Source organism: Actinacidiphila cocklensis, from assembly GCF_907177275.1.
Lineage (GTDB): Bacteria > Actinomycetota > Actinomycetes > Streptomycetales > Streptomycetaceae > Actinacidiphila > Actinacidiphila cocklensis.
The window spans coordinates 1-56638 of sequence record NZ_CAJSLV010000056.1 but is presented as its reverse complement, the minus strand read 5'-3'; the positions used below and the strand labels follow the sequence as shown (position 1 = coordinate 56638).

Genomic DNA, 56638 nt, shown 5'->3' with positions numbered 1-56638 from the left:
CGTAGGACGTGGAGCCGTAGACGTCGGGCTCGCGGGAGCCGAGGCGGCCGAGGTTGGGGCCGTTGAGGACCAGGACGGGGCGGGTCACGCGGACACCTCCCCGTACGCGGCGAGCAGCACCGCGGGGTCGGGGCCTTCCAGGACGGTCGGCTTGGCAAGGCCGTCGAGGACGATGAAGCGCAGCAGGTCGCCGCGGGACTTCTTGTCGACCTTCATGGTCTCCAGCAGCCGCGGCCACTGGTCGCCGCGGTAGGTCAGCGGCAGGCCGACCGCGCCGAGGACGGCGCGGTGCCGGTCGGCGGTCGCGTCGTCGAGGCGGCCGGCGAGCCGGCCCAGCTCCGCGGCGAAGACCATGCCGACGGACACGGCGGCACCGTGCCGCCAGTTGTAGCGCTCGTTCTTCTCGATGGCGTGCGCGAGCGTGTGGCCGTAGTTGAGGATCTCCCGCAGCCCGGACTCCTTGAGGTCGCTGGAGACGACGTCGGCCTTGACCCGGATGGCGCGTTCGACCAGCTCGGCGGTGTGCGCGTACTGCGGGCTGCGGGCGGCCTGCGGGTCGGCCTCGATCAGGTCGAGGATCACCGGGTCGGCGATGAAGCCGGCCTTGATGATCTCGGCGAGTCCGCTGACGTAGTCGTTCTCGGCGAGCGAGTCGAGCGCGGCCAGGTCGCAGAGCACCCCGGCGGGCGGGTGGAAGGCGCCGACCAGGTTCTTGCCCTCGGCGGTGTTGATGCCGGTCTTGCCGCCGACGGCCGCGTCGACCATGGCGAGCACGGTGGTCGGGACGGCGATCCAGCGCACTCCGCGCAGCCAGGTCGCGGCGACGAAGCCGGCCACGTCGGTGGTGGCGCCGCCGCCGACGCCGACGATGACGTCGGTGCGGGTGAAGCCGGTCTGGCCGAGGGCCTTCCAGCAGTAGGCGGCGACCTCGACGGTCTTGGCCTCCTCGGCGTTGGGCAGCTGGATGGCGATGGCCTCGTAGCCCTGCTCGGCGAGGTCCTCGCGTACCGCCTCGCCGGTGCCGGCCAGCGCCTCGGGGTGCAGTACGGCGACCCGCTTGGCCCGAGGGCCGATCAACCCGGGCAGTTCGCCGAGGAGCTGGTGGCCGATCAGGACGTCGTAGCTCTCCGTGCCCGCGGTGCCGGCGACGGCGATACGTACGGGGGGCGCGGTCTGGGGACGGTTCTCGCTGCTCATGCGTCCTTCAACTGGAGTGCGTCGAGGACGGCTTCGGCCACGTCCTCCGGGGTGTCCTCGTCGGTGGCGACGACGGCCCTTGCGACCTCGGTGTAGAGGGGGCGGCGCGCCTCCATCAGCTCGCGCCAGCTCTGCCGCGGGTTGACCGCGAGCAGCGGCCGGGGGGCGTCGAGGCCGACCCGGCGGACGGCGGCGTGCAGGCCGACGTCCAGGAAGACCACCGGCAGCCCGCCGAGCAGCTCCCGGGTGGCGGCGTCCATGATCGCGCCGCCGCCGAGCGACAGCACCCCGTCGTGGCCGGCCAGCGCGTCCCGTACGGCGGTGCGTTCCAGGTCCCGGAAGTGCGGCTCGCCCTGGTCGATGAAGATGTCGGGGATGGGCTTGCCCGCGGCGGCCTCGATGTCGGCGTCGGTGTCGCGGTAGCCGACGCCGAGCCGGTCGGCGAGGATGCGGCCGACGGTGCTCTTGCCCGCTCCCGGCGGGCCGACCAGGACGACCGCCGGCGGTCCCGCCGGGGCGCTCACCGGACGACCAGGTGGTCGAGGTAGCCGCGGACGCTGCGCCGGGTCTGCGCGACGGAGTCGCCGCCGAACTTCTCGGCGACCGCGTCGGCGAGCACCAGGGCGACCATGGCCTCGGCGACGATGCCGGCGGCGGGCACCGCGCAGACGTCGGAGCGCTGGTGGTGGGCCTGCGCGGCCTCGCCGGTGACGGTGTCGATGGTGGCCAGCGCGCGCGGCACGGTCGCGATGGGCTTCATCGCGGCGCGCACCCTGAGCAGTTCGCCGGTGCTCATGCCGCCCTCGGTGCCGCCGGAGCGGCCGGACGCCCGGCGGACGCCGTCGGGTCCTGGCAGGATCTCGTCGTGCGCCTGGGAGCCCGGGACGCGGGCGAGGTCGAAGCCGTCGCCGACCTCGACGCCCTTGATCGCCTGGATGCCCATCAGCGCCCCGGCGAGCCGGGAGTCGAGCCTGCGGTCCCAGTGCACGTGCGAGCCGAGGCCGACCGGCACGCCGTAGGCGAGGACCTCGACGACACCGCCGAGGGTGTCGCCGTCCTTGTGGGCCTGGTCGATCTCGGCGACCATCGCCTCGCTGGCGTCGGCGTCGAGGCAGCGCACCGGGTCGGCGTCGAGCCTGGCCTCGTCGGCGGGCACCGGCAGGACGCCGTAGGGGGCCTTGGCGCCGCCCAGTTCGACGACGTGGGAGACGATCTCGATGCCCGCGGTCTCCTTGAGGTAGGAGCGGGCGACGGCGCCGAGCGCGACCCTGGCCGCGGTCTCGCGGGCGCTGGCGCGCTCCAGCACCGGGCGGGCCTCGTCCAGGTCGTACTTCTGCATGCCCGCCAGGTCGGCGTGGCCCGGGCGCGGCCGGGTGAGCGGGGCGTTGCGGGCGAGGCCGGCGAGGATCTCGGGGTCGACCGGGTCGGCGGCCATGACCTGCTCCCACTTGGGCCACTCGGTGTTGCCGACCATCACGGCCACCGGGCTGCCCATGGTCAGCCCGTGCCGCACCCCGCCGAGGAAGGTGACCTCGTCGCGCTCGAACTTCATCCGCGCGCCGCGTCCGTAGCCGAGCCGGCGCCGGGCGAGCGCGTCGCCCACCAGTTCTGTGGTGACGGGCACCCCGGAGGGCAGCCCCTCCAGCGTCGCGACGAGTGCGGGTCCGTGCGACTCCCCCGCGGTCAGCCAGCGCAACCTGCTCAACGGTGCTCCCTCGAAAACGCCTGCCGTCTCTCGCCCCGATCCTCCCACGTTTCCCCTGACGGCCAGGACCGGCGTCCAGGGTGCGGGACGCCTCCCGGCGGGTCCGCGGTCAGTGCGTGCCGAGTGCGGCCTCGCCCGCGGTGCGCATTGCGGCGAGCGGGGCCGGGGTGTGGCCGGTGTGCTGTTCGACCTGGAGGACGGCCTGGTGGACCAGCAGGTCGAGGCCGCTGACGACCGGGGCGTCCCGGTCGGACCAGGCGGCGGCCAGTGCGGTCGGCCAGGGGTGGTAGAGCACGTCGAAGAGGGTGCCGGGGTGGCCGGGGACGGCGGCGGCCAGGTGGTCGGCGGCGCCGGCCGGGGTGGTGGCCACGACCAGCGGCTCGTCGAGCGCCTTCGCGGCGTCGGCCCAGTCGGCGGTGCGTACGGTCACCCCGAGGCGCTCTCCCCACTGCCGCATCTCCGCGACGCGGGCCGGGCCGCGGACGTACGCGGTGACCTCGCCGGTGCAGATGCGGGCGAGCGCGGCCAGGGCAGAGGACGCGGTGGCGCCGGCACCCAGGATCGCCGCCGACGGCACGGAGGTGACGCCGCGTTCGCGCAGGGCGGCGAGCATGCCGGGGATGTCGGTGTTGTCGCCGCTGCGGCGGCCGTCGGCGCCGAGGACGACGGTGTTGACGGCCTCCACCGACGCGGCGGTGTCGCTGACGCTGTCCAGCAGCGGGATCACTGCGCGCTTGAGCGGCATCGTCAGCGACAGGCCCGCCCACTGCGCCGGGTCGAGGCCGTCGAGGAAGCCGGGCAGCGCGTCCTCGTCGACCTCGAAGCGGTCGTAGCGCCAGCCGGTCAGGCCCATCGCGGCGTACGCGGCCCGGTGCAGCACCGGGGACAGCGAGTGCGCGATGGGCGAGCCGAGCACGGCGGCACGGCGGGTGCCGGTCACCCGCCGTGGGCCTTCTGGTAGGCGTTGAAGTCCGCGACGTTCTTCTGGTGCTCGGCGTAGCTGTCGGTGAAGCGCGTATCGCCGGGCTTGACCGTCACGAACCAGATCCAGTTGCCGTCCGTCGGGTTGAGCGCGGCCTTGATGGCGTCATGCCCGGGGTTGTCGATCGGTCCTGGCGGCAGGCCCTTGTGCGTGTAGGTGTTGTACGGCGACTTGAAGTGGATGTCCTTGTTGCTGGTGTTCAGGGTCGACCGGCCCATGGCGTAGTTGATGGTCGAGTCGAACTGCAGCATCGTGCCCTGGCTGAGCCGGTTGTAGACGACCCGGGACACCTTGCCGAAGTCGTCCGCCTCCTGGGCCTCGGCCTGGACGAGGCTGGCGATCTCGATGATCTCCAGCGGTGTCCTGCCCATCTTCGCGGCACCGGCCTCCAGGCCGTCCTCGGTGTACTCCGCCTTGGCCTGGTTGACCATCTGCTTGACGACGTCGACCGGCTTCATACCCTTGCCCACGCTGTACTTGGCGGGGAAGAGGAAGCCCTCGACGTTGCCCTTGGCCCAGGCGGGCAGGCCGAGGTCGACACCCTTGACCTGCTGGGCGGTCGTCCCCGCCTTGAGGCCGAGCTTGTGGTCGATATCGGCGTATATGCGGGTGGCCCGCAGCCCCTCGGGGATGATCAGCGCACTCTGCGACTTCGGGTCGAGCATCATCGTGACGGCCGCGGCCGCGGACATGTTCTTGTTCAGCACGTAGACGCCGGCCTGGATGGACTGGCCCTTGGGGTTGTTGCGGGCCGCCGCCGTGAAGGCGTCGACGCTCTTGACCACGCCGGCGTTCTTGAGCAGGTTGCCCATCGTGGTCAGCGTCGAGCCCTTGGGGATCTCGACCTGGACCGAGGGGGTGCCGTTGCCCGTGTAGTCGGGGGCGGGGCCGAAGTGGTCCTGGTAGACGCCGTAGCCGTAGTAGACCGCGCCGCCGAGGCCGCCGCCGAGCACGAGCAGCACCGTCAGGCAGGCGCAGCCGCTGCGGCGCTTCTTGCCGCCCTTGGGCTGCTGGTTCCTGCCGGCCCGCCGGCCGCCGCTCTCGTTGCCGGCCGGCCGGTCGTCGTCATCGTCGTCGTCGTCGCGGCCGGCGAAGAAGGCGTGCTCGCGGGGGTCGGCGTCGTCGTCCGCATCCCAGTCGCCGGTGTTGGCGGGGGCGGTGCGCAACGGGCGGGCGCCGGGCTCCTGCGGGCGGGCGCCGGGTGCCGGCTGCTGGAGCCGCGTCTGGCCGGGCGCGGGCTGGCCCGGGTGCTGGCCCTGCTGGGCGCCCTGCTGCGGCTGCTGCGGCGGCTGCGGCTGCTGCATGCCGGGGCCGGGCTGCTGGGGTTGCTGCGGCTGCTGGCCGTACTGCTGCTGGGGCTGCTGTTGCTGCGGGTAGCCGCCCTGGCCGTAGTAGCCGGGCTGCTGCTGGCCACCGTAGGGGTCCTGCTGCGGGCGGCCGCCGTACGGGTCCTGGGTGCCGTAGCCGCCCGTGGGGTGCGATCCGGTGTCGTACGTCTGGTGCGACCCGGTGTCGTAGCCGTCGTAGCCGCCCTGCTGCGGGTACTGCTGCTGCGGGTACTGGCCCGTGTGCTGCTGCTGTTGCGGGTGCTGCATCGGGTACTGCTGCTGCGGGTACTGCTGCTGGGGCTGCTGCGGGTACTGGCCGGTGCCCTGCTGTGGGTACTGCTGCTGATGCTGACCTGTGGCGTACGGGTCCTGCCACTCACCGCCCTGCTGCTGCGGCTGCTGGGGCTGGGGCTGCTGGTAGCCCTGGCCTCCGTCGTACGCGTCGCCGAACAGCGGGTCGTCCGGGTGCCACGGTTCGGAGCCGGAGCCCCGGCCATAGTCAGTCATCGGTCCCCTTGGTACGCGGTCGGCATCGGGCTGCCGACCTTGCGAAACGGGCGGCGCCAGGAGGCGCCGCCGTGTCGCGCGGAACGTTACCGTATCGCGATCAGATGGAGGATTGGACGCTCTCCCCGGGAGCTTTACCCGACAGCCGTTCGGCTTCCAGCGCGCTCTGCAGAATGATGACGGCCGCAACCTGGTCGACCACGGAGCGTCCCTTCTTCGCCTTCACGCCGGAAGCGCGCAGCCCCTGTGTGGCCGTTACGGTGGTCATCCGCTCATCCACCAGGCGTACCGGCACCGGTGTGATGATTTTCGCCACACCTTGCGCAAAGGTCCGCACCTTGGCCGCGGCCGGCCCCTCGGTGCCGTTGAGCGACCGCGGCAGCCCGACGACGACCTCGATCGGCTCGTACTCGGCGACGAGCGCGGCGAGCCTGCGCAGGGCCGCGGGGACGTCGCGGCCCGGCACCGTCTCGACCGGGGTCGCCAGGATGCCGTCCGGGTCGCAGGAGGCGACCCCGATCCTGGCGTCCCCGACGTCGACGCCGAGCCGCCGGCCCCGCCGTATCGCGGGCCTGCCGGCGGGCTCGGCGCCCTCGTGCTGCTCGGGGTCGTGCACGCTCACGCCTTCTCGGCGACGAGCCGCTGCACGGCCTCGACGGCTTCCTGGACGGCGGCCGGGTTCTGCCCGCCGCCCTGGGCGACGTCGTCCTTGCCGCCACCGCCGCCGCCGAGCGCCTTGGCGGCGGTACGGACCAGCTCGCCGGCCTTGATGCCGCGCTCGCGGGCGGCCTCGTTGGTGGCCACCACGGTCAGCGGGCGGCCGTTCGCCACCGTGAACAGCGCCACGACGGCCGGCCGGCCGCCGGTGATGCGCTGCCGCACGTCCAGCACCAGCCGGCGCAGGTCGTCGGCGCCGGTGCCGTCCGGCACCGAACCGGTGACCAGGGCGACGCCCTTGACGTCCTGCGCGGTCTCGGCGAGGCCCGCGGCGGCCTGCAGCACCTTCTCGGCGCGGAAGCGCTCGATCTCCTTCTCGGCGTCCTTGAGCTTGGCGAGCATGCCGGAGATCTTCTCGGGCAGCTCGTCGGGCCGGCCCTTGACCAGTTCGGTCAACTGGGCGACGACGGTGTGCTCGCGGGCGAGGAAGTTGTAGGCGTCCACGCCGACCAGGGCCTCGACGCGGCGCACGCCGGAGCCGATCGAGGACTCGCCGAGCAGCTTGACCAGGCCCAGCTGCGCGGTGTTGTGGACGTGGGTGCCGCCGCACAGCTCCTTGGAGAAGTCGCCGATGGTGACGACCCGGACGTGCTCGCCGTACTTCTCGCCGAACTCGGCGATGGCGCCCTGCCGTTTGGCCTCGGCGATGGGCAGCACCTCGGCGGTGACGTCCAGTTCGCGGGCCAGCACCTCGTTGATCTTCTGCTCGACGTCGGTCAGCACGGTGCCGGGCACGGCGGCCGGCGAGCCGAAGTCGAAGCGGAAGCGGCCGGGCGAGTTCTCCGAGCCGGCCTGGGCGGCCGTGGGGCCGAGGGCGTCACGCAGCGCCTGGTGGGTGAGGTGGGTGGCACTGTGGGCGCGGGCGATGGCGCGGCGCCTGACCAGGTCGATCTGGGCGAGCACGGCGGAGCCCAGGGCGATCTCGCCGACCTGGACGACGCCCTTGTGCACGCTGACGCCGGGCACCGGCTGCTGGACGTCCCTGACCTCGACGACGGCGCCGCCGTCGACCCTGATCCGGCCGGTGTCGGCGAGCTGGCCGCCGCCCTCGGCGTAGAAGGGCGTGCGGTCGAGGACGACCTCGACCTCGTCGCCCTCGGTGGCGGCGGGCGAGGGCAGGCCGTCGACCAGCAGGCCGACGACGGTGGCCTCGTTCTGGTTGTCGGTGTATCCGGTGAAGAGCGTGGTGCCCGAGCGGTCGGCGACCTCGCGGTAGGCGGACAGGTCGGCGTGGCCGGTCTTCTTGGCGCGGGCGTCGGCCTTGGCGCGGTCGCGCTGCTCCTTCATCAGCCGCCGGAAGCCGTCCTCGTCCACGGACAGGCCCTGCTCCGAGGCCATCTCCAGGGTGAGGTCGATCGGGAAGCCCCAGGTGTCGTGCAGCAGGAAGGCCTGGTCCCCGGACAGCACGGTGCCGCCGGCCTGCTTGGTCTCGGTGACGGCGGTGTCGAGGATGTTGGTGCCGGCCCTGAGCGTCTTGAGGAAGGCGGCCTCCTCGGCCAGCGCGACGGTCTCGATGCGCTTGCGGTCGGTCAGCAGCTCCGGGTACTGCTCGCCCATGGTGGTGAGCACCACGTCGATCAGCTCGGCGGCGACCGCGTCGTGGGCGCCGAGCAGCCGCATGTTGCGGATGGCGCGGCGCATGATGCGGCGCAGCACGTAGCCGCGGCCCTCGTTGCCGGGGGTGACGCCGTCGCCGATCAGCATCATCGAGGTGCGCATGTGGTCGGCGACGACCCGCAGGGCCACGTCGGTGTCGTGCGCCTGCCCGTACCGCACGCCGCTCAGCTCGGTGGCCTTGTCGATCACGACCCGCAGGGTGTCGGTCTCGTACATGTTCTGCACGCCCTGCAGGATCATCGCGAGGCGTTCGAGGCCGAGGCCGGTGTCGATGTTCTGGGCGGGCAGGTCGCCGAGGATCGGGAAGTCCTCCTTGCCCTCGCCCGCGCCGCGCTCGTACTGCATGAAGACCAGGTTCCAGATCTCCACGTAGCGCTCGTCGTTGACGGCGGGGCCGCCCTCGACGCCGAACTCCGGGCCGCGGTCGTAGTTGATCTCGGAGCAGGGGCCGCAGGGTCCCGGGACACCCATGGACCAGAAGTTGGGGCCCATGCCGAGCCGCTGGATGCGCTCCGCGGGCACGCCGATCACGTCGCGCCAGATCTGCTCGGCCTCGGGGTCCTGCTCGTAGACGGTGATCCAGAGCTTCTCCGGCTCCAGGCCGTAACCGCCCCGGTCCTGGGGCAGGGTGAGCAGCTCCCAGGCGTAGCGGATGGCGCCTTCCTTGAAGTAGTCGCCGAAGGAGAAGTTGCCGCACATCTGGAAGAACGTGCCGTGCCTGGTGGTCTTGCCGACCTCTTCGATGTCCGGGGTGCGGACGCACTTCTGGACGCTGGTGGCCCGCCGGAAGGGCGGCTTGACCTCGCCGAGGAAGTACGGCTTGAAGGGGACCATGCCCGCCGGGACCAGCAGCAGCGTCGGGTCGTCGGCGATGAGGGACGCCGACGGCACAACGGTGTGCCCGCGCTCCTCGAAGAAGCGCAGCCAGCGGCGGCGGATTTCTGCCGACTCCATCAGTGATCGTCCTTCCGGTCGTACGCGTTGTACGCAATGCCCCGGCGCGGTGCCGGGAGGTCGGTGTCGAGTTCCCGCGGGGCGGCGCGGCGGGGGTCGTCCGCGCCGGTCAGCCCGAGGGCGTCGTGCAGTTCCCCTTCGCGCTGCGTCATGCCCGCCCTGACGTCGTGGGCGAACGTGCGCAGCCGGGCGCCGGTCTCCAGCGCGCGGTCGGCCGCGGTCGCGGCGAGGCTTTCCGGGCTGAGCCGGCGCAGTGCGCGGTTGACCTTGGTGGTGGCCCACACTCCGGTGGCGGCACCGGTAAGGAACCAGAACAGACGGCGGAACATGGGGCCTCAGTCCTTCGAGCGGTTGCGGCGGCGGCCTCGTCGGGCGGCGGGCGCCTGCCCGGGCACCACCTTGCCTGCGCCGCCGGCCTGCAGCCCGACCGCGCGCCGCACCCCGTAGCCGAAGGCCGCGACCTTCACCAGCGGGCCGCCGAAGGTGCTGGCGACGGTGGAGGACAGCGCGGAGGCGTTGGCGGTCACCTCGGCCACGTCGGCGGTGATCGTGTCGACCCGGTCGAGCTGGGTGTGCGCGGAGCGCAGCGCGTCCGAGGCCTCGCCGAGCAGCGGTACGGCCTGCTCGGTGATACCGGCGACCAGCTCCGTGGTGCGGCGCAGGGTGCCTGCCAGGCGCGCGAGCGCGAGCGCCAGGAACGACACGAGGATCGCCCAGAACACCGCGACGACGAGGCCGGCCACGCCGGCCACTTCTCCACCGGACACTTTGCCGCGCTCCCTCTCGTCACCAGGTCGGTTGATCCCTGAGCCTATCGCGCCACCCGGCCGCCGCCGTACCGCATTCCCGGCTGCCCCTTGCCGTGGCGTGGCGTCCCGACGCTCACCCTCCTGAGCAGAGGTCAGGCCGTCTGGCAACCCCTGGGACGGCCCGCTGTACGTAGCGCGAGCATTCAAGTACGCTCCGTGCACCATGGAGACTGCGGGTAACCTCCCGTCCGAGCTGACCGGTTTCGTCGGCAGAGTGCCGGAACTCGACCGGTTGACCGCGCTGGTGACCGGATCACGGCTGGCGACGGTCACCGGTGCGGGCGGCGTCGGGAAGACCCGGCTCGCCCTGCATGCCGCCCGGAGGTTGCAGGACCGTTTCCGCGACGGCGTCCGGTTCGTCGAACTCATCGGGCTGCACGGCGCGGATCTGGTGGACCACACCGTCGCCGAGGCGCTGCGGCTGCCCGACCACACCAGTCGGGCGCCGCGCGAGGCGCTGGCGGAACACCTGGCCGACCGCGAACTGCTGCTGGTCCTCGACGGGTTCGACCGGCTGGCCGAGCCGTGTGCGGCGCTGGTCGCCGATCTGCTGCGCCGGGCGCCGGGGTTGCGGGTACTGGCGGTGGGCCGGCGGCCGCTGGGCATCACCGGTGAGCTGCTGCTGCCGCTCGAACCGCTGCCCGTCGCCTCGGACGCGGTGCGGCTGTTCACTGAGCGGGCGGCCGCGGTGGTGCCCGGCTTCGCGGTGACGGCGGCGAACTCGGCGGCGGTGGCGGAGCTGTGCTCCCGGCTCGACGGTCTGCCGCTGGCGCTGGAACTGGCCGCGGTCCGGCTGCGCGCGCTGTCGGTCGAGCAGGTGCTCGACCGCCTCGACGACCGCTTCCGGCTGCTGACCGGCGGCGACCCGAGCGCGCCCGCGCGGCACCGGGCGCTGCGGACCGCGATCGGCTGGAGCCACGAGCTGTGCAGCCCGGCCGAACGGCTGCTGTGGGCGCGGCTGTCGGTCTTCGCGGGGCGCTTCGACCTGGAGGCGGTCGAGTACGTGTGCGCCGGCAGCGGCATCGCGGAACCCGAGGTGGTCGAGGCGGTCGCCGCGCTGGTCGCCCAGTCGGTGCTCAGCCGCGAGGAGGACGGCGAGGGCGGTCACGCGCGCTACCGGATGCTGGACAGCGTCCGCGAGTACGGCGCCGGGTGGCTGGCCGAGCTCGGCGAGGAGGCCAGGGTCAGGCGCCGGCACCGGGACTGGTACCTGGGGCTCGCCACCTGGTGCGAGCTGGACTGGTTCAGCCCGCGCCAGGCAGAGGTCGCCGCCCGGGTCGCTGCGGACCTGCCGAACCTGCGGCTGGCCCTGGAGTTCAGCCTGGACGGGATTCTCGGCGAGCCGGCCGAGGACCCGGCGGTGGGCCAGTACCTGGCCGGCACCCTGTGGTTCTGCTGGGTGGGCTGCGGGCGGCTGGCCGAGGGCAGGCACTGGCTGGGGCGGGCGCTGGAACTGCCGGCCGAGCACTCCGAGGCCCGGGCGAAGGCGATGTGGGTGTACGGCTACGTGGCGCTGCTCCAGGGCGACTCGGCGGCGGCGCTGTCGGTGCTCCAGCAGTGCCGCGACGAGGCGCGGGCGGCGGGCAACGCGGTGGCGGAGGCGTACGCGCTGCACCGGCTCGGCTGCCTGGCGCTGGTCTCCGACGACATGCCGCGCGCCGAGCGCTTCATCGACGACGCGCTGCTGCGCTACCGCTCGGTCGGCGAGCTGAACAGCAACGTGCTGATGGCGCAGGTCGAACTGGCGATGTCGGTGGCCTTCCAGGGCGACGTGGAGCAGGCGGTGCGGCTGGCCGAGGAGGTCAGGGACATCTGCCGCGACCACGGTGAGCGCTGGACGCTGGCGTACGCGCTGTACGTGCTGGGGTACGCGGCCTGGCTGGCCGGTGAGCCCGGGCGGGCCAGGCGGCTGGCCGAGGAGTCGCTGGCCATCGACCACGCCTTCGACGACCTGGTGGGCGCGGTGCTGGCGCTGGAGCTGCTGGCGCTGATCACCGAAGGCGAGGGGGCGCCGTACGAGGCGGCGGTGCTGCAGGGTGCGGCCGGGCGGCTGTGGGGGTCGGTGGGCCTGCGGCTGTTCGGCTCGCGGTACTTCAACGCGCCGCACGCGGTGTGCGAGCAGCGGGTACGGGCGGCGCTGGGCGAGACGGCGTACACGGCGGCGCTCGGCGAGGGCGCGCTGCTGGGCCTGGACGCGGCGGCGCACCGGGCGTTGAACCGTCCGCGCGGCCCGCTGCGGGGCGAGCAGCGCGCCGTGCCGCGTACGCCCGCGCCGCGCACGCACGAGCCCGCCGCCTCTCCTGAGGCGGCGGGCCAGTAGCCGTCCGACGTGCGGCGGTCAGCGGGCGTAGTACTCCACGACCAGCTGCTCGTCGCAGATCACCGGGATCTCCTTGCGGTTCGGGTCGCGGTCCAGGCGGAACGCCAGCGCCTGCAGGTTGACCTGGAGGTAGCGCGGGGACTCGCCCTCGCCGGACCAGCCGCCCTCGCGGGCGACCAGGAACGGGGTCTTCTCGCGGGACCGCTCGCGGACCTGGACGACGTCGTCGGGGGTGACCCGGAAGGAGGGCTTGTCGACCTTGCGGCCGTTGACCTCGATGTGGCCGTGCACGACCATCTGCCGGGACTGGTAGATGGTGCGGGCCAGGCCCGAGCGCAGCACGAGGGCGTCGAGGCGGCGCTCCAGCTCGATGATCAGCGCCTCGCCGGTACGCAGCCCCGCCACCTTCTTGGCGCGGTCGTAGGCGCGCTGCATCTGCCGCTCGCTGATGTCGTACTGCGCACGCAGCCGCTGCTTCTCCAGCAGCCGGGTCTTGTAGTCGCTGTTCTGCTTGCGACCGCGGCCATGCTCACCCGGCGGGTAGGGGCGGGCCTCGAAGTACTTGACCGCCTTGGGGGTGAGCGCGATACCCAGCGCCCTGGACTTCTTGACCTTGGGACGCGACTGATTCACGTGCGTCGAACCTCCGTGTAAATTAGGTAAGGCTTACCTTAACTGAGGAGTGCGCATGATTCGACCCGGGAACCCCGTACCCGACGTGTCCGGCCCGCAGGAGCGGTCGGAGCGGTCGCCGCACGGTCAGCCGCGTCCCGAAGAGGAGGAGGCGCCCCGGCAGCCCACGGCCGCGGAGCGCGCACGCACTCTGGTCGAGGGTAACCCGTCCGCCGCGCTGGTCATTCCTGGCCTGTCCCCCGCGCCCACCGCCCCGCTGGTGCCGCTGCGGCGCTCCGTCGGGCCGGCCGGCGACGTCTTCCTGCTGTTCCCGTGCGATTCACCCTCCGTCCGCGCGGTGCGCGCGGCCGCCGGTGACGAGGCGGCCGCTGTGCTGGAGATCACTGACGTCGCCCCGGTCGCGGTGCCGCACCGCATCCGCGGCCGGGCCTGGGTGGCCGGCTGGCTGACCGCGGTGCCCGGCGGGTCCTTCGAGGCGGGCGCCGAACTGCTGCGCCTGGAGGTCGGCGAGATCACCCTCGACGACCTGTGGGGCGCGGCGCAGGTCGACCCCGACGAGTTCGCGGACGCCGCCGCCGACCCGCTGGCGGCGCACGAGACGGAGATCCTGCAGCACCTGGCGGCCGCGCACACCGACGAGGTCGGCACGCTGTGCACGCTGGTGTCCGGCGCGGACCGCTGCACCACCGGCGCGGTGCCGGTGGCCCTGGACCGGTTCGGCCTGCGGGTGCGGTTCCGCGGCGAGGACGGCGGCTTCGACGCGCGCTTCGACTTCCCCGCGCCCGTGCGGGGGCTCGACGGGGCGCAGCGGGCGATGCGCGACCTGTTCGCGGCGGCGCGCGAGGGCTGAGCCGGAACCGTGCCGGGCGCTACTCGCCGCGGCCCGCGAGGCGTTCGCGCACCCAGTCCAGGACGTCGGCGTAGCGCGCCTCGGCCCCGTAGCGGGTCGGCTCGTAGTAGCGCCGGCCGGACAGCTCGTCGGGCAGATACCGCTGGGCGGCGACCGCGCCCGGCACGTCGTGCGGGTAGACGTAGCCCTGGGCGTGGCCGAGCTTGGCCGCGCCCTTGTAATGCCCGTCGCGCAGGTGGGCGGGCACCGGTCCCGCCTTGCCCGCCCGTACGTCGGCGAGCGCGGCGCCGATCGCGGTGGTCGCGGCATTGGACTTCGGGGCCAGCGCCAGCGCGATCGTGGCGTGCGAGAGGATCAGCGACGCCTCGGGGAAGCCGATCATCGCCACCGCCTGTGCGGCGGCGACCGCGGTCGGCAGGGCGGTGGAGTCGGCGAGCCCGATGTCCTCGCTGGCGGAGATCATCAGCCGGCGGGCGATGAAGCGCGGGTCCTCACCCGCCTCGATCATCCGGGCCAGGTAGTGCAGTGCCGCGTCCACGTCCGAACCGCGGATGGACTTGATCAGGGCGCTCGCCACGTCGTAGTGCTGGTCGCCGTCCCGGTCGTAGGTGACCGCGGCCCGGTCGACGGCCTCCTCCAGGGTGGCCAGCGTGATGCTGTCCTCGCCCTTGGCCAGCGCCGAGCCCGCACCGGCCTCCAGCGCGGTCAGCGCCCGGCGGGCGTCACCGCCGGCGATCCGCAGCAGGTGCTCCTCCGCGTCCTTCGGCAGGCTCACCGCGCCCGCCAGGCCCCGCTCGGCGTCCAGCGCGCGGTGCAGCACCCCGCGCAGGTCGTCGTCGGTGAGCGGTTCGAGGGTGAGCAGCAGGGAGCGGGAGAGCAGCGGGGAGATCACCGAGAAGTACGGGTTCTCCGTGGTGGCCGCGATCAGGGTGACCCAGCGGTTCTCCACCGCGGGCAGCAGCGAGTCCTGCTGTGCCTTGCTGAAGCGGTGGATCTCGTCGAGGAAGAGCACGGTCTCGCGCTGGAAGCCGCCGGACTGGCGCTTGGCGCTCTCGATGACCGTGCGGACCTCCTTGACGCCCGCGGTGATCGCCGACAGCTCCACGAAGCGCTTGTTGGTGGCCTTGCTGACCACGTACGCCAGGGTGGTCTTGCCGGTGCCCGGCGGCCCCCACAGGATCACCGAGGAGGGTCCCGCGGGTCCCCCGCCGCTCTCCGCCACCAGCCGCCGCAGCGGCGATCCGGGCCGCAGCAGGTGCTGCTGCCCGACGACCTCCTCCAGGACGCGCGGGCGCATCCGTACGGCGAGCGGGCTGGCCCCGGGGTCGCGCTCCCTGAGGTCCTCGGCGGCGGCGGTGAAAAGGTCTGGCTCCACGCATTGCAGCGTAGGTCACCGGTACGACAGCCGCGTCGGCCGCCCGCCGGGAGTGGTCACCGGGGACGGCCGGCTGGCGGTGCCGCAGCGGTCAGATGACGGTCTTCCAGTAGTACCAGAAGTGCACCAGGATCAGCATCGCGATCACGCCGTACCACAGCACCGGCACGACCCAGTGGAACTCCAGCACCAGCGCGCGGGCCTTGGCGGGGATCTTGATCAGGCCGTGCTTGATGTTGTGCACCGCGGTGTACCAGAACGCCGCGATGGTGACGACCCAGGCCAGGCAGCACCACAGGCAGACCGCGTTGATGTTGTAGATCGTCTGGTACTGGAGCCAGGAGATGAAGCACACACCGAACAGGCCGCCGGCCTGCAGGCCGTACCAGAACCACGCCTTGTAGCGGGCGCCGGCGAACATGCCCATGGCCAGCGTCATCAGCACGGGGAAGGCGACCAGGCCGATGATCGGGTTCTGGAAGCCGAAGACGTGCGCCTGGTCGCTCTGCATGACGTCGCCGCAGGAGATCACCGGGTTGAGGCTGCAGGAAAGATGCAGCGTCTTGCCGTCGAGCTTCGCCTGGAGCAGCCGGAACTTGTCGTCGGTGATCACGAAGGACGCCCACAGGCCGAGCGCTCCGCAGATCAGCAGCAGCCACGTGAAAGGCTTGCCCGCCGCGATGCCGTCGGCCGGCCGCTGCTCAGGCTCGCCGTCCGTTCGCGTCTCGTCCAGGGCGGAAGTCGTCATGATGGCCGATCTCTAGGTCCGTGGGGGCGGGCACCCCTCATTGTGCACCAGGGCGGTCAGGTTGGAATAAGCCTGCGCCACCCTGGTACACGGATGAGGGGTTTACGCCAGCCGCTCCTTGACGGCCGCCACGATCCCGTCGAGGGCGACCGGTGCCTGGTCGCCGCTTTCGAGGTCCTTGAGCTGGACGACGCCCTCCGCCAGGTCCCGGTCGCCCGCGACCAGCGCGAACCGGGCGCCCGAACGGTTGGCTGATTTCATCGCGTTCTTCATGCCCTTGCCGCCGTAGGCGAAGTCCGCCGCGACCCCGGCCCTGCGCAGCTCGGTGACCGCGCGGAACAGCGCCCGCCTGGCCTCCTCGCCGAGCGGCACCGCGTAGACGTCGGTGACCGCGGGCAGCGCCAGCTCCACACCCTCCACCCGGAGCGCCAGCACGGTACGGTCCACGCCGAGCGCCCAGCCGACCGACGGCAGCGACGGGCCGCCGATCATCTCCGACAGGCCGTCGTAGCGCCCGCCGCCGCCGACCGCGGACTGCGAGCCGAGCCCGTCGTGGACGAACTCGAAGGTGGTGCGGGTGTAGTAGTCCAGGCCGCGCACCAGCCGCGGGTCGTCCTCGTACGCCACCCCGGCCGCGGTCAGCAGCTCGCGCACCTGCTCGTGGTAGGCCTTGCACGCCTCGCACAGGTGGTCGGCGATCAGCGGCGCTCCTTCGAGCTGGCGCTGCACCGCCTCGCGCTTGTCGTCCAGCACCCGCAGCGGGTTGATGTCGATCCTGCGGCGGGTGTCCTCGTCGAGCTCCAGGCCGCGCAGGAAGTCCTGCAGCGCGGTCCGGTAGGCGGGGCGGCACTCGCGGTCGCCGAGGGAGTTCAGCAGCAGCCGGTAGCCGCGCAGGCCCAGCGAGCGGTACGCCTCGTCGGCCAGGATGATCAGCTCGGCGTCGAGCATCGGGTCCTCGGCGCCGATCGCCTCCGCGCCGACCTGCGAGAAGTGCCGGTAGCGGCCCGCCTGCGGGCGCTCGTAGCGGTAGTACGAGCCCGAGTACCAGAGCTTGACCGGCAGGTTGCCGGCCTTGTGCAGGTTGGCCTCCAGGGCGGCGCGCAGCACCGAGGCGGTGCCCTCGGGGCGCAGCGCGAGCTGGGTGCCGCCCTTGGTGGTGAGGGTGTACATCTCCTTGGTCACGATGTCGGTGGACTCGCCGACGCCGCGGGAGAACAGCTCGACGGTCTCGAAACCGGGGGTCTCGACGTAGCCGTAGCCCGCGCGGCGCGCGGGTGCCGCGATGGCCTCGCGCACCGCGAGGTACACCGCGGAGTCGGGCGGCAGCAGGTCGTAGGTGCCCTTGGGGGCCTGGAACGTGCTCACGTCAGCAGTCGTCACAATCCTCGTCGCGGAGCCGCCGGGTGCGGGGCTCCTGAGCCGCGGGCCGCCTCGGCCAGGTAGGGGTTGGCGGCGCGCTCGCGGCCGATGGTCGTCTGGGGGCCGTGTCCCGACAGCACCACGGTGGAGTCGTCGAGCGGCAGGCACACGCGGGCCAGCGACTCGTACAGCTCGGCCGTGGAGCCGCCGGGCATGTCGGTGCGTCCGACGGAGCCGGCGAACAGCAGGTCGCCGGAGAACAGCACGGACGGGATGTCCGCGGCCTCCGGCAGCCGGAAGGTCACCGACCCCCTGGTATGGCCGGGGGCGTGCGCGACGCCGAACTCCAGGCCGGCCAGCGCCAGGGTGCCGCCGTCGGACAGCTCCCGCACGTCGTCGGGCTCGCCGATGGTCAACTCGCCCAGCAGCTGCTGCCCGATGCTCCGGCCGAGCGCCTTCTCCGGGTCCGCGAACATGTAGCGGTCCTGCGGGTGGATCCAGGCGGGCACGTCGTGCGCGCCGCACACCGGGACCACCGAGGCGACATGGTCGATGTGGCCGTGGCTGAGGATGACGGCGACCGGCTTGAGGCGGTGCTTGGCGAGCATGTCCTCGACGCCCTGGGCGGCGAGGTGGCCCGGGTCGACGATCACGCACTCCTCACCGGCGGCGGGGGCGACCACGTAGCAGTTGGTCCCCCAGGCCCCGGCGGGGAACCCGGCAATGAGCACGTTCGTCCTTCTGTCGTCCGCGAGCGGTGTGGGCAGTTCACGAGCCTACCGGCGAGCACATCGCGGTCGCGAACACGTATCGGGCGCGTATCGGCCGGCCGGCGGACTGGACTGGACCCGCCGCAGGACGTCAAGATTTGCGCACACACCGTGCCGCGACGCGCGACGCATCGCGTGCACACAGTAAATGCACAGCTCACACGGCCTGCGGCACAATACGCCACGGGGCGATGGAAACACCGCACCAGACGCATCAAGACGGCAGACGACACGAGCGAGCGGGAGACGGCGAAGTGGTCACCAAGGATCAGCGGCGGAGGCAGCTCGCCCGGGAGAAGTTCGAGCGGCAGCAGGCGCGCAGGGTGGATCACCACCGCAAGTCGCGCAGGCGCAACGCGGTTGCCGCCGTGGTTCTCGCGGTGGTGGTCGCCGGCACCGGGACCGCCTGGGCGGCCGGCGCCTTCGACGGCAGCAGCAAGAAGAAGGACGACGCCGCGGGCGCCGCCCCGAGCGCCACGGCACCGACCACGGCGGCCAGCCAGGTCCCCGACCCGTGCGAGAAGCCGACTGCGGGCAGCCCGGCCACGGCGACCTGGAAGAAGGCGCCGGCGATGTCGATCGACAAGGGCGCGAAGTACACCTTCACGCTCGGCACGACCTGCGGCGACATCCCGATCTCGCTGGACGCGGCGAAGGCGCCGGCGACGGTGAACTCGTTCAAGTTCCTCGCGGACAAGGGCTTCTTCGACCACACCCGCTGCCACCGCCTCACCACCGCGGGCATCTTCGTGCTGCAGTGCGGCGACCCGACGGCGAGCGCCACCACCCAGGGCGGCAGCGGCGGTCCCGGCTACACGATCCCGGACGAGAACCTGACGGCCTTCGGCAAGGCCGGCGCCCAGGGCATGGTGACCTACCCGGCCGGCACCGTCGCGATGGCCAACAGCGGCCCCAACACCGGCGGCAGCCAGTTCTTCCTGGTCTACAAGGACAGCCCGCTGCAGCCGAACTACACTCCGTTCGGCACGATGAGCGCGGACGGTCTCAAGGTGCTGAACAAGATCGCCGCCGCGGGTGAGAACAGCGGCGGGCAGGGCGACGGCGCTCCGAACGCCACCGCCGTGATCAACAAGGCGACCGTCACCAAATCCTGATTGCCCCCGCATCGGATGCGGACAGCCGGGGCGATGGTCGCCTATGTTGGCGTTGGACCGGCCAGTGCGTACAGCCCGGCCGGAGAGACACTGTGGACGATGCCCGTCAGCCGCCGGCCGGCAGGGCATCACGTGGAGGAGGCGCTGTGAGCAGCGACCCGTGGGGCCGCGTCGATGAGACGGGGACCGTGTACGTGCGTACGGCCGACGGGGAGAAGGAGGTCGGTTCGTGGCAGGCGGGCTCCCCCGCGGAGGCGCTCGCCTACTTCGAGCGCAAGTACGAGGGGCTCGTCGTGGAGATCGGCCTCCTGGAACGGCGGGTGCAGACCACCGACCTCGCCCCGAAGGACGCGCTGGCCGCGATCGAGCACCTGCGGACCTCGGTGACCGAGGCCCACGCGGTGGGCGATCTCGCGGCGCTCGGCGTCCGCCTCGACGCGCTGGTCGCGCTGGTGGACTCGCGGCGCGAGGAGCGTCGCGCGGCCAGGGCCAAGCAGGGCGAGGAGGCGAAGGCCGCCAAGGAGCAACTGGTGGCCGAGGCCGAGCAGTTGGCCGAGAGCGAGCAGTGGCGCACCGCGGGTGAGCGGCTGCGGGCGCTGGTGGACACCTGGAAGGGTCTGCCGCGTCTGGACCGCAAGGCCGACGACGAGCTGTGGCACCGCTTCAGCCACGCGCGTTCGGTGTTCTCCAAGCGCCGCAAGGCGCACTTCGCGTCGCTCGACGCGCAGCGCGAGGACGCGCGGCGGACCAAGGAGAAGCTGGTCACCGAGGCGCTGTCGCTGTCGGGCTCCACCGACTGGGGTCCGACCGCGGCCCGCTACCGGGAGTTGATGACGGAGTGGAAGGCGGCCGGGCGCGCGCAGCGCGAGGCCGAGGACGACCTGTGGAATCGTTTCCGCGGTGCCCAGGACGTCTTCTTCGCCGCCCGCACCGAGGTGTTCGCGGAGCGCGACGGTGAGCAGCGGGACAACCTGGCGGTCAAGGAGCAGCTGGTCGTCGAGGCCGAGAAGCTGCTGCCGGTGACCGACCTGAAGGCGGCCCGCGCCGCCTTCCGCGGCATCAACGAGCGCTGGGAGGCCATCGGCCACGTGCCGCGGGACGCCCGGCCGCGTATCGAGGCCCGGATGCACACCGTGGAGCGGGCGCTGGCGGACTCCGAAGAGGCCGAGTGGCGGCGCACCAACCCCGAGGTGCGGGCCAGGGCCGCGGGCCTGACCGGCCAGCTGCAGGCGGCCGTGGACAAGCTGCGCACCCAGGTCGACGCGGCACGCTCGGCCGGCAACACCGCGAAGGCCGACAAGCTCTCGGCCGAGCTCGACGGCCGCCAGGCGCTGCTGGACCAGGCGCTCAAGGGCATGCAGGAGTTCGGCGGCTAGTCACCGCCCGCGGTACGGCGAACGGCCCCGGTAGCAGGTACCGGGGCCGTTCGCCGTGTGTGCGCCGCTCAGCGCTGGCGGCCCGAGGTGACGCGGTAGACGTCGTAGACGCCCTCGACTCCGCGGACGGCCTTCAGGACGTGCCCCAGGTGCTTGGGGTCGCCCATCTCGAAGGTGAAGCGGGAGGTGGCGACCCGGTCGCGGGAGGTCTGGACGGCCGCGGACAGGATGTTGACGTGCTGGTCGGACAGCACCCGGGTGACGTCGGACAGCAGCCGGGAGCGGTCCAGCGCCTCGACCTGGATGGCGACCAGGAAGACCGACGACTGGGTCGGCGCCCACTCGACGTCGATGATCCGCTCGGGCTGCTGGGACAGCGAGTCGACGTTGACGCAGTCCGCCCGGTGCACCGAGACGCCGTTGCCCCGGGTGACGAAGCCGATGATCGGGTCGCCGGGCACCGGGGTGCAGCAGCGCGAGAGCTTGACCCACACGTCGCTGGCGCCCTTGACGACCACACCGGGGTCGGCGTTCGCGCGGCGCTTGCTGCGGCCGGGCGACGGGGCGGTGATCTCCTCGACGTCCTCGGTCGCGCCCTCCTCGCCGCCGAGCGCGTCGACCAGCTTCTGCACCACGGACTGCGCGGTGATGTGGCCCTCGCCGATCGCCGCGTACAGCGCGGAGATGTCGGGGTAGCGCATCTCGTGCGCCAGGGTGACCAGCGAGTCGCCGGTCAGCACCCGCTGGATCGGCAGGTTCTGCTTGCGCATGGCCCGCGCGATGGCGTCCTTGCCGTGCTCGACGGCCTCCTCGCGGCGCTCCTTGGAGAACCAGGCGCGGATCTTGTTGCGCGCCCGCGGCGACTTGACGAAGCCGAGCCAGTCGCGGGAGGGGCCGGCGCCGGCCGCCTTGGAGGTGAAGACCTCGACCAGGTCGCCGTTGTCCAGGGTGGACTCCAGCGGTACGAGCCGGCCGTTGACCCTGGCGCCTATGGTGCGGTGGCCGACCTCGGTGTGCACCGCGTAGGCGAAGTCCACCGGGGTGGCACCGGCCGGCAGCGCTATGACGTCGCCCTTGGGCGTGAAGACGAAGACCTCGCTCTGCGACAGGTCGAACCGCAGCGACTCCAGGAACTCGCCCGGGTCCTCGGTCTCCTTCTGCCAGTCCAGCAGCTGGCGCAGCCACGCCATGTCGTTGACCGCGTCGTCCTTCTTGTCGGAACGCGGGCTGTCGGTGCGCACCTTGGAGGCACCGGCGACGGCCTCCTGCTTGTACTTCCAGTGCGCGGCGATGCCGTACTCGGCGCGGCGGTGCATGTCGAACGTACGGATCTGCAGCTCGACGGGCTTGCCGCTGGGGCCGATCACCGTGGTGTGCAGCGACTGGTACATGTTGAACTTCGGCATCGCGATGTAGTCCTTGAACCGGCCGGGGACCGGATTCCATCGCGCGTGGATCGTACCGAGCGCCGCGTAGCAGTCACGGACCGTGTCGACCAGCACCCGGATGCCGACCAGGTCGTAGATCTCCGCGAAGTCCCGGCCGCGGACGATCATCTTCTGGTAGACGCTGTAGTAGTGCTTGGGCCGGCCGGTGACGGTGGCCTTGATCCTCGCGGCCCGCAGGTCCTGCTGGACCTGGTCGGTGACGATCGCCAGGTACTCGTCCCGCTTGGGGGCGCGCTCCGCGACCAGCCGGACGATCTCGTCGTACATCTTGGGGTAGAGGATGGCGAAGGCCAGGTCCTCCAGCTCCCACTTGATGGTGTTCATGCCCAGCCGGTGGGCCAGCGGGGCGTAGATCTCCAGGGTCTCGCGGGCCTTCTTCTCCTGCTTGTCCCGCTTCAGGTAGCGCATCGTGCGCATGTTGTGCAGCCGGTCGGCGAGCTTGATGACCAGCACCCGCGGGTCCTTGGCCATGGCGACGACCATCTTGCGGACCGTCTCGGCCTGCGCGGCCTCGCCGAACTTGACCTTGTCGAGCTTGGTGACGCCGTCCACGAGCAGCGCGACCTGGTCGCCGAAGTCCCTGCGCAGCTGGTCGAGGCCGTACTCGGTGTCCTCGACGGTGTCGTGCAGCAGCCCGGCCATCAGCGTGGCCGGGTCCATGCCCAGCTCGGCCAGGATGGTGGTGACGGCCAGCGGGTGGGTGATGTACGGGTCGCCGCTCTTGCGCTTCTGGCCGCGGTGCCAGCGCTCGGCGACCTGGTAGGCCGCCTCGATCTGCCGCAGCTGCGCGGTGTCGCCCTTGGGGTCGTTGCCCCGCACGACCCGCAGCAGCGGTTCGAGCACCGGGTTGTACGGGCTGGAGCGCTGCACGCCGAGCCTGGCCAGCCGGGCGCGGACCCGGCTGGAGGAGGCGCCCGGGCGGGTCGGCGCGACGCTGCCCGGGGTGCGCACCGGCCGGACGGCGGGGGCGCCGGGCTTGGACGCGGCCTGGTCGGTGGCGGCCTCAGCGGACGCGCCTGTGCCCCGCGCGGCGGGTTCGGTACCGCCCGCGGCGTCGAGTGGCTGGGCCTTGTCTGGCAAGAGCACTCCTCACGCGGGGTAGAAATCCCATGGTATCGACCTGCGCCGACACCGGGGCGCGCGGAGTCCCCCGGGCGCCCGTGCGGGCGGCCGGCAGCGCCCGCCGCGGCCCGTACGGCGCTGTGCGGGCGCGTGGCGGCCTGCGCGGCCCCGGGGGCACTCCTGGGTCAGATGACGACCAGCGCGTCCAGAGGGGTGTCTCCCAGGGCCGGGAGCAGCCGCTCGCGGCCGCCCAGGAAGGACAGCTCCATCAGCACCGCCACGCCGGCGAGGGTGGCGCCGGTGCGGCGGACCAGCTCCAGGCTGGCCTCCGCGGTGCCGCCGGTGGCCAGCACGTCGTCGATCACCAGCACCCGGTCCTCGGCGGCGAAGGCGTCGGTGTGCACCTCGATCTCCGCGGTGCCGTACTCCAGCTGGTACGCCTGCCCGTGGGTGTCACCGGGCAGCTTGCCCGCCTTGCGGACCGGTACGAAGCCCAGGCCGGCGCGGGCGGCGGCCGGCGCGGCCAGGATGAAGCCGCGCGCTTCGAGGCCGACGACCTTGGTGGCACCGTGCCGGGTGCACAGCGCGGCCAGCGCGTCCACCAGGGCGCCGAAGGCCGCCGCGTCGGCCAGCAGGGGGGTGATGTCCTTGAACATCACCCCGGGCTCCGGGTAGTCCGGTACGTCCCTGATGTGGGCGAGCAGCAGCTCGCGCAGCTCGGCGGACGCGGTCGGCGTGGTGGTCATCGCGGTGTCTTCCTCGGCTTCCTGATCGGCTTCTCCCCCCGATTGTGCCCCTCGCGGCACGCACAGGCCGCCCGGCCGTGGCGGCCGGGCGGCCTGTGAGCGACCACCTGAGTGTCCTGCTACGGCTCAGCGCCGCTTGCCCGAGGGCCGGTTCCGGCCGCCGCGTCCGCGGCTGCCGGGCTGGGTGCGCGAGGCGCCACCCTGGGCGCGGGGGGCGATCACGCCGGCCGCCGCGGACGCGGTGGCCTCGTCGTCGTCCTGCGGGTCGGCGTCGGCGGCGGCGTCCGGGTCCTCGCCGCGGGCCTCGGCCTCCTTGGCCTTCTGCGCGTCGGACGCCCGCTTGGCCAGCACCCGCTTGTGCAGCGCCCGCATCTGCGGCTCGCGCTCCTTGAGGTCCGCCACGATCGGGGTCGCGATGAAGATCGAGGAGTAGGCGCCGGCGGTGAGGCCGACGAACAGCGCGAGCGCGATGTCGTTGAGGACACCGGCGCCGAGCAGGCCGCCGCCGATGAACAGCAGCGCGGCGACCGGCAGCAGCGCCACCACGGTGGTGTTGATCGACCGGACCAGGGTGCCGTTGAGGCTGCGGTTGGCCAGCTCGCTGTACGTCTTCTGGTTCTGCTTGGTGATGCCCCGGGTGGCTTCCTTGAGACCGTCGAAGACGACGACGGTGTCGTAGAGGGAGTAACCGAGGATCGTGAGCAGACCGATCACCGTGCCGGGGGTGACCTCGAAGCCGACGATCGCGTAGACGCCGGTGGTGATGGTGATGTCGTGCAGCAGCGCGACCAGCGCGGCCGCGGCCATCCGCCACTCGAAGGCGATCGCCAGGTAGATGACGACCAGCACCAGGAAGATGATCAGACCCTGCAGGGCCTTCTTCGAGATCTCCTTGCCCCAGCTGGGGCCGACGATCTCCGCGTCGATCTTCGACGTGGGGATCTTGAGATCCTCGCTGATCTTCTGCTGGACCTGCTTCGAGGTCGTCGTGTCGATGTCGCTGACCTGGATCCGCAGCCCGCCGTTGCCGAGCTTCTGGATGGTGGCGTGGTGGCCCGCGGTGTCGCCGGCGATCCTGTCCTGCGCCTCGGACACCGACACCGACGAGGTGTGCGTGGTGAAGACCGCGCCGCCGGAGAACTCGATGCCGAGCTTGAGGCCGTTCACGGCAAGGCCGACGATCGCGGCGACCGTGATCAGGATCGAGACCCCGTACCAGAGCTTGCGCTTGCCCACGAAGTCGTAACTGACCTCGCCCCGGTGCAGCCGGTGACCGAGAGTGCCGAGCTTGGACATCAGGCTTCCTTCGTCTCGGAGCTGTGGGTACGGCGGACGCGGCGCAGCGGCGCCTTGACTCCGAGGCTCTTCGGGTCCAAGCCGGACCACTTGTGGCCCTGGGCGAAGAACTTGCGGCGGGCCAGGATCGTCATCAGCGGCATGGTGAACAGGAAGACCACGGCGACGTCGAGCAGGGTCGTCAGACCCAGGGTGAAGGCGAAGCCGCGGACCTTGCCGACGGTCACCACATAGAGGACCGCGGCGGCCAGGAAGGACACGAAGTCGGACACCAGGATGGTGCGCCGGGCACGCGGCCAGCCGACGGCCACGGCCGGCTGGAGCGACCGGCCCTCACGCAACCCGTCCCTTATGCGTTCGAAGAACACGATGAAGGAGTCGGCGGTGATACCGATGGCCACGATGGCACCGGCGACCGCCGGCAGGTTCAGCGCGAAGCCGATGGCCCGGCCGAGCAGGCACATGATCGTGTACGTCAGCCCTGCCGACACCAGGAGGCTCGCGATCGCCACGAGGCTCAGTCCGCGGTAGTAGGCGAACATGTAGAGCACGACCAGGGCCAGGCCGACGGCACCGGCGATCAGGCCGCCGTGCAGCTGCTCGCCGCCCAGGGCGGCGGAGACGGTGGTGCGGTCGATGGTGTCGAAGGCCAGCGGCAGCGAGCCGTACTTCAGCACGTTGGCCAGGTCCTCGGCGTCGCCCTGCTTGAAGCTGCCGGAGATCTGGGCGCTGCCGCCGGTCAGTGCCTGGTGCACCACCGGGGCCGACTGGACGTTGCCGTCCAGGTCGATGGCGAAGCGGTTGTTCGGGTCGGCCGCGCTGGACAGGTCACCGGTGACCTTGGTGAACTGGCTGGCGCCCTTGGAGTCGAAGTTCAGGTTGACGACCCAGCCGTTGCCCTGCTGGGTGTCGAAGGCGGCGCTCGCGCCCGAGATCCGCTTGCCGTCGATCAGGGACGGGCCGAGCACGAACTTCTCCCAGACACCGCCCTCCTTGCCGCAGGCGATGACCTTCTGGGTCGGCTTCGCGCCCTCGGTGATCGCGTGCCGTGCCGCGTCGTTGGAGCAGTCGAGCGCGGCGAACTTGGCCTGGAGGTCGGCCGGGACCGACACGTCGCTCGACGAGGTGCTCGAACCGGCCGAGGTGCCCGGGTCGGCGGCCGGCGGCGTCGTCGGCAGCGGGGTGGGCGCCTTGTTCACGCCGGAGGTCAGCGCGCCGGTGACGGCGCGGCCCTGCGCGGTGGAACTGGCCGACGGGGTGCCGGACGGGGTGGCGGAGGACTTCGGCGTCGCCGTGCCGCTGGGAGTGGTCGACGGAGTGCCGGACGGGGTGGCGCTGCCCGACGGGGTCGGCTTCGGGGTGGCCGCGGGCACACCCATGTCCGCGGCGAGCACCTGGCGGAAGAAGAGCTGGGCCGTGGTACCGACCTGCTTCTCCGCCTGGTCGGCGTTGGTGCCCTTCGGGATGTTGACGATGATGTTCTTCGATCCCTCGGTCTGCACCTCCGCTTCCGAGACGCCCAGACCGTTGACGCGGTTGCTGATGATGCTGACCGCGGTGTTCATGTTCGCTTTGGTCACCGCGCCGCCCTGGTTCGGCTTGGCCTGCAGCGTGATACTGACGCCGCCCGCCAGGTCGATGCCCAGCCGGGGTGTGCGGTCCCCGGAGAGGAAAATGCCTCCGGTCAACGCCACCAGGGCGATGAGGATCACGGCCAGAGCGCGCCCGGGGTATCCCTGACTCCCCGAGGACCTGCGGCCCTTCTTGGCTGCTGCCACCTTCTTGTTTCTCCCTGTCCTACCGCACCGGAGCCTGCGCGCTCACGGGTGGTGACGAGTGTTGCGCGAACCGGACCCTTACTTCGAGGTCGTGGAGTCGGCGCCGCCCAGCGCGGACCCCTCCTCGGCCTTCTTCAGTTCCACACGGTCGTCGTCCGACTCCTGAGCGTCGTCGTCCGTCGCCGCGGTCTCCCCGGTGGCCGCGTCGGCGGTGCCGGTCGCCTCGTCCGCGTCCTGCGCGGTCTCGGCGTCGTCCTCGGGGTCCTCCGGCTCGATGCCGTGCACGATCCGGTTGAACTCCTCCTCGGACAGGACGGTGGAGATGGCGCCCTTGGTGAAGTGCGCGTGGACGCCGTCCGTGAGCTCCAGCAGGACCGTCTCCTCGTTGACCTCCTTCACCACGGCGTACATGCCGCCGATGGTGCGGATGCCGGAGCCGGGCTCCATCTTGTTGCGCATCTCCAGGGCCTGGCGCTGCTTACTCTTGGCCGACCTGGTCATGAGCAGCATGCCGCCGATGAGGACGATGAAGATGAGGATCAGGGGATTCACGGTGGGGCGTTCCTTCGCACGGCCAGCGGGGGCTGGCCTGGGTTTCGGGATGTGAGTGCCGATCCGGAGGAAGGGCGTCGGCGGAGTCTAAGCGCTGGCTCGCCGCTGGAACAACGCCAAGCATGGCACCGAGGTTCCTGAAGCGGCGAGTTCAACCGCGTCACGGACCGAACAGCCCGGTCTGTCCCGGTCCTGTCCCCGGTCCCGCTCCCCCGCCGGCTTGCGGGGGTACCAGACCCAGATGCGTCCATGCCGCGGCGGTCGCCACCCGACCCCTGGGGGTGCGGGCCAGCAGCCCCTCCCTTACCAGGAAGGGCTCGGCGACCTCCTCCACGGTCTCACGCTCCTCCCCCACTGCGACGGCAAGTGTGGACAAACCCACAGGACCACCACCAAAAAGTGTCAGAAGAGCCCGCAGTACCGCCCGGTCCAGCCGGTCCAGGCCGCGGGCGTCGACCTCGTAGACGTCGAGGGCCTTGGCGGCGGTCTCCGTGGTGACCAGCCCGTCCGCTCTGACCTGCGCATAGTCCCTCACCCTGCGCAGCAGCCGGTTGGCGATCCGGGGGGTGCCGCGGGAGCGCCCGGCGATCTCGGCGGCGCCGCCCGCGTCGACGGTGACGTCCAGCAGGCCGGCCGAGCGGTGGATCACCCTTTCCAGCTCCACCGGGGTGTAGAACTCCATGTGCCCGGTGAAGCCGAAGCGGTCCCGCAGCGGCGGCGGCAGCAGTCCCGCCCTGGTGGTGGCGCCGACCAGGGTGAAGGGCGGCAGCTCCAGCGGAATGGCGGTGGCGCCGGGTCCCTTGCCGACGATCACGTCGACCCGGAAGTCCTCCATCGCCATGTAGAGCATCTCCTCGGCCGGCCGGGACATCCGGTGGATCTCGTCGAGGAAGAGCACCTCCCCCTCGGCGAGCGAGGACAGGATCGCGGCGAGGTCGCCCGCGTGCTGGATGGCGGGGCCCGAGGTGATCCTGATGGGGACCCCCATCTCGGCCGCGATGATCATCGACAGCGTCGTCTTGCCCAGGCCGGGGGCGCCGGAGAGCAGGACGTGGTCGGCGGTGCCACCGCGCTGCCGGGCCGCCTGCAGCACCAGGCCGAGCTGTTCGCGGACCCGCTCCTGGCCGACGAACTCTCCGAGGTCCCTGGGGCGCAGCGCGGCCTCTACCGCCTGGTCCTCGCTGTCCGCCGCGGCGCCGAGCAGGTGGTCGGGTGCGGCTTGTGCGGCGTCGTCCCAGTTCATGGAAGGTCTCTCGGGTCAGCGGCGGTCGGGTGCGTACGGTGGCGGCCCGGACGGCCGCGGTGGAGGTGCGGTCAGCGGGTGCGGTTGAGCGACTGCAGGGCGCTGCGCAGCAGGGCGCCGACATTCGGCTCGGCTGCCGCCTCGGCCTGCGGGGTGACCGCGGCGACGGCCTCGTCCGCCTCCCGGGCGGCGTAGCCCAGGCCCAGCAGTGCCGCGTGCAACTGCTCGCGCCAGGAGGCGGCGGCCGGGGTGGCCACGGTGGCGGCCGCGCCGCCCAGCGGTGCGCCGAGCCGGTCCTTCAACTCCAGCAGCAGCCGCTGCGCGCCCTTCTTGCCGATGCCGGGGACGGCGGTCAGCGCCTTCTCGTCGCCCGCGGCCACCGCGGCGCGCAGCGCGTCGGGCGAGTGGACGGCCAGCATCGTCTGGGCGAGCCGGGGGCCGACACCGCTCACGGTCTGCAGCAGCTCGAAGACCTGCCGCTCGTCGTCGTCGGCGAAGCCGTAGAGGGTGAGCGAGTCCTCCCTGACCACCAGGGAGGTGGACAGCCGGGCGGGCCGGCCGATCCGCAGTGCGGCCAGGGTGTTGGGCGCGCACTGCACGGCCATGCCGACGCCGCCGACCTCGATGACGGCGGTGTCGGGGGCGAGCGCGGCGACCTGGCCGCTGACGAAGGCGATCACGTGGCGGACTCCCGTTTCCTTGCGGTGGCGCTGCGGGCGGCTCGGGCCGCGGTGGTCCCGGCGGACGGTGCGGTACGCGTCGCCGCCGCCGCGTTCTGTGCGGCGACGGCCTGCCGCAGCCGGTCGGTCGCGGGTCCCCGCCAGATGTGGCAGATGGCCAGCGCCAGGGCGTCGGCGGCGTCCGCGGGCTTCGGCGGCGCGTCCAGCCGCAGCAGCCGGGTGACCATCGCGCCGACCTGGGCCTTGTCGGCCCGGCCGCTGCCGGTGACGGCGGCCTTGACCTCGCTGGGGGTGTGCAGGTGGACCGGCAGGCCGCGGCGGGAGGCGCACAGGATGGCGACCGCGCTGGCCTGGGCGGTGCCCATCACCGTGCGCACGTTGTGCTGGCTGAAGACCCGCTCCACCGCGACCGCCTCGGGCCGGTGCTCGTCGAGCCAGGCCTCGATGCCCCGCTCGATCAGCACCAGCCGCTCGCCGATCGGCGCGTCGGCCGGGGTCCGTACGACACCGACGCCGGCCATCACCAGCGGGCGTCCCGCGGTGCCGTCCACCACGCCGATACCGCACCGGGTCAGCCCCGGGTCCACGCCGAGCACCCGCACCGCGCCCCCTCCCTCGCACCGCTGATCGCACTGCCGTCCGGTCTCACCTGGAGATTAGCCGGTCGCACCGACAACGAGGGCGGGCGCGGCGGGGGATGTCCCGCCGGCCCGCCCTCGTGAAGGCGAGTTGACCGTCCGTCAGGCGTCGACCTTCTCCATGACCTCGTCGGAGACGTCGAAGTTGGCGAAGACGTTCTGCACGTCGTCGCTGTCCTCCAGCGCGTCGATCAGCTTGAAGATCTTGCGGGCGCCGTCCTCGTCCAGCTCCACCTGCATGGTGGGCAGGAAGTTCGCGTCGGCCGAGTCGTAGTCGATGCCCGCCTCCTGCAGCGCCTTGCGCACCGGCACCAGGTCGGTGGCCTCGCTGATCACCTCGAAGGACTCGCCGAGGTCGTTGACCTCCTCGGCGCCGGCGTCCAGGACCGCGCCGAGCACGTCGTCCTCGCCCAGCTCCCCCTTCGGGACGATCACCACGCCCTTGCGGTTGAACAGGTACGACACCGAGCCCGGGTCGGCCATCGAGCCGCCGTTGCGCGTCATGGCGACGCGGACGTCGGAGGCGGCACGGTTGCGGTTATCGGTCAGGCACTCGATCAGGACCGCGACCCCGTTGGGACCGTAGCCCTCGTACATGATCGTCTGGTAGTCGGCGCCGCCCGCTTCGAGACCGGCACCGCGCTTGACCGCGCTGTCGATGTTCTTGTTCGGGACCGAGCTCTTCTTCGCCTTCTGGATGGCGTCGAAAAGCGTCGGGTTGCCGTCCGGGTCGGCACCGCCGGTCCTGGCCGCGACCTCGATGTTCTTGATCAGCTTCGCGAAGAGCTTGCCGCGCTTGGCATCGATCACGGCCTTCTTGTGCTTCGTCGTAGCCCATTTAGAGTGGCCGGACATCCGACAGTCTCCTTCGCGTCACCCAGTGCTGCTGTTCTTCGTCGCCAGGCGATCCTACCGGGATCGGATCAGCCCGCGGCGCGCACGGCGGCCACGAAGAGTTCATGCACCCGGTGGTCGCCGGTCAGCTCCGGGTGGAAGGACGTGGCCATCGCGTTGCCCTGCCGGACGGCGACGATATGGCCGCCGTATTCTGCCAGCACCTGGGCCTGCGCACCGACCGACTCGACCCAGGGCGCCCTGATGAAGACGCCCTCGACCGGGCCGCCCTCGACGCCCGCCACCTCGACGGACGCCTCGAAGGACTCGTTCTGCCGCCCGAAGGCGTTGCGGCGGACGATCATGTCGATACCGCCGAAGGTCTCCTGGCCCGACCTGGGGTCGAGGATCTTGTCGGCCAGCATGATCAGCCCGGCGCAGCTGCCGTAGACCGGCAGGCCCGCGCGGATCGCCGCCCGCAGCGGCTCCATCACCCCGAAGAGCACCGCCAGCTTGGAGATGGTGGTGGACTCGCCGCCCGGTATGACCAGGCCGTCGAGGCCCGCCAGCTCCTCGGGGCGGCGGACCGGGCCGGCCGCGGCGTCCGCCGCGGCCAGCGCCGTGAGGTGTTCGCGTACGTCGCCCTGCAGGGCCAGCACGCCGATGGTGGGACGGCTCATCGCTGCTTACCAGCCGCGGTTGGCGTAGTGCTCGGACTCCGGAAGGGTGTCGATGTTGATACCGACCATGGCCTCGCCCAGGTTCCTGGAAGCGTCCGCGATGACCTTCGGGTCGTCGAAGAAGGTGGTGGCGCGGACGATGGCCGCGGCGCGCTTGGCCGGGTCGCCGGACTTGAAGATGCCCGAGCCGACGAAGACGCCCTCGGCGCCGAGCTGGCGCATCAGGGCCGCGTCCGCGGGGGTGGCGACACCGCCGGCGGAGAACAGCACGACGGGCAGCTTGCCCAGCTCGGCGACCTCCCTGACCAGCTCGTAGGGGGCGCGCAGCTCCTTGGCGGCGGCGTACAGCTCGTTGTTGTCCAGGCCCTTGAGGCGGGCGATCTCGCCCTTGATCTGGCGCAGGTGGCGGACCGCCTCCACGACGTTGCCGGTGCCGGCCTCGCCCTTGGAGCGGATCATGGCCGCGCCCTCGGCGATCCGGCGCAGCGCCTCGCCGAGGTTGGTGGCACCGCAGACGAAGGGGGTGGTGAAGGCCCACTTGTCGGAGTGGTTGACCTCGTCGGCCGGGGTCAGCACCTCGGACTCGTCGATGTAGTCCACGCCGAGCGCCTGCAGCACCTGGGCCTCGACGACGTGGCCGATCCGGGACTTGGCCATCACCGGGATGGACACGGCGGCGATGATGCCGTCGATCATGTCGGGGTCGGACATGCGGGCCACGCCGCCGTGCTTGCGGATGTCGGCGGGGACCCGCTCCAGCGCCATGACGGCGACGGCTCCGGCGTCCTCGGCGATCCTGGCCTGCTCGGGCGTGACGACGTCCATGATCACACCGCCCTTGAGCTGCTCGGCCATGCCGCGCTTGACGCGCGCGGTACCGGTCTCGGGGCTGCTGGCGGTGGACGGTGTGGTGGACACAGTGACCTCACTCGCTGGTGAACGGCAGTTGTCGCCCGGGCTTACCACCAGGGCCACTGCCATGTTCCGGCGCCGGGCGGCGGCGGAAAAGGGCCAATTCGCCGCAGGTGGCTCCCGCCCGGGTCCGGTGGCCCCGCGCGCGCGTGGCGCGGGCCGGTCAGCGCGCGCCCGCGCCCTCCGTGGTCAGCGGCAGCGGCGGCTCGTCGTCCATCTCGAAGGCCAGCGGGAAGGGCGCGTGCCCGGCCAGCCGGAGCCAGCGCACCACCCGGTGCTCGCGGACCGCGCGGGCGGCGCGCACCGCGTCGTTGTGGAAGCGCCTGGCCATCGGCACCCGCCGCACCGCCTGGGTCAGCTCGCCGATCGCCTCGGTGCCGCCGTGGGCGCCGCTGACCTCGCCGACCGCGTCGGGGTCGGGGAAGACCGCGCGCAGCGCCTGGCTCAGCTCGCTCTCCGCCACCTCGCGCTGCTCGGGGTCGGCCTGCCGGGCGGCGTGCGCGGCCTCGTACAGCACGATGGACGCCGCCGGGTCGAGCACCCCGGCGGTCGCCAGCTCCTGGGCGACCGAGGCGCGGCGCAGCAGCTGGGCGTCCAGCGCGGCGCGGGCCGCGTCGATACGGGCGTGCAGCCGGTCGAGGCGCCCCGCGGTCCAGCTCAGATACAGGCCGACAGCGACGAGCGCCACCGCGATCCAGATGATGGTGGTGGTCACGGGCGGCAAGGCTACCGGCGTGTGGGGCCGAAGAAGCCGCGCGACCGGGTGCGCTCGTCGGTGGCGACGCGCGCGGCGCCGTCGGCGACCGTCTCGTAGACCGACAGGATGTCCGCGCCGACCGACGTCCAGTCGAAGCGCCGCACGTGCGCCCGGCCCCGCTCGCTGAGCGCGGTGCGCCGCGCGGGGTCGGCGAGCAGCCGCAGCGCGGCGGACGCCAGCGCGCCGGCGTCCTCGTTGGCGAACAGCTCGCCCGCCTCACCCTGCGCGAGCACCTGCGCGAACGCGTCGAGGTCGCTGGCCAGCACCGCGGCGCCGGCCGACATCGCCTCGACCAGGATGATGCCGAAGGACTCGCCGCCGGTGTTGGGCGCCAGGTAGAGATCGACGCTGCGCAGCAGTCTGGCCTTGTCCTCGTCGCTGACCATGCCGAGGAACTCGACCCGGCCGCGCATGTGCTCGGGCAGCGTGGCGACGGCCTCCTCCGCGTCGCCGCGGCCGGCGACCAGCAGCCGGGTCTGCGGGCGCTCCGCGAGGATCGCCGGCAGCGCCCGCATCAGTACCGGCAGGCCCTTGCGCGGCTCGTCGATCCGGCCCATGAAGCCGATGGTGTCGCCCTGCCACTCCCTGCGCGGCTCCGCGCGGGCGAAGAAGTCCACGTCGACCCCGTTGGGGATGACGACCGCGTCGCCGCCCAGGTGCTCGACCAGGGTGCGCCTGGCGTACTCGCTGACCGCGATGCGCGCTCTGATCTTCTCCAGCGCGGGCTGCAGGATCGGGTACGCGGCGATCATCGCCCGCGAGCGCGGGTTGGAGGTGTGGAAGGTCGCCACGATCGGCCCCTGCGCGGCCCAGCAGGCGAGCAGCCCCAGCGAGGGCGAGGTCGGCTCGTGGATGTGGACGACGTCGAAGCCGCCGTCGTGCAGCCAGCGCCTGACCCGGGCCGCGGACAGGAAGCCGAAGTTCAGCCGGGCCACCGAGCCGTTGTAGGGCACGGGGACCGCGCGGCCGGCCGAGACGACGTACGGCGGCAGCGGGGTCTCGTCGTCGGCGGGCGCGAGCACCGAGACGTGGTGGCCGAGGCCGGTCAGGTGCTCGGCGAGGTCCCTGATGTGGAACTGGACGCCGCCGGGGACGTCCCAGGAGTACGGGCAGACGATCCCGATCCTCACGCTTTCCCCGTTCCGCTGCCGTCGGTGCCCGCCACGGGTACGGCGGCCGCCCGCGGTTCCAGGTCGGCCAGCCAGAGCCGCTGCAGCATGTGCCAGTCCTGCGGGTGCTCGGCGATGCCGGAGGCGTACGCGTCCGCGAGCGCCTGGGTCATCACGCCGGTGCGGTACCCGCGGTTGCCGCTGTCGGGCACCGGGATGGGCGGGTGCACCCTGCCCTGCATCACCGGCGAGTCGTCGTACCAGAGGGTGACCGGCAGCAGCAGCGCCCCGGTCTGCTGGGCGAGCAGCGCGGGACCCGCCGGCATCCGGGTCTTCTCTCCGAAGAAGTCGACCTCGACGCCCGAGGACGACAGATCGCGGTCGGCGACCAGGCACACGAGGCCGCCGTCGCGGAGCCGCCGGGCCAGGGTGCCGAACGCGCTGCCGCCGGTGTGCGGGAGCACCTCCATGCCCAGGCCCTCGCGGTAGGCGACGAAGCGGTCGTAGAGCGTCTCGGGCTTGAGGCGTTCGGCGACGGTGGCGAACGGCGTCTCCAGCTTGGTGGTGACCCAGGCGCCCGCCAGGTCCCAGTTGGCCATGTGCGGCAGCGCCAGGATCACGCCGTTGCCGGTGGCCAGGCCGCCGGTCAGGTAGTGCACGTCGGCCGGTGCGAAACCGCCGCGCACCCGGTCCTTGCTCCAGGCCGGCAGCCGGAAGGACTCCATCCAGTACCGCAGGTAGGAGCGCATGCCGGCCCTGGACAGCTCGCGCAGCCGGGCCTCGTCCGCGTCCGGCACCACCCGGGCCAGGTTGGACTCCAGGCGCAGCACGCCCTTGCCGCGCCGCCGCCAGGCCGCGTCGGCGACGGTACGGCCGAGCGCCGTGGCCGCCGGCTCCGGCAGCTTCTTGACCGCGCCCCACCCGGCCCCGTACAGGCCGTCGACCAGGCTCTCCCTGAGCCTGGCGGCCTGGGAGCCGCCCTCACCCCTCACACGCCGCTCCTGTGCTCGGCCAGCGCCGCCGCGTCCGCCTCCGCGGACTCCCGGCGTACGGTCACCACCCGCTGGATCAGGGTGACCAGGCTGCCCGCCGCGACCGCCCACAGCGCGATCGGCAGCAGGTACTGGATGCCGGGCACGCCGAACTTGTGCAGGCCGGAGAAGCCGCACAGCACCAGGGTGATCACCAGCCGCTCGGCCCGCTCGACCAGGCCGTTGACGTTCACCGGCAGGCCGATGGCCTCGCCGCGCGCCTTGGTGTAGGACACGACCTGGCCGCTGGCCAGGCAGAAGATGGACACCGCGCACAGCGGGAGGTTGTCGCCGTTGCCCGCGTACCACATGGCCAGGCCGCCGAAGATCCCCGCGTCGGCGACCCGGTCCAGGGTGGAGTCCAGGAAGGCGCCCCAGCGGCTGGAGACCCCGGCCTGCCGGGCCATGTTGCCGTCGACCAGGTCGGAGAAGACGAACAGGGTGATGACGACGGTGCCCCAGAAGAACTCGCCCCTGGGGTAGAAGACCAGCGCACCTGCCATCACTCCCGCGGTACCGATCAGGGTCACCGTGTCGGGGCTGACCCCCTTGCGCAGGAGAAATGCGGCGAACGGCGTGAGAACACGCGTGAAGAACGCACGCGCGTACTTGTTCAGCATGGCCTTCCCGACGGGTCGGAGGATGTGGGTCGCGGCGGCCCGAGGCCGCCACCGGATGGCCCATCGTAGCCAGCCGCCGACGGGCCGACGCGGCAGGCACCGCCGGGGCCGCCGCGGGCGCCCCCGCAGCAGAGCGAGCCGACCGGCACCCGTGCGACGTATGGACGCGACCTGACGGTCGTGGGAAGGTCGAAAGACCGCGGGCGTCGTCGAGGCCGCCTCGCCTGTACGCGGTCTCCCGTGGCGTCCCTGGCGCGCGCCCCCGACGAGGGCGCGGACTCCATGCGGGCAGGACCCGGGAGGCGAGTGCACGTGAGTGCAGCCGACAGGAGAGACGGACAACCAGGGGCCGCCGGAAGGGCACCGACGGCCGACCGCCCCGACAAGGTGCGCAATGTGGTGCTGGTCGGCCACAGCGGAGCAGGGAAGACGACGCTGGTGGAGGCGCTCGCGCTGACCACAGGAGCGGTGAACCGGGCGGGCCGGGTCGAGGACGGCGGCTCGGTCTCCGACCACGACGAGATCGAGCAGCGCCAGCAGCGCTCGGTCCAGCTGTCGCTGGTGCCGGTCGAATGGGACGGCATCAAGATCAACGTGCTGGACGCCCCCGGATACGCCGACTTCGTCGGGGAACTGCGGGCCGGTCTGCGCGCGGCGGACGCGGCCCTCTTCGTGGTCTCGGCCGCGCAGGACGGCGAGGGCATCGGCGGCGCGACCCGCATCGTGTGGGACGAGTGCGCCGCGGTCGGCATGCCGCGGGCGGTGGTCGTCACGCACCTGGAGTCGGCCAGGGCCGGCTTCGAGGAGACCGCCGCGCAGTTCGCCCGCGAGCTGGGCGGCGACGACCCGGACGCGGTGCTGCCGCTGTACCTGCCGGTGCACGGCCCCGAGGGACCCGACGGGCACGCCCCGGTGACGGGCCTGGCCGGGCTGCTGTCGCAGCGGGTGCACGACTACTCCTCGGGCGAGCGGGTGGAGCGCGACCCGGACCCCGAGCTGCTGCCGCTGCTCACCGAGGCCCGCAACCGGCTCATCGAGGGGATCATCGCCGAGAGCGAGGACGAGACGCTGATGGACCGCTACCTCGGCGGCGCGGACATCGACGTCGACACGCTGGTGGCCGACCTGGAGCGGGCCGTCGCCCGCGGCACCTTCCACCCGGTGGTGGCCGCGGCCCCCGCCGTCGACGGCGCCCGGCAGGGCATCGGCACCGTGGAACTGCTGGAACTGATCACCGGCGGCTTCCCCACCCCGCTGGAGCGGGCGGTGCCGCCGGTCACCTCGCTGGACGGCGGGCGCACGACGCTGTCCTGCGACCCGGAGGGGCCGCTGGCCGCGGAGGTCGTGAAGACCTCCTCCGACCCCTACGTGGGCCGGATCAGTCTGGTGCGGGTCTTCTCCGGCACCCTGCGCCCCGACGAGACCGTGCACGTGTCGGGGCACGGCATGGAGGACCGCGGGCACGAGGACCACGACGTCGACGAGCGCGTCGGCGCACTGTCCTCGCCGTTCGGCAAGCACCAGCGCCCGGTGCCCTCAGCGGTGGCCGGCGACCTGGTGTGCGTGGCGAAGCTTTCCCGCGCCGAGACCGGCGACACGCTGTCGGGCAAGGACCGGCCGCTGCTGATGGAGCCCTGGCGGATGCCCGACCCGCTGCTGCCGGTCGCCATCGAGGCGCACAGCAAGGCGGACGAGGACAAGCTGTCCCAGGGCCTGTCCCGACTGGTCGCCGAGGACCCGACGATGCGGCTCGAACAGAACCCGGCGACCCGGCAGGTCGTGCTGTGGTGCCTGGGCGAGGCGCACGCCGCCGTGGCCCTGGAGCGGCTGCGCAGCCGCTACGGCGTGCGGGTCGACGCGGTGCCCTACCGGGTGTCGCTGCGCGAGACCTTCGGCGAGGCCGCCACCGCACGCGGCCGGCACGTCAAGCAGTCAGGCGGGCACGGGCAGTTCGCGATCTGCGACATCGAGGTGGAGCCGCTGCCGGTCGGCTCGGGCATCGAGTTCGTGGACAAGGTGATCGGCGGCTCGGTGCCGCGGCAGTTCATCCCGTCGGTGGAGAAGGGCGTACGCGCCCAGGCCGCCCGCGGGGTGGTGCTCGGCTTCCCCGTGGTCGACATCAGGGTGACGCTGTCCGACGGCAAGGCGCACTCGGTCGACTCCTCCGACGCGGCGTTCCAGACCGCGGGCGCGCTGGCGCTGCGCGAGGCCGCCGCGCTCTGCCGCATCCACCTGCTGGAGCCGGTCGCCGAGGTCGGGGTGCAGGTGCCCGACGCGTACGTCGGCCCGGTGATGAGCGACCTGTCGGGGCGGCGCGGGCGGGTGCTGGGCACCGAACCCGCGGGACCCGGGCGCACGCTGGTGCGCGCGGACGTGCCCGAGATCGAGATCGGGCGCTACGCGGTCGACCTGCGGTCGCTCTCGCACGGCACCGGGCGCTTCAGCCGGCACTACGCCAGGCACGAGCCGATGCCCGCGGCGCTGGCGGCGAGGATGCGGCAGCAGGAGGAGGAGCGGGCCGGGTAGCGGCGAGGGCCGCCGCGGCCGCTGTGCGGCGGCGGCCCTCGGATGGCCGGAAAGCGTCGGCGTAAGGCCCCGAGCAGGCGCAATCCGGCCTCGTGGCACGCATGGTGACGACCTGTTGGCGGCTCGTGGGCACCCCGCGGGCCGCCGCGCCGCTAATCTGGTGAGTGCTCCGAACGTGTGATGCGCACCCCGGCGGGGAATGGGCCGGTCGGAGCCGCGTGCTGGCGGGCGGAACGGCGGACTGGGGGCTTCGGTGACGGACGGGTTCGACTTCAGCCCGGGGGCGCAGATCCCGCTGACGGGCACCGACGGCGAGACCGGCGCCACGCAGGCGCTCGCGTCCGCGGCCTACCGCGACTCGAAGGTCGGGGCGCTGGTCGGCATCAACGACGCCGCCTCGGTCAAGCCCCCCCGGCTGTCGCTGTTCGAGCCGAACCTCGGCGAGGCCTGGGCGCGGGCCGTCCAGGTCCGCATGCTCGGCGCCGCGCGCAAGGAGCTGGTGCAGTCCTTCGGCATCGAGCCGCAGACCGTCGTCGAGCACTGCCTGGCCGCCAACCGCATCCGGCAGGAGCGCGACACCCGGCTGACCGTCGTCATGGGCGTCTGCGGGCTGCTCTTCCTGCCCGGCATGCTGCTGTGGCTCGGCGCCTTCCAGCTGCGCCGGTCGCTCGCCACCCTCAAGGCGGGCGGCAACCGCTACGGGGCGCTGGGCGGCGCCGTGCTGGCGGTCGCGATCGCGCTGACCGTGCTGTTCGCGATCAAACCGCCCTTCTCCGGCTTCTGGCAGCAGTACTTCCGGGTGATGATGATCGCCCCGGTCATCGGCTGGTTCTGGGCCAAGCGGATCTGCGAGCGCACCGCGAAGGACCTGCGCGACCGCTGGAAGGGCCTGGTGGGCGGCACCGCGGTCGGCGCCAAGATCCCCGAGGCGGTCCCCCGCAACCCCAACCAGGTCCGCGCGGAGCGCCTGCGGCAGTCGCTGGCGAAGCTGTCGGCCGAGCAGAGCAGCAACGTCGTCTTCTACGCGGGGCCCAAGGGAATACTGGGCATGGGCACCCGCTGGGGCAGCTGGCACATGGCCGAGGAGCTCATCCCCGCGGAGGGCGTCACCGACATCAACCCCTTCCGCAGCTGGGACGTGATCCGCGCGATCCACGACAAGCTGCGCATGCTGGAGCGCGGCCCGCTGCACACCGGCGGCTTCACCAAGCCGTCGATACGGCACTGGGTGGTGGCCCCGATAGGTGAGGGCGCCAAGAAGATCGTCCGCCCCACGGGACCGGAGGTCGACTCCTTCTCCGTCAAGGACTTCGAGATCCAGCGGATCTGCAACACCCAGCAGTTCGGCAAGGGCAACCGCCACTACCTGGGCATCCAGTTCACCCTGTGGGACGGCAACCTCGTCATCACCCTGCTGGTCACCGTCACGGTGCTCGCCCACACCTTGCGGGTCGACGTCACCGCGCACGCGCTCGGCCCGATCAACTCGCTGTTCACCGACGGGCCGCCGGACAAGGAGAAGACGGTCAGCAAGCCGGTCAAGTTCTGGGAGACCAAGACCGTGCAGCTGCCGCTGATCGACTCGGGCGAGGTCGTCAGGCTCGCCGCCCGGGCACCGCTGACCTGGTTCCCGCCGATCCTGGACTACTTCGGCGGCACCCTGACGCTGCCCGAGCCGTTCGGGCTGCGGCACACCTGGGTCGACAAGCCCTGGCAGCACCGCTTCATGGCCGACGACGCGCTGCGCGCGGCGACCCCGGTGCTGCGCGCGGTCCACTCCGCCGCGATCCAGGTGATGACCGAGAACGGTGTGGACACCTCGCACTTCACCAACCGCTCGATGGTGCTCAGCGGCCTCGTCCAGGGCGTGGAGCCGCGGAAGGCGGACGCCTACGACGCGTAGCCCCCCGGGGTTACCGCGGCCAGGCGTCCGCGAGCATCTTGCGGGTGTCGGCGAGGAGTTGCGGGAGCACCTTGGTGTGGCCCACCACCGGCATGAAGTTGACGTCGCCGCCCCAGCGCGGCACCACGTGCTGGTGCAGGTGCGCGGCGATGCCGGCCCCTGCCACGTCGCCCTGGTTCATCCCGATGTTGAAGCCCTGCGCCGCCGACGCCGACCGCAGCGCGGTCATCGCCCGCTTGGTGAACTCGGCCAGTTCCACGGTCTCGGCCGCGTCCAGCTCGGTGTAGTCCGCGACATGGCGGTACGGGACCACCATCAGGTGCCCGCTGTTGTACGGGTAGAGGTTCAGCACCGCGTAGACGTGCTCGCCCCGCCTGATGACCAGGCCGTCCTCGTCGGACTCGGACGGGATCGCGCAGAAGGGGCATCCGTCGCCGGCGCCCGGCCCGGTGGGCTTGTTCTCACCCTGGATGTACGCCATGCGGTGCGGGGTCCACAGCCGCTGGAACGCGTCCGGTACCCCCGCTCCCTGCCCCTGCTGCGGCTCACTCGTCATGCCGATCAGCATAGGACTTCGCCGCACGCACGCGTGTCGCCGGGCCTGCCACCGCCCGCGTACCGCAATCCTGGCCGGATGGACGACGACGGCAGCCGGCTGACCCGCTGGGAGAACCGCAGCGAGGGCCCGCTGTTCCTCCTGTCGCTGATCTTTCTGAGCGCCTACGCGGCACACGTACTGGACCCCGGCCTGCCGCAGGCCGGGCACGACGCGCTGCTGTCCGTGATCGGCGCCACCTGGGCGTGCTTCGCCGTTGACTACGTCGTGCGGCTGCGGCTCAGCGGCGGGCGCTTCGGCCCGCACTACGTCGCCCACCACCTGCTCGAAACGGTCGTGCTGGTGCTGCCGCTGCTGCGCCCGCTGCGGGCGGTCCACATCTACCAGGTGGTGCAGCGCCGCCACGAGCAGCCGCGGCTGAGCCTGTACGGCCGGGTGATCGCGTACGCGGGCATGGCGGCGCTGCTGCTCGGCTTCTCCGGCGCGCTGGCGGTCTACCAGCAGGAGCGGTACGCCCCCGGCGCGACCATCCGCACCTTCGGCGACTCGGTGTGGTGGGCATGCGAGACGCTCACCACGGTCGGCTACGGCGATGTCACCCCGGTCACCGCCGCGGGCAGGTGGATCGCGGCGTTCCTGATGCTGATGGGCCTGGCCCTGCTGGGCGCGGTGACCGGCTCCTTCTCGTCTTGGCTCTACCAGGCCTTCGCCCGCGAGGGAGAACTGCCCCCGGGTCGCTGAGACCCGGGGGCGGCCGTCGCGTCAGACCTGGACCCTGCGCTCCACGACGTCGACCAGCTTGGCCAGTGCCTGGTCACGCGGGATGCCGTTCTCCTGCGAGCCGTCGCGGTAGCGGAAGGAGACCGTGCCGTTGGTCATGTCCTCGTCGCCGACGATGATCATGAACGGCACCTTCAGCTTCTGGTGCGTCCTGATCTTCTTCTGCATCCGGTCCGAGGACGCGTCCACCTCGACCCGCAGCCCCTTGCGCTTGGCCTCGCCGGCGAACTCCTGGAGGTACGGCACGTGCGCGTCGCCGACCGGGATGCCGACCGCCTGAACCGGGGCCAGCCACGCGGGGAAGGCGCCCGCGTAGTGCTCGAGCAGCACCGCGAAGAAGCGCTCGATCGAGCCGAACAGCGCCCGGTGGATCATGACGGGGCGCTGGCGCGAGCCGTCGGGGGCGGTGTACTGGAGGTCGAAGCGCTCGGGCAGGTTGAAGTCCAGCTGCACGGTGGACATCTGCCAGCTGCGGCCGATTGCGTCCTTGGTCTGGACGGAGATCTTCGGGCCGTAGAAGGCGGCGCCGCCCGGGTCGGGCACCAGCGGCAGGCCCTGCTTCTCGGCGACCTTGCGCAGCGTCTCGGTCGCCTCCTCCCACACCTCGTCGGAGCCGACGTACTTCTCCGGGTCCTTGGTGGACAGCTCCAGGTAGAAGTCGGTGAGCCCGTAGTCCCGCAGCAGGTTGAGCACGAAGGTCAGCGTCGAGTCGAGCTCGTCGGCCATCTGCTCCTTGGTGCAGTAGATGTGCGCGTCGTCCTGGGTGAAGCCGCGTGCCCGGGTCAGGCCGTGCACGACGCCGGACTTCTCGTAGCGGTAGACCGTGCCGAACTCGAAGAACCGCAGCGGCAGTTCGCGGTAGGAGCGGCCGCGCGCGTCGAAGACCAGGTTGTGCATCGGGCAGTTCATGGGCTTGAGGTAGTAGTCCGTGCCCTCGTCGAGCTGCATGGGCGGGTACATGCCGTCGGCGTACCAGTCCAGGTGGCCGGAGATCTCGAAGAGCGTGCCCTTGGTGGCGTGCGGGGTGTAGACGAAGTCGTACCCCTCCTCCTCGTGCCTGCGGCGCGAGTAGTCCTCCATGACCCGGCGGACGATGCCGCCCTTGGGGTGGAAGACGGCCAGCCCGGAGCCGATCTGCTCGGGGATGGAGAACAGGTCCAGCTCGGAGCCGAGCTTGCGGTGGTCGCGCTTGGCGGCTTCCTCCAGGAAGTCCAGGTGCGCCTTGAGCTCTTCCTTGGTGGGCCACGCGGTGCCGTAGATCCGCTGCAGCATCGGGTTCTTCTCGCTGCCGCGCCAGTAGGCGGCGGCATTGCGCATCAGCTTGAACGCCGGGATGTTCCGCGTGCTCGGCAGGTGCGGGCCGCGGCACAGGTCCTTCCAGCACAGCTCGCCGGTCTTCGCGTCCAGGTTGTCGTAGATGGTCAGCTCGCCGCCGCCCACCTCGACGTCCGCCCCGTCGTCGCTGGTCGCCGAGGAGCCCTTGAGGCCGATCAGCTCCAGCTTGTACGGCTCGCCGGCCAGTTCCTGGCGGGCCTGCTCGTCGGTGACGACCCGGCGGGAGAAGCGCTGGCCGCGCTTCTGGATCTCCTGCATCTTCTTCTCGATGGCCTTGAGGTCATCGGGGTGGAAGGGCTTGTCGACGTCGAAGTCGTAGTAGAAGCCGTCCCTGACCGGCGGGCCGATGCCCAGCTTGGCGTCGGGGAACAGCTCCTGCACCGCCTGCGCCATGACGTGCGCGGTGGAGTGCCGCAGGATGTTCAGCCCGTCCTCGCTGCTGATCTCGACCGGCTCGACCTCCTCGCCGTCGGCCACGGCGTAGGCCAGGTCCTTCAGCTCGCCGCCGACGCGGGCGGCGATCACCGACCGCTCGCCCTGGAACAGCTCGGCCGCGGTCGTGCCCGTCGTGACCGTCCGCTCTTCCGGTTCGGCGGAATCGCGTTTGATGATCACACGGAGGTCTGACACCGGTCTGCTCCTGACTGAGGTCGTACGGGACGGTGCGGCGAGCGCTCGCCGCACCGCTGAATCGTACCGAGCCGGGAGCTCTCCCCGCGAAGCCCGCCGCCGGGCCTGTGGAAAACCCGTCACGCACTCCGCGGCGGCGGGACCGCGTCCTGCGGCCGGCCGTCCGCAGGACCGGGGGACCCCCAGCTCAGCAGGAGCACGGCGACGTCGTCGAGATGGCGCCCCCCGTCGAGGCGGCGGGTGACGGTGGTCAGGTGGTCGATCAGCGTACGGTCCCACGGCGCGGGCGCCGTCCCGATGACACGGATCAGGCCCTCCGTCCCGAGCCGCTCGGAACCGCTGCCCGCATGGCCCTCGACCAGCCCGTCGGTGTGCAGCAGCAGCGCGCCGGCCGGCGGGAGCTTGATCCTCGTGGTGGTCCAGTCGTCGGCGCCCGGGAGCATGCCGAGGGCTATGCCGGGCTGCGCGTCCACCGGGGTGGCGAGCCCGTTCTCCAGGAGCAGCGGCGTGTCGTGCCCGGCGAGCGTGATGTCGGCCCGGCCGACCGCACGGTCGATGGACAGCGTCGCGACGGTGGCGAACATCGAGGGATAGGTGCGCTCCGCGACCAGGATGCGGTCCATCAGCGCGAGCAGCTCGCCGGCCCGGTGGCCGCCGAGGATCAGCGAGCGCCAGGCGATGCGCAGGCACACCCCGATCGCGGCCTCGTCGGGCCCGTGGCCGCTGACGTCGCCGATGACGGCGTGGACGGTGCCGTCCGCCGTCTCCACGACGTCGAGGAAGTCCCCGCCCAGCAGCGCTCCCTCGCGGCCCGGCAGGTAGCAGGACCTCGGTGCGACGGGCGCGCTCGCGGAGAGCATCGGCACCGGCAGCAGCCCGCGCTCCAGACGCTGGTTCTCCTGCGCGCGCTGCTGGTTGACGCGCAGCTCCGCCGCGGTGCGCTCGGCCTGCTTGCGGTGGACGGCGTAGCGGACCGCCTTGTCCAGCAGCTCACCGGTGACCGAGCCCTTGACGAGGTAGTCCTGCGCGCCCGAGGCGACGGCCTCGGGACCCGCGCTGTCCTCCGCTAGCCCGGTCAGCACGATGACGGCCGCGGTGGGGCTGGCCGACTGGATCCGGCCCACCGCTCCCAGGCCCATGGCGTCGGGCAGGTGCAGGTCGAGCAGGATGCAGTCGGGCGTGCTGCGGCCCGCCTCGGCCATACCGTCGGCGAGGTTCTGCACCCACCGCATGTCGACGTCCAGCGTGGAGTCCGCGAAGTACTCCTCGACCAGCAGCGCGTCGCCCGGGTCGTCCTCGATCAGCAGAATGCGGAATCTGCCGCCGGCCGGCTCGGCTGCCGTACCGGGTTGTGCCTGCGTCACTCCTGGCTCTCCTCGGGCGCAGCGGGGTCCTGACCGGCGGCGGACCCGGGCAAGGTGAAGGTGATGCGCGTACCGGGGGCGTACCCGGTGTCGACCGCGATGGATCCGCCGTGGAACTCGACGATCTTCTTGCAGAGGGCCAGGCCGATCCCGTTGCCGGGATACGTCTCGCGGGTGTGCAGCCGCTGGAAGATCACGAAGACCTGTTCCGCGAACTCCTTGTCGATCCCGATGCCGTTGTCGGCGACCGCGAAGTGCCACATCCCGTCGTCGTGGCGGGCGGCGGTGACCTGGACGCGTGCCGGACGGTCAGGGCTGCGGAACTTGACCGCGTTGGACAGCAGGTTCTGCAGCAGCACCCCGAGCTGCGTGGGGTCGCCGGTCACGGTGGGCAGTTCGTCGTGGCTCAGATCGGTGCCCGACTCCTCGATCGCGATGCTGAGGGCGTCCGCGGTGCGGGTGAACAGCTCCTCCAGGTCCACCGGCGAGGTCTCGGCGTGCAGCCGTCCCACCCGGGAGAAGGACAGCAGGTCCTGGATGAGGGTCTGCATGCGGTTGGCGCCGTCGACGGCGTAGCCGATGTACTGGCCCGCGCGCTCGTCGAGCTGGTCGGCGTAGCGGCGTTCCAGCAGCTGGCAGAAGCTCGCGACCTTGCGGAGCGGCTCCTGCAGGTCGTGCGAGGCCACGTAGGCGAACTGCTCCAGCTCCTCGTTCGACCGGCGCAGATCCCTGGCGCGCTCGTCCAGCTGCTGCCGCACCGCGTCGGAGAAGGCCAGCTCGCGGACCATCCGGCCGCGCATCAGTTCGATGTCGGCGGCGAGCATGCGCAGGTCGGCGGGTCCCGTCGGGATCACCTCGTGGTCGAACGAGCCGCCCGCGACCTTGCGTACGTCGCTCGACAGCTGGTCCAGCGGGCGGGTGACACCGCGGCGCAGGCCGGCGAACACCGCCGCGGTCAGGCCCAGGATCAGCGCCGCGATGAGCAGCAGGGTCCGGTCGCGGATCCGCCCGGCGTCGCGCAGCTGGGCGCGGGAGCGGTCGCGGTGCTGGGCGAGCGTCTGCTGGAGGCCGGCCGTCGCGGCGCGCACCTTGTCGAAGGCGCGCTTGCCCTCGTCGGCGCGTTCCACGGCCAGCGCGACCGGCCCGCCGGGCGGGGCCGCGACCACGGGCAGGGCGATGAGCTGCTGCCAGGCCGCCGCCTGCCGGGTGACCTCGTCGAGGTCCGCGCCGGCCGCCGGGTCGTCCGCCACCAGCGTGCGCAGCCTGGCGGTGTACGTCCGCTGGTCGTCGACGCCGGTGCGGTACGGGTCGAGGAAGGACTCCTGCCCGGTCAGGCCGTAGCCGCGGACACCGGTCTCCTGGTCGGTCAGCGCGCTCTCCAGCCGCACCGCGGAGACCAGTGCCGGGGTGTCCACCTCGATCACCGTGCGGTCCAGAGCGGACGCGCGGTGCAGCGCCAAGCCGCCCGCGATCCCCAGCGCCAGCAGGACCGTCAGCGCCATCGCGACGCCGACCGAGAGCCAGCGCCGCGTCGTCCACCGCCATCTGCTCCCGGTCCCTGCCCGCGGTCGCTCGCGGGCTTCGGGAGCCGCCTCGCGCGCGTCGGTCGCCGCCGTCACCCTTACCTCCTGCACATCGCATGCCACGTCGCTGGAGGGACCCGGCGACGACCCGCAGTGGTCGGCGGCGACATCGTATCCACAGGACAACTCCGGTTGTCAGGCGATCAGGCGGCTGCCTATAGTCCAGTGGTGCACGGCACGTCGTCCGTTGTCCCTCCCCGCCACAACGAGCTCGTCTCACTTGCCGAGCAGGCGGTGGAGGAACTCGCGGGCCGGCTTGCCGCGGAGGCGCTGCGCGGCCGGGAGGGCCCGGCGCGGGACGGGGACGCCGGCGAAGCGCTGGCCCGGCTCCAGGCGCTCTCCTACATCCTGAACGCGGCCCGGAACCGTGCCGCACAGGCCGCGTCGGCCGCCGCACTCGGCGGCGCCGGCTACCCCGACCTCGGACGCGCATGGGGCATCACCCGCCAGGGCGCCCGCCGCCGCTGGCCGGGGCTGGTCTTCGCCACACCGCCGCAGCCCCGTCCGATCACCGACCGGAACACCAGGAGCACCGCTGTGAATGCCCTTGTCCCCCAACGCGCTTATCACGTGCTCCTCGTCGAGGACGACCCTGCCGACGCCCTGCTGATCGAGGAGGCCCTCAGCGAGGGCGGCGTCGCCCGCGCCATCGGGCGGGCCGACGACGGCATCGAGGCGCTGGAGTATCTGCGCGACCCCGAGCGGCCGCGGCCCGATCTCATCGTGCTCGACCTCAACATGCCGCGGATGAACGGCCGGGAGCTGCTCGCGGTGCTCAAGGAGGACGCCGACCTGTGCACGATCCCGGTCGTGGTCCTCACCACCTCGGCCACCCCGGACGACGTGAGCGCGGCCTACCAGCGGCACGCCAACGCCTACGTGACCAAGCCGGTCAACCTCGACGACTTCCTGCAGTCGGTGCGCAGCATCGACCAGTTCTTCCTGGAGACGGCGACCATCCCCGTCCAGGAGTGACGCACGCCCGCACCGGAGCATGCAGAAGGGGCCGCCCCGAGGGGCGGCCCCTTTGCTGCCTCCAGGCGGCAACCGCCTGTGGTGGTGGGCGATACTGGGATCGAACCAGTGACCCCTTCGGTGTGAACGAAGTGCTCTCCCGCTGAGCTAATCGCCCGGGACGAGTGGAACCCTACAGGCGAACGCGCCCGGCGTTCAAACGACATCGCCGCGCTCGGCGGCGGCGAGCCGGGCCAGCAGGCCGGTGCGGCCGCTGCGCATCATCAGGGCGTGGTTGGCGACGAAGAAGAGCCGGCCGGGGACGGCAAGGCGCCGCATCAGCGGCTTGCGCACGACCACGTCCTGCTCGAACAGCAGCCGGGTGCCGGGGCCGTCGGGGGTGACCGTCCAGCGGACCCAGCCCTCCAGGTCACCGGCCAGAGCGACTTGGAGGATCCGGCGCTCGGGGTCCTGGCGGGTGGAGCGGGCGGTGACCACCAGGTCGTAGGGCAGGACGGAGCGGAAGCGGAGCACTCCTGTGGTGTCGCCGGTCTGCCGGACCTCGCGGATCTGCGGCCACCACCGGGGGTAGAAGTCGGGGCGCTCCAGGACCCGGTAGACGGCGTCGGGCGGTGAGTCCAGCCGCCAGGTGCTGCGGAATCGGTAGTGACTCCAGTCCATACGGCCCAGTGTGCGCGGAGGCGCCGGGCGTATGTCGGGAAACGCCGAGGGTCCCGGAAACCGTCTGAACGGTTTCCGGGACCCTCGGTCCGGGTGGGCGATACTGGGATCGAACCAGTGACCCCTTCGGTGTGAACGAAGTGCTCTCCCGCTGAGCTAATCGCCCCGGCGTGCGCACTACTTTACCGCACCCGAGCAGGCCTTCGGACCAACCCGCGACCCCGCGGGATCAGCCCGCCCGCCACGGCACGGTGAAGCCGAAGCTGCACACGTACCAGACCGCGAGGCCGATCAGGGCGGCCACGACCAGCGTGCCGATCACCAGGTTGCGCCGCCTGACCCGGGGGTCGGCGGCGGCCCTGGCGGCCTCGGTGACCTTGCGGCGGGTCCAGCGCAGCACCTTCTGCGCCCAGACGAACTCGGTGCCCCAGATCGCCATGCCGCCGAAGATGATCAGCCAGCCGGGTCCCGGCAGCGGCAGCAGGATCACGCCGCCGCCGATCACAGCGAGGCCGACCAGGAAGATTCCGGCACGCCACACCGCGTGCAGCGGTCGTGATCGCTGCACGAAGGCGGGGGCTCGCGAACCGAGCCGTGAATCGCTGGCCACGGCTCTGTCCGTCTCGTCACTCTCCGCGGTCATATATGCCAACGTACCGGACGGCACCACGATCACTGAAATGGTCGTTCCGCCCTTCTCGTGACTAGCCCGTACGAGGTACGGGAAGCCTCACAAACTTCTCAGAGGGGTTTACAACGTCCTTGCAGGTGGCATGTCGATTTCGCCGACGTGCGAATCCCCGAGCGCACACTGAGCGAAAGGCCCTGGCGCTTATGAACACCACGGTCAGCTGCGAGCTGCACCTGCGCCTCGTTGTGTCGAGCGAATCCTCACTGCCTGTACCCGCGGGCTTGCGGTACGACACGGCCGATCCGTATGCCGTGCACGCCACCTTCCACACCGGAGCCGAAGAGACGGTCGAATGGGTGTTCGCCCGCGACCTGCTCGCCGAGGGTCTGCACCGGCCCACCGGCACCGGAGACGTCAGAGTCTGGCCATCCCGCAGCCACGGTCAGGGCGTCGTGTGCATCGCCCTCAGCTCCCCCGAGGGCGAAGCCCTGCTCGAAGCCCCGGCGCGTGCCCTGGAGTCCTTCCTGAAGCGGACGGACGCCGCGGTGCCGCCGGGTACCGAGCATCGCCATTTCGACCTCGACACCGAGCTCTCCCACATCCTCGCGGAGAGCTGAGACCGGTCACCGACCGTCCGCGGCCGTCCTACTCGGGGGGACAGCCCGGACACCCAAGGCGGCACAGGGCAGTGCCCGGCCGCCTGACACCGCAGGAACGAGAGCCGCCGCCGTGGGACCCGCACCCCCACGGCGGCGGCTCTCGCGCGCTAGAGTCACGGGACGCAGCCGCTCGACGACGCCGGCAGGGAGCGTTCCGTGCTGATCAACCATGACACCAGGTGCGCGCTCGACAGTGTGGTCGACCTGATCAACACCGCGCCCGCGATCGCGGGCCGCGAGTCGCTGGCCGAGGTGGCCGACCTGCGCGCCTTCGTGGAGCGCAACAAGGTCAGCGAGATCGGCCGGCTCGACCGGCTCGACATCAGCGCGGTCCACGCGGTGCGCACCCGCTTCACCGAGGTCTTCGCCACCACCGACGACGCGACCGCGTCCACCATGCTCAACGCGATGATCGCCGAGGCGGGCACCACACCCCGGCTCACCGACCACGACGGCTACGACTGGCACGTGCACTACTTCGCGCCGGGCGCTTCGCTGTCCGACCACCTGGCCGCGGACTGCGGGATGGCGCTGGCCTTCCTGATCGTGGCCGGCGAGCGGGAGCGGCTGCGGCGCTGCGACGCGCCGGACTGCCGGCACGCGTTCGTGGACCTGTCCCGCAACCGTTCCCGCCGCTACTGCGACAGCCGCACCTGCGGGAACCGGCTGCACGTGGCCGCCTACCGGGCCAGGCGCCGCGAGGCCGGCGAGGCGGGCACCGACGAGGCCGCTGCCGCGTCCTGAGGGCGCCCGGACCTGCCGCGGGCCGTCAGAGGAACAGCAGGTCGTACGCCGCGCCCAGGCCCAGCAGGCCGCCGATCACCAGCAGGAAGAGCATCAGCGGGGGCTGGGAGAGGGCGTAGAGGCAGCCCTGCGGCTCGTGCGCGGGCGCGGAGCCCGCAGCCGGGGGCCGCAGGCTCTGGAGGGGCTCCAGGGGCTCCAGGGGCACTGCGGCGCCGGAGGCGCGGGGGGCGGGGCGAGAAGCGGTTCGGGGAGCGGTTCGGGGAGCAGGGATGACATCGGAGGCGGTCGGTCCGGCACGGTCCGGCCGCGCAGCGGCGACGCAGTCGCCGGTGGTGGGCAGCACACGATGATCTTTGCGCAGCGCGGGGGCGCTCGTGGCCCAACACGCGGACTCCCAGGGGATCTTCCAGCATGCGGGCAGAAGCCGTCCGGTCGGTGGACAGCCGTGCCGGCCGCCGCGTCAGATGCCGCGGCGCTTGAGGATCTCCTCGACGTCCGCGAAGTCGGACAGGCCGCTGTCCGAGCCGCCCCTGCGCCCGGCCGCTGCCGGGCGGCCGGGCGGTATCGCCGGGGTGGACGCGCCGGGCACCGCGGCCGGTGCGCGGTCCTGGCCCTCCGGCAGCCGGGCCGAGATCAGCCGGGTGATGCCGTAGAGCATGGCGGCGACGGCGAGGACGCCGAAGCCCATCCACACGGTCGGCTTGAGGACCAGGTCGGCGGCCCAGTGGCCGGTGGCGGTGCCGACCTTGCGGCCCAGCGTGACCAGGCCGGCCATCGCCAGCCCGACCGGCACCAGGGACGCCGCGGCGATCCTGGTGGCCGCCAGGAAGCGCCGCCGGTAGGCGGTCAGCATCGCGATGGCCAGGCCGCCCGCGGACAGCGCGGCACATAGCGTCGTGGTCAGCATCCTGCGGCTCCCGTCGGTCGATCCTTCCATCGTGCCCCCGGGCGGGCGGGTAGGGCCACGGTGCAGGCCGAGGTTCAGGGGGATCTCCGGGGTGCCTCCTCCCCGAGTGGGAGACTGGCCGCATGGATCTTCCCCCTCCCCCGGCCGGCCGCCGCGCCGTCCTCGACGTCTGGTGCGAGCTGCAGTGCCCCGACTGCCGCACCGCCCTCGGCGACCTGCGGGCGCTGCGCGAGCGGTACGGCGACGCCCTCGACATCCAGCTGCGGCACTTCCCGCTGCCCAAGCACGCACATGCCGTCGCGGCGGCGCAGGCCTACGAGGAGGCGTACGCGCAGGGCCGCGGCTGGGAGTACGCCGAGGCCGTACTCGCCCGCGCGGAGGACCTGGGCACCGCCGGTGAACCGCTGCTCGTGGAGATCGCCGGCGAACTCGGCCTCGACGCCGAGGAGTTCGACACCGCGCTGATCGACGGGCGGCACCTGCTGGTCGTCGACGCGGACCTTGCCGAGGGCAAGGCGATCGGCGTGACCGGCACCCCCACGTACGTCATCGCCGGCGAACGCCTGGACGGCGGCAAGTCCCAGGACGGCCTGCGCGCCCGCATCGAGTCCCTGGCGGACGGCCTCCTCGCGTAGGCGATCGCTCTTCGCGGTGGCGGGACGTCTGTCCCGGTGCGGCGCCCGGTGCTCGGTTTCCCCCTGAGAGCTTGCCCTCCGCGGAGGGGGTGAGCTCTTCCGGGAGCGCGGGCAACCCGCCGCAGGGGAAACGCGACCGGCCACCGCAGGGGGCACCCACCCCCTCGGTGACAGCGCGCCGCTAGGCGAGTGGCTTCCAGAGCTGGCGCAGCTGCACGCGGTAGCCCAGGGAGGTGTAGAGGCGGATCGCCACCTCGTTGGCGGTGAAGACGTTCAGGCCGACCGCGGTGGTGCCCGCCATGCGGCACGCGGCCTCGGCGGCCAGCATCAGCGTGCGGCCGTGACCGCGTCCGCGGTGGGCCGGGGGGACCTCGACCGCCTGGACCCACCCGGGGCCGGGGGCCGTGTGCAGCCAGAGCCGACCGACGGTGGCGCCCTCGTGGTCGAGGGCGAGCAGGGCGGCGCCGGGCGCCGGGCCGCCGCCGGGCAGGGCCTCGGCGTAGGAGGCCGCGGCATGGGCCTCCGCGTGGTCCGCGGGCACCCCGGCGGCGGTGAGGGCGGCCACGAAGCCGTTCCGCTGCCGCGCCAGCCAGTCCTGGCGGTCCTGCGCGGTCAGCTCCCGCAGCACGCTGCCGGGCGGCAGTTGGTGGCGCCCCGCGCCCGGCGCGAGGTCCTTGTGCAGCGTGCGGTTGGTCTCGGTGTAGCCGAGCGCGGTGGCCAGCCGCAGCGCGTACTCGGCCTCGTCGGGCACCGAGACCAGCACCCGGGTGCAGCCCCACTGCCGCAGCACTTCCTCGGCGGCGAGCGCCGCGACCGTGCCGCGGCCGCGCCGCCGGTCCTGCTCGTCGACGGCGAGCGCGTCGATCCGGCCGGGGCCGCCGTGCGGCTCGGCGGCGATCCGTACGCTGCCGACCGGCCGCCCGTTGACGCAGACGGTGTAGTCCCGCGACCGGGCACCGTCCTGCCGGCGCCGCTCGGGTCCTGCCGGTCTCAGGGTCGTCGTCATGCGTCGCGCTCCCGTCCCCCCACCCGCGGTTCCCCAGCGCGGGGTGCGGTCGAGTGTACGGTCCCGCGGGCGTACCGCCAGGGGGCGCCGGCGGTACGCGGCGGGGAGGGCCTACGGGTTGGGGTGGTCCGCGGAGCGCTCGGCGAAGACCTCCATGGCCTTGGCGGTCACCGGGCCTGGTGCGCCCGGCAGTTCGCGGGCGTCGACGCGGTGGACGGGCTGCACGTCGCGCAGCGAGGAGGTGATGAAGACCTCCTCCGCCTCGGCCAGCGCCTCGTAGGGCAGGTCCTCCTCCTCCGCGCCGGCCCAGTCGACGACCAGTTCGCGGGTGATGCCGGCCAGGCAGCCGGACGACAGCGGCGGGGTGAGCAGCCGGCCGTCGAGGACGACGAAGACGTTCGAGCCGGTGCCCTCGCACAGCCGGCCTGTGGTGTTGGCGAAGACCGCCTCGGTGGCGTCCTGTTCGCGGGCGCGGGCCAGCGCCACGACGTTCTCGCCGTACGAGGTGGTCTTCAGGCCGGTGAGCGCGCCGCGCTCGTTGCGGGTCCACGGCACGGTGACGATCGCGGTCGGGCCGGGGTTCGGGGTGGCCGCGCTCATGGCGACCACCAGCGTGGCACCGGCGTCGCCGCGGTCGGAGCCGAGCGGGGAGACGCCGCCGGTGTAGGTGATCCTGAGCCGGCCGTGCGGCATCGGGTTGGCGTCGAGCACCGCCTGGCAGGCCCGGGCCACCTCGTCCCGGTCGGGCTCGGGCAGGCCGAGGCCGCGGGCGGAGCGCGCCAGCCGCCTGAGGTGCCGGGTGAGGGCGAACGCGCGCCCCTGCGTGGTCTTGAGCGTCTCGAAGACGCCGTCCCCGACGGTCAGCCCATGGTCCAGTACCGACACCGTGGCGTCCGCGGTCTCCCGCAGTCCGCCGTCCACCCAGATCTTCACCGAAGTGTCCTTCCCCTTGCCTCGTGTACCTCCGACGCTACCGCCAGCAGCCGCTCGGCCTTGAGTTCCGTCTCCGCCCATTCACCCGCCGGGTCGGAACCCCAGGTGATGCCGGCGCCGGTGCCGAACCGCAGTTCGGGGCGTCCCGCGGTGCCGCGGTCGATCCAGAAGGTGCGGATGCCGACGGCGAGCCCGGCGGTGCCGCGGTCGGCGTCGACCCAGCCGACCGCGCCGCAGTAGGGGCCGCGGGCAGCGGTCTCCAGCTCGCCGATGATCCGCAGCGCGCTGGACTTCGGTGCGCCGGTGACCGATCCCGGCGGGAACGCGGCGGCGAGCAGCTCAGGCCAGCCGGCGCCGGGGCGCAGCTCACCGCGGACGGTGGAGACCAGGTGGACCAGGCCGGGGTGCGGTTCGACGGCGCACAGCGCGGGCACGGTGACCGAGCCGGTGGTGCAGACCTGGCCGAGGTCGTTGCGCACCAGGTCGACGATCATGACGTTCTCCGCGTCGTCCTTGGGCAGGAAGGCGTCGGCGGTGCGTGCGGTGCCCTTGATCGGGCGGGACTCGACGGTGCGGCCGTGCCGGCTGAGGAAGAGCTCGGGCGAGGCGGTGGCGATCTCGACGCCGTGCGCGGGCAGCCGGATCGTACCGGCGTAGGGCGCGGGGTTGCCGAGCGCGAGGACCGCGCCGAGCGCGTCGATGTCGGGACCGGGGCCGGAGCCTGGGGCGGCCGGCAGCGGCGCGGTGAGCACCCGGCAGAGGTTGACCTGGTAGACGTCGCCCGCGGCGATGCGCTGCCTGATCGTGCGGACGCCGGCCTCGTACGCCTGCCGGTCCATGGAGCTGGTCCAGGAGGCCGGGTCGGGTCCGCGCCATCCGGCGGCGCTCGCGCCGAGGGCGGCGGGCTCGCGCGGGCCGCGGCGTACGTCGCCGAAGCGGGCGCAGACCGTACGGCCCTCGAAGTCCACCGCGACCGCCCAGAAGCCCGCGGAGTCCAGAGCGGCCGGGTCCGCGGTGACATCGCGCAGGTCGGAGGCGACAAGACCGCCGAAACGGGCCATGGGGGCGAGATCGCGCACGGTGTTTCCCTGGGGGACTGGAGCGGGGCGGGGCCGAGTCTAGGCGGGGCAGGTCACGGGGGGTGAGGCGGTGCCCGGCACGTCAACTGCTCGTCATTGGCCCGGCACGCTGCGGAAACCGGTTTTTGAGCTGGCCGGGGAATCCGCTAGAGTTCAACCCGTCGCCCCGGGAGTTTGATTCGGGGGGCGTGCGGACGTGGCTCAGTTGGTAGAGCATCACCTTGCCAAGGTGAGGGTCGCGAGTTCGAATCTCGTCGTCCGCTCGACGTGGGGGATCATCCTCCCCTGCTGTGTTGGTGGAGTGGCCGAGAGGCGAGGCAACGGCCTGCAAAGCCGTCTACACGGGTTCAAATCCCGTCTCCACCTCCAAGGACGATTAGCTCAGCGGGAGAGCGCTTCCCTGACACGGAAGAGGTCACTGGTTCAATCCCAGTATCGTCCACTGGACCCCACAGGGTCCGAGTCCACAACAGGACGCCCGCGCGATTAGCTCAGCGGGAGAGCGCTTCCCTGACACGGAAGAGGTCACTGGTTCAATCCCAGTATCGCGCACGCACCACCGGCGCACAGCGCCGCCCGAGGACGATTAGCTCAGCGGGAGAGCGCTTCCCTGACACGGAAGAGGTCACTGGTTCAATCCCAGTATCGTCCACGCACCCGAGGGCCGGAAGCTTCTGCTTCCGGCCCTCCGTCGTCGTCAGGACGAGAAGAGCATGTGCCCGAAGCTGTGGCCGTGGTGCTTCTTGTGGCCGTGCCCGTGCCCGTACTGCGGGGCGCCCCAGGCCGGGGCGGGCGGCTGTGGGTAGCCGGGCTGGACGTGCGGCGCGGGGTAGGCCTGCGGCGGCGGGGCCGGCTGGTTCCACTGGCCTTCGAGCTGGGTCAGCGCCTCCAGCTCGCCGTAGTCGAGGAAGATGCCGCGGCAGTTGCCGCACTGCTCGATCTGGACGCCACTGCGGTTGTACGTCTGCATGTGGCCGTGACACTTGGGGCAGACCATGGTCGCCTCATCTCCTCGCGTTGGCAGATGAGTTCACTCTAGTTGGGCGATACGGGCGCAGGTGGCGACGAGTTCGGTCTCGGCCTCGTCCAGGTCACGGCCGTCCCTGGCCGCCTTCGCCACCCCGATCGCGGCGGTCTGCACGGCCAGCGCACGGGCGGGGACGTCGAGTTGTGCCCACGGGTCGCCGCTCTCCGGGACCGCGGGGCCGCCGGCGGCGCGGTAGGCCGCCAGGAAGAGCGCCCAGGCCTCCGGGGCGAGCAGTCCCGCCGCGAACCACATGGCCGGTCGCGCCAGGTCCCAGGCGGCCGGCCCGGTGCCGAGATCGTCCACGTCGATCAGCAGCCAGTCGCCGTCCGGCACGGGGTGCCGGACCAGCTGGCCCAGGTGCAGGTCTCCGTGGCAGAGCGCGGCGGGGGCCGGCCCCGGGTACGGGGCCTCGTCCCTGGCCCAGGCGGGCAGCCGGCGCCAGGCCCTGCGGACGGTACGGGCCTCGGCCGAGTCGGCGATGCCGCGCAGCCGGGCGACGGCGAGCGCGGCCTTGGCGGGGCCGCGCATCGGCGGCAGCGGACCGGGCAGCGCGGCCTCGGGCACGCTGTGCAGCCGGGCCAGCAGGACGGCCGCCTCGGCCCAGGGCGCGGCAGCCGGGTCGTGCCGGTCGACCGGGACGCCGTAGGGCCATGCGGTGACGGGGCGGCCGCGCACCGCACCGCCGCCGGAGCCGGCCGCGCCCTCCCGGCCGGCCTCGGCGGAAGGGCCTGCCGGTGGCAGCGGCGCCAGCAGGACGCCGCGCAGCAGCGGGTGGCCGGCCACCGCGATCCGTACGGCGAGCGCGGCGGCGTCCGTACCGGGTGCGTGGGCCTTGGCGACGACGGCGCCGACCCGGACGACGGTGCCGTCGGGCCGGTCGGCCAGGACGGTGGTGGCGGCGGGGACGGTGGGCGCCGCTGGGTCGGCCGCCCGCTCGGGCCGCTCGCCCCGCAGGCC

At 72.4% G+C, this 56638-nt stretch carries 54 protein-coding genes and 7 tRNA genes (1 of these 61 cut by a window edge); 16 read left to right on the top strand and 45 right to left on the bottom strand.

The window, feature by feature from the left end; genetic code table 11:
• The 10 genes from aroQ to NFU81_RS17795 form a co-directional block, all read right to left on the bottom strand.
• On the bottom strand, positions 1 to 88 hold the start of the coding sequence (gene aroQ, locus NFU81_RS17840; RefSeq protein ID WP_251490966.1) for a type II 3-dehydroquinate dehydratase. It extends 350 nt beyond the left edge of the window; only the first 88 of its 438 coding nucleotides appear in the window; its start codon is at positions 86 to 88; its stop codon lies beyond the left edge, outside the window.
• Positions 85 to 1197, bottom strand: coding sequence for a 3-dehydroquinate synthase (gene aroB / locus NFU81_RS17835; protein ID WP_251490963.1), 1113 nt, complete (start codon positions 1195 to 1197; stop codon positions 85 to 87). The genes aroQ and aroB overlap by 4 nt, the downstream gene beginning before the upstream one ends.
• Positions 1194 to 1721: a shikimate kinase gene (locus NFU81_RS17830; protein ID WP_251490960.1), complete on the bottom strand. Its 528-nt coding sequence runs from the start codon at positions 1719 to 1721 to the stop codon at positions 1194 to 1196. Before NFU81_RS17830 ends, aroB begins: the two co-directional genes overlap by 4 nt.
• Positions 1718 to 2902, bottom strand: coding sequence for a chorismate synthase (gene aroC, locus NFU81_RS17825; protein ID WP_251490957.1), 1185 nt, complete (start codon positions 2900 to 2902; stop codon positions 1718 to 1720). The genes NFU81_RS17830 and aroC overlap by 4 nt, the downstream gene beginning before the upstream one ends.
• Before the next feature lie 109 nt (positions 2903 to 3011).
• Positions 3012 to 3842, bottom strand: coding sequence for a shikimate dehydrogenase (locus NFU81_RS17820; RefSeq protein ID WP_251490954.1), 831 nt, complete (start codon positions 3840 to 3842; stop codon positions 3012 to 3014).
• On the bottom strand, positions 3839 to 5719 hold the full coding sequence (gene mltG, locus NFU81_RS17815; RefSeq protein ID WP_251490952.1) for an endolytic transglycosylase MltG: 1881 nt from the start codon (positions 5717 to 5719) through the stop codon (positions 3839 to 3841). The genes NFU81_RS17820 and mltG overlap by 4 nt, the downstream gene beginning before the upstream one ends.
• A gap of 100 nt (positions 5720 to 5819) precedes the next feature.
• Positions 5820 to 6284 (bottom strand): Holliday junction resolvase RuvX, encoded by a 465-nt coding sequence (gene ruvX / locus NFU81_RS17810; protein ID WP_251491105.1) that lies wholly within the window; start codon positions 6282 to 6284, stop codon positions 5820 to 5822.
• 53 nt (positions 6285 to 6337) lie between these two features.
• A complete protein-coding gene (gene alaS / locus NFU81_RS17805; protein ID WP_251490949.1) occupies positions 6338 to 9007 on the bottom strand; it encodes an alanine--tRNA ligase in 2670 nt (889 codons plus the stop codon).
• Positions 9007 to 9336, bottom strand: coding sequence for a DUF6167 family protein (locus tag NFU81_RS17800; protein ID WP_251490946.1), 330 nt, complete (start codon positions 9334 to 9336; stop codon positions 9007 to 9009). Before NFU81_RS17800 ends, alaS begins: the two co-directional genes overlap by 1 nt.
• 6 nt (positions 9337 to 9342) lie before the next feature.
• Positions 9343 to 9774 carry a DUF948 domain-containing protein gene (locus NFU81_RS17795; RefSeq protein WP_251490944.1) on the bottom strand — a complete coding sequence of 144 codons (432 nt, stop codon included), beginning with the start codon at positions 9772 to 9774 and terminating at the stop codon, positions 9343 to 9345.
• 205 nt (positions 9775 to 9979) lie between these two features.
• Here NFU81_RS17795 and NFU81_RS17790 point away from each other — a divergent pair, with 205 nt between their 5' ends.
• Positions 9980 to 12136, top strand: a complete 2157-nt coding sequence (locus tag NFU81_RS17790) for an ATP-binding protein (protein ID WP_251490941.1) — start codon at positions 9980 to 9982, stop codon at positions 12134 to 12136.
• Between the two features lie 18 nt (positions 12137 to 12154).
• Here NFU81_RS17790 and rpsD read toward each other — a convergent pair whose 3' ends face one another.
• The gene (rpsD, locus tag NFU81_RS17785) at positions 12155 to 12769 is read right to left on the bottom strand and encodes a 30S ribosomal protein S4 (protein WP_251490938.1); all 615 of its coding nucleotides are present in this window, start codon (positions 12767 to 12769) and stop codon (positions 12155 to 12157) included.
• A gap of 55 nt (positions 12770 to 12824) precedes the next feature.
• On the opposite strand from rpsD, the gene NFU81_RS17780 reads away from it, so the two are divergent.
• The gene (locus NFU81_RS17780; protein ID WP_251490935.1) at positions 12825 to 13619 is read left to right on the top strand and encodes a DUF2470 domain-containing protein; all 795 of its coding nucleotides are present in this window, start codon (positions 12825 to 12827) and stop codon (positions 13617 to 13619) included.
• Positions 13620 to 13638: 19 nt separating this feature from the next.
• Here the strand turns inward: NFU81_RS17780 and NFU81_RS17775 are convergent, their stop codons facing one another.
• From NFU81_RS17775 to NFU81_RS17760, 4 genes are all read right to left on the bottom strand, one after another.
• Entirely contained in the window at positions 13639 to 14994 is a 1356-nt protein-coding gene (locus NFU81_RS17775) for a replication-associated recombination protein A (RefSeq protein WP_251490932.1), read from the bottom strand.
• Between the two features lie 91 nt (positions 14995 to 15085).
• Entirely contained in the window at positions 15086 to 15742 is a 657-nt protein-coding gene (locus NFU81_RS17770) for a vitamin K epoxide reductase family protein (protein WP_251490929.1), read from the bottom strand.
• Positions 15743 to 15844: 102 nt separating this feature from the next.
• On the bottom strand, positions 15845 to 17107 hold the full coding sequence (hisS, locus tag NFU81_RS17765) for a histidine--tRNA ligase (RefSeq protein WP_251490927.1): 1263 nt from the start codon (positions 17105 to 17107) through the stop codon (positions 15845 to 15847).
• An 11-nt stretch (positions 17108 to 17118) separates the two neighbouring features.
• A complete protein-coding gene (locus NFU81_RS17760; protein WP_251490924.1) occupies positions 17119 to 17832 on the bottom strand; it encodes an MBL fold metallo-hydrolase in 714 nt (237 codons plus the stop codon).
• 293 nt (positions 17833 to 18125) lie between these two features.
• Here NFU81_RS17760 and NFU81_RS17755 point away from each other — a divergent pair, with 293 nt between their 5' ends.
• Complete coding sequence (locus tag NFU81_RS17755; RefSeq protein ID WP_251490921.1) at positions 18126 to 18986, top strand: peptidylprolyl isomerase; 861 nt, start codon at positions 18126 to 18128, stop codon at positions 18984 to 18986.
• 146 nt (positions 18987 to 19132) lie between these two features.
• Positions 19133 to 20362: a DUF349 domain-containing protein gene (locus NFU81_RS17750; RefSeq protein WP_251490918.1), complete on the top strand. Its 1230-nt coding sequence runs from the start codon at positions 19133 to 19135 to the stop codon at positions 20360 to 20362.
• A gap of 68 nt (positions 20363 to 20430) precedes the next feature.
• On the opposite strand, the gene NFU81_RS17745 is transcribed toward NFU81_RS17750, so the two are convergent.
• The 15 genes from NFU81_RS17745 to pgsA all read right to left on the bottom strand — a co-directional run bounded on the left by NFU81_RS17745 (position 20431) and on the right by pgsA (position 35748).
• Positions 20431 to 22761: a RelA/SpoT family protein gene (locus NFU81_RS17745; protein WP_251491103.1), complete on the bottom strand. Its 2331-nt coding sequence runs from the start codon at positions 22759 to 22761 to the stop codon at positions 20431 to 20433.
• Between the two features lie 296 nt (positions 22762 to 23057).
• Positions 23058 to 23618: an adenine phosphoribosyltransferase gene (locus NFU81_RS17740; protein ID WP_251490915.1), complete on the bottom strand. Its 561-nt coding sequence runs from the start codon at positions 23616 to 23618 to the stop codon at positions 23058 to 23060.
• A 126-nt stretch (positions 23619 to 23744) separates the two neighbouring features.
• Positions 23745 to 24914 (bottom strand): protein translocase subunit SecF, encoded by a 1170-nt coding sequence (gene secF / locus NFU81_RS17735; RefSeq protein WP_251490912.1) that lies wholly within the window; start codon positions 24912 to 24914, stop codon positions 23745 to 23747.
• Entirely contained in the window at positions 24914 to 26692 is a 1779-nt protein-coding gene (secD, locus tag NFU81_RS17730; protein ID WP_251490909.1) for a protein translocase subunit SecD, read from the bottom strand. Before secD ends, secF begins: the two co-directional genes overlap by 1 nt.
• 78 nt (positions 26693 to 26770) lie before the next feature.
• Positions 26771 to 27244 carry a preprotein translocase subunit YajC gene (yajC, locus tag NFU81_RS17725; RefSeq protein WP_251490906.1) on the bottom strand — a complete coding sequence of 158 codons (474 nt, stop codon included), beginning with the start codon at positions 27242 to 27244 and terminating at the stop codon, positions 26771 to 26773.
• Between the two features lie 160 nt (positions 27245 to 27404).
• Entirely contained in the window at positions 27405 to 28487 is a 1083-nt protein-coding gene (gene ruvB / locus NFU81_RS17720) for a Holliday junction branch migration DNA helicase RuvB (protein ID WP_251490903.1), read from the bottom strand.
• A gap of 71 nt (positions 28488 to 28558) precedes the next feature.
• Positions 28559 to 29167, bottom strand: a complete 609-nt coding sequence (gene ruvA / locus NFU81_RS17715; RefSeq protein ID WP_251490901.1) for a Holliday junction branch migration protein RuvA — start codon at positions 29165 to 29167, stop codon at positions 28559 to 28561.
• Positions 29164 to 29769: a crossover junction endodeoxyribonuclease RuvC gene (ruvC, locus tag NFU81_RS17710; RefSeq protein ID WP_251490898.1), complete on the bottom strand. Its 606-nt coding sequence runs from the start codon at positions 29767 to 29769 to the stop codon at positions 29164 to 29166. Before ruvC ends, ruvA begins: the two co-directional genes overlap by 4 nt.
• A 138-nt stretch (positions 29770 to 29907) precedes the next feature.
• Positions 29908 to 30660: a YebC/PmpR family DNA-binding transcriptional regulator gene (locus tag NFU81_RS17705; RefSeq protein WP_205047428.1), complete on the bottom strand. Its 753-nt coding sequence runs from the start codon at positions 30658 to 30660 to the stop codon at positions 29908 to 29910.
• A gap of 68 nt (positions 30661 to 30728) precedes the next feature.
• Entirely contained in the window at positions 30729 to 31319 is a 591-nt protein-coding gene (gene pdxT, locus NFU81_RS17700; RefSeq protein WP_251490894.1) for a pyridoxal 5'-phosphate synthase glutaminase subunit PdxT, read from the bottom strand.
• A gap of 6 nt (positions 31320 to 31325) precedes the next feature.
• Positions 31326 to 32237: a pyridoxal 5'-phosphate synthase lyase subunit PdxS gene (pdxS, locus tag NFU81_RS17695; RefSeq protein WP_205047426.1), complete on the bottom strand. Its 912-nt coding sequence runs from the start codon at positions 32235 to 32237 to the stop codon at positions 31326 to 31328.
• Between the two features lie 157 nt (positions 32238 to 32394).
• Entirely contained in the window at positions 32395 to 32946 is a 552-nt protein-coding gene (locus NFU81_RS17690) for a hypothetical protein (RefSeq protein WP_251490891.1), read from the bottom strand.
• Positions 32947 to 32957: 11 nt separating this feature from the next.
• Complete coding sequence (locus tag NFU81_RS17685; protein WP_251490889.1) at positions 32958 to 34118, bottom strand: glycosyltransferase family 4 protein; 1161 nt, start codon at positions 34116 to 34118, stop codon at positions 32958 to 32960.
• Positions 34115 to 35089, bottom strand: a complete 975-nt coding sequence (locus NFU81_RS17680) for a phosphatidylinositol mannoside acyltransferase (RefSeq protein ID WP_251490886.1) — start codon at positions 35087 to 35089, stop codon at positions 34115 to 34117. The genes NFU81_RS17685 and NFU81_RS17680 overlap by 4 nt, the downstream gene beginning before the upstream one ends.
• Positions 35086 to 35748, bottom strand: a complete 663-nt coding sequence (pgsA, locus tag NFU81_RS17675; RefSeq protein WP_251490883.1) for a phosphatidylinositol phosphate synthase — start codon at positions 35746 to 35748, stop codon at positions 35086 to 35088. Before pgsA ends, NFU81_RS17680 begins: the two co-directional genes overlap by 4 nt.
• A gap of 312 nt (positions 35749 to 36060) precedes the next feature.
• Here pgsA and NFU81_RS17670 point away from each other — a divergent pair, with 312 nt between their 5' ends.
• Positions 36061 to 38274, top strand: coding sequence for an elongation factor G-like protein EF-G2 (locus NFU81_RS17670; protein WP_251490880.1), 2214 nt, complete (start codon positions 36061 to 36063; stop codon positions 38272 to 38274).
• A 253-nt stretch (positions 38275 to 38527) separates the two neighbouring features.
• Positions 38528 to 40177 (top strand): hypothetical protein, encoded by a 1650-nt coding sequence (locus NFU81_RS17665; protein ID WP_251490877.1) that lies wholly within the window; start codon positions 38528 to 38530, stop codon positions 40175 to 40177.
• Positions 40178 to 40187: 10 nt separating this feature from the next.
• Here the strand turns inward: NFU81_RS17665 and NFU81_RS17660 are convergent, their stop codons facing one another.
• Complete coding sequence (locus NFU81_RS17660; protein ID WP_251490875.1) at positions 40188 to 40745, bottom strand: HIT family protein; 558 nt, start codon at positions 40743 to 40745, stop codon at positions 40188 to 40190.
• A gap of 66 nt (positions 40746 to 40811) precedes the next feature.
• Between NFU81_RS17660 and NFU81_RS17655 the strand changes: the two genes are divergently transcribed.
• A complete protein-coding gene (locus NFU81_RS17655; protein WP_251490872.1) occupies positions 40812 to 41474 on the top strand; it encodes a potassium channel family protein in 663 nt (220 codons plus the stop codon).
• Positions 41475 to 41495: 21 nt separating this feature from the next.
• Here NFU81_RS17655 and thrS read toward each other — a convergent pair whose 3' ends face one another.
• The 3 genes from thrS to NFU81_RS17640 form a co-directional block, all read right to left on the bottom strand.
• Complete coding sequence (gene thrS / locus NFU81_RS17650) at positions 41496 to 43478, bottom strand: threonine--tRNA ligase (RefSeq protein WP_251490868.1); 1983 nt, start codon at positions 43476 to 43478, stop codon at positions 41496 to 41498.
• Between the two features lie 119 nt (positions 43479 to 43597).
• Entirely contained in the window at positions 43598 to 44842 is a 1245-nt protein-coding gene (locus NFU81_RS17645) for a PP2C family protein-serine/threonine phosphatase (protein WP_251490865.1), read from the bottom strand.
• The gene (locus NFU81_RS17640) at positions 44839 to 46344 is read right to left on the bottom strand and encodes a sensor histidine kinase (RefSeq protein ID WP_251491102.1); all 1506 of its coding nucleotides are present in this window, start codon (positions 46342 to 46344) and stop codon (positions 44839 to 44841) included. Before NFU81_RS17640 ends, NFU81_RS17645 begins: the two co-directional genes overlap by 4 nt.
• Positions 46345 to 46593: 249 nt before the next feature.
• On the opposite strand from NFU81_RS17640, the gene NFU81_RS17635 reads away from it, so the two are divergent.
• A complete protein-coding gene (locus tag NFU81_RS17635; protein WP_251490862.1) occupies positions 46594 to 47400 on the top strand; it encodes a response regulator in 807 nt (268 codons plus the stop codon).
• Positions 47401 to 47482: 82 nt separating this feature from the next.
• Here NFU81_RS17635 and NFU81_RS17630 read toward each other — a convergent pair.
• The 4 genes from NFU81_RS17630 to NFU81_RS17615 form a co-directional block, all read right to left on the bottom strand.
• Positions 47483 to 47557 (bottom strand) — tRNA-Val (locus NFU81_RS17630).
• A gap of 38 nt (positions 47558 to 47595) precedes the next feature.
• Positions 47596 to 48060, bottom strand: a complete 465-nt coding sequence (locus tag NFU81_RS17625) for an SRPBCC family protein (RefSeq protein ID WP_251490859.1) — start codon at positions 48058 to 48060, stop codon at positions 47596 to 47598.
• Between the two features lie 94 nt (positions 48061 to 48154).
• A tRNA-Val gene (locus NFU81_RS17620) sits at positions 48155 to 48226 on the bottom strand.
• A 63-nt stretch (positions 48227 to 48289) separates the two neighbouring features.
• Positions 48290 to 48703 carry a TIGR02611 family protein gene (locus tag NFU81_RS17615; RefSeq protein WP_251490857.1) on the bottom strand — a complete coding sequence of 138 codons (414 nt, stop codon included), beginning with the start codon at positions 48701 to 48703 and terminating at the stop codon, positions 48290 to 48292.
• Positions 48704 to 48894: 191 nt separating this feature from the next.
• On the opposite strand from NFU81_RS17615, the gene NFU81_RS17610 reads away from it, so the two are divergent.
• Both NFU81_RS17610 and NFU81_RS17605 read left to right on the top strand, forming a co-directional pair.
• Complete coding sequence (locus NFU81_RS17610; RefSeq protein WP_003959770.1) at positions 48895 to 49308, top strand: SsgA family sporulation/cell division regulator; 414 nt, start codon at positions 48895 to 48897, stop codon at positions 49306 to 49308.
• 198 nt (positions 49309 to 49506) lie between these two features.
• Complete coding sequence (locus NFU81_RS17605) at positions 49507 to 50094, top strand: CGNR zinc finger domain-containing protein (protein ID WP_251490855.1); 588 nt, start codon at positions 49507 to 49509, stop codon at positions 50092 to 50094.
• A gap of 25 nt (positions 50095 to 50119) precedes the next feature.
• Here the strand turns inward: NFU81_RS17605 and NFU81_RS17600 are convergent, their stop codons facing one another.
• Together NFU81_RS17600 and NFU81_RS17595 are read right to left on the bottom strand one after the other, a co-directional pair.
• Positions 50120 to 50299 (bottom strand): hypothetical protein, encoded by a 180-nt coding sequence (locus NFU81_RS17600; RefSeq protein WP_251490853.1) that lies wholly within the window; start codon positions 50297 to 50299, stop codon positions 50120 to 50122.
• 255 nt (positions 50300 to 50554) lie between these two features.
• A complete protein-coding gene (locus NFU81_RS17595) occupies positions 50555 to 51001 on the bottom strand; it encodes a hypothetical protein (protein ID WP_251490851.1) in 447 nt (148 codons plus the stop codon).
• Positions 51002 to 51123: 122 nt separating this feature from the next.
• Between NFU81_RS17595 and NFU81_RS17590 the strand changes: the two genes are divergently transcribed.
• Complete coding sequence (locus tag NFU81_RS17590; protein ID WP_251490849.1) at positions 51124 to 51636, top strand: DsbA family protein; 513 nt, start codon at positions 51124 to 51126, stop codon at positions 51634 to 51636.
• 181 nt (positions 51637 to 51817) lie between these two features.
• Here NFU81_RS17590 and NFU81_RS17585 read toward each other — a convergent pair whose 3' ends face one another.
• From NFU81_RS17585 to NFU81_RS17575, 3 genes are all read right to left on the bottom strand, one after another.
• Positions 51818 to 52642, bottom strand: a complete 825-nt coding sequence (locus tag NFU81_RS17585; protein ID WP_251490846.1) for a GNAT family N-acetyltransferase — start codon at positions 52640 to 52642, stop codon at positions 51818 to 51820.
• 111 nt (positions 52643 to 52753) lie between these two features.
• Positions 52754 to 53575 (bottom strand): aminotransferase class IV, encoded by an 822-nt coding sequence (locus NFU81_RS17580; RefSeq protein WP_251490844.1) that lies wholly within the window; start codon positions 53573 to 53575, stop codon positions 52754 to 52756.
• Positions 53572 to 54654, bottom strand: coding sequence for a chorismate-binding protein (locus NFU81_RS17575; RefSeq protein ID WP_251490841.1), 1083 nt, complete (start codon positions 54652 to 54654; stop codon positions 53572 to 53574). The genes NFU81_RS17580 and NFU81_RS17575 overlap by 4 nt, the downstream gene beginning before the upstream one ends.
• 190 nt (positions 54655 to 54844) lie before the next feature.
• Here NFU81_RS17575 and NFU81_RS17570 point away from each other — a divergent pair.
• The 5 genes from NFU81_RS17570 to NFU81_RS17550 all read left to right on the top strand — a co-directional run bounded on the left by NFU81_RS17570 (position 54845) and on the right by NFU81_RS17550 (position 55306).
• Positions 54845 to 54917: transfer RNA gene (locus NFU81_RS17570), tRNA-Gly, on the top strand.
• 32 nt (positions 54918 to 54949) lie between these two features.
• A tRNA-Cys gene (locus NFU81_RS17565) sits at positions 54950 to 55023 on the top strand.
• 1 nt (position 55024) lies between these two features.
• Positions 55025 to 55096 (top strand) — tRNA-Val (locus tag NFU81_RS17560).
• Positions 55097 to 55134: 38 nt separating this feature from the next.
• Positions 55135 to 55206 (top strand) — tRNA-Val (locus NFU81_RS17555).
• Positions 55207 to 55234: 28 nt separating this feature from the next.
• Positions 55235 to 55306 (top strand) — tRNA-Val (locus NFU81_RS17550).
• Between the two features lie 45 nt (positions 55307 to 55351).
• Here the strand turns inward: NFU81_RS17550 and NFU81_RS17545 are convergent.
• Entirely contained in the window at positions 55352 to 55651 is a 300-nt protein-coding gene (locus NFU81_RS17545; RefSeq protein WP_251490838.1) for a TFIIB-type zinc ribbon-containing protein, read from the bottom strand.
• Positions 55652 to 55684: 33 nt separating this feature from the next.
• Complete coding sequence (locus NFU81_RS17540) at positions 55685 to 56635, bottom strand: phosphotransferase (RefSeq protein WP_251491100.1); 951 nt, start codon at positions 56633 to 56635, stop codon at positions 55685 to 55687.
• Positions 56636 to 56638 lie beyond the last annotated feature (3 nt).

What these genes read in the sequence shown, in the direction of transcription:
- NFU81_RS17740 (WP_251490915.1), bottom strand. Translation starts at nt 23,618, where the DNA reads ATGACCACCACGCCGACCGCGTCCGCCGAGCTGCGCGAGCTGCTGCTC.
- aroB (WP_251490963.1), bottom strand. Translation starts at nt 1,197, where the DNA reads ATGAGCAGCGAGAACCGTCCCCAGACCGCGCCCCCCGTACGTATCGCC.
- NFU81_RS17770 (WP_251490929.1), bottom strand. Translation starts at nt 15,742, where the DNA reads ATGACGACTTCCGCCCTGGACGAGACGCGAACGGACGGCGAGCCTGAG.
- NFU81_RS17595 (WP_251490851.1), bottom strand. Translation starts at nt 51,001, where the DNA reads ATGCTGACCACGACGCTATGTGCCGCGCTGTCCGCGGGCGGCCTGGCC.
- NFU81_RS17545 (WP_251490838.1), bottom strand. Translation starts at nt 55,651, where the DNA reads ATGGTCTGCCCCAAGTGTCACGGCCACATGCAGACGTACAACCGCAGT.
- NFU81_RS17780 (WP_251490935.1), top strand. Translation starts at nt 12,825, where the DNA reads ATGATTCGACCCGGGAACCCCGTACCCGACGTGTCCGGCCCGCAGGAG.
- NFU81_RS17585 (WP_251490846.1), bottom strand. Translation starts at nt 52,642, where the DNA reads ATGACGACGACCCTGAGACCGGCAGGACCCGAGCGGCGCCGGCAGGAC.
- pdxT (WP_251490894.1), bottom strand. Translation starts at nt 31,319, where the DNA reads ATGAGCCGTCCCACCATCGGCGTGCTGGCCCTGCAGGGCGACGTACGC.
- alaS (WP_251490949.1), bottom strand. Translation starts at nt 9,007, where the DNA reads ATGGAGTCGGCAGAAATCCGCCGCCGCTGGCTGCGCTTCTTCGAGGAG.
- NFU81_RS17655 (WP_251490872.1), top strand. Translation starts at nt 40,812, where the DNA reads ATGGACGACGACGGCAGCCGGCTGACCCGCTGGGAGAACCGCAGCGAG.
- ruvB (WP_251490903.1), bottom strand. Translation starts at nt 28,487, where the DNA reads ATGAACTGGGACGACGCCGCACAAGCCGCACCCGACCACCTGCTCGGC.
- pgsA (WP_251490883.1), bottom strand. Translation starts at nt 35,748, where the DNA reads ATGCTGAACAAGTACGCGCGTGCGTTCTTCACGCGTGTTCTCACGCCG.
- NFU81_RS17660 (WP_251490875.1), bottom strand. Translation starts at nt 40,745, where the DNA reads ATGCTGATCGGCATGACGAGTGAGCCGCAGCAGGGGCAGGGAGCGGGG.
- NFU81_RS17800 (WP_251490946.1), bottom strand. Translation starts at nt 9,336, where the DNA reads ATGTTCCGCCGTCTGTTCTGGTTCCTTACCGGTGCCGCCACCGGAGTG.
- secF (WP_251490912.1), bottom strand. Translation starts at nt 24,914, where the DNA reads ATGTCCAAGCTCGGCACTCTCGGTCACCGGCTGCACCGGGGCGAGGTC.
- NFU81_RS17590 (WP_251490849.1), top strand. Translation starts at nt 51,124, where the DNA reads ATGGATCTTCCCCCTCCCCCGGCCGGCCGCCGCGCCGTCCTCGACGTC.
- NFU81_RS17640 (WP_251491102.1), bottom strand. Translation starts at nt 46,344, where the DNA reads ATGGCGCTGACGGTCCTGCTGGCGCTGGGGATCGCGGGCGGCTTGGCG.
- NFU81_RS17790 (WP_251490941.1), top strand. Translation starts at nt 9,980, where the DNA reads ATGGAGACTGCGGGTAACCTCCCGTCCGAGCTGACCGGTTTCGTCGGC.
- NFU81_RS17705 (WP_205047428.1), bottom strand. Translation starts at nt 30,660, where the DNA reads ATGTCCGGCCACTCTAAATGGGCTACGACGAAGCACAAGAAGGCCGTG.
- mltG (WP_251490952.1), bottom strand. Translation starts at nt 5,719, where the DNA reads ATGACTGACTATGGCCGGGGCTCCGGCTCCGAACCGTGGCACCCGGAC.
- NFU81_RS17615 (WP_251490857.1), bottom strand. Translation starts at nt 48,703, where the DNA reads ATGACCGCGGAGAGTGACGAGACGGACAGAGCCGTGGCCAGCGATTCA.
- NFU81_RS17625 (WP_251490859.1), bottom strand. Translation starts at nt 48,060, where the DNA reads ATGGACTGGAGTCACTACCGATTCCGCAGCACCTGGCGGCTGGACTCA.
- NFU81_RS17610 (WP_003959770.1), top strand. Translation starts at nt 48,895, where the DNA reads ATGAACACCACGGTCAGCTGCGAGCTGCACCTGCGCCTCGTTGTGTCG.